The organism is Lysobacter sp. DMC97 (assembly GCF_056313745.1).
Genome location: NZ_JBQUZR010000004.1, coordinates 394576 through 449285, shown reverse-complemented (window position 1 = coordinate 449285; position 54710 = coordinate 394576). Strand labels below are relative to the sequence as shown.

Annotated in this window: 57 protein-coding genes (2 of these 57 only partly in view); 18 read left to right on the top strand and 39 right to left on the bottom strand. The window is 70.1% G+C overall.

Annotated elements, in window-relative coordinates; genetic code table 11:
- The 11 genes from ACT53Q_RS11250 to ACT53Q_RS11200 all read right to left on the bottom strand — a co-directional run.
- A protein-coding gene (locus ACT53Q_RS11250) for an nSTAND1 domain-containing NTPase (protein ID WP_476186731.1) crosses the window boundary here: on the bottom strand, positions 1-340 show its start. It extends 2930 nt beyond the left edge of the window; the window shows 340 of its 3270 coding nt (coding positions 1-340); the start codon lies at positions 338-340; its stop codon lies off the left edge, out of view.
- 342 nt (positions 341-682) lie between these two features.
- On the bottom strand, positions 683-1237 hold the full coding sequence (locus ACT53Q_RS11245) for an inclusion body family protein (RefSeq protein ID WP_476186730.1): 555 nt from the start codon (positions 1235-1237) through the stop codon (positions 683-685).
- 227 nt (positions 1238-1464) lie between these two features.
- Positions 1465-1845, bottom strand: coding sequence for a hypothetical protein (locus tag ACT53Q_RS11240; protein WP_476186729.1), 381 nt, complete (start codon positions 1843-1845; stop codon positions 1465-1467).
- A 38-nt stretch (positions 1846-1883) separates the two neighbouring features.
- Positions 1884-5216, bottom strand: a complete 3333-nt coding sequence (locus ACT53Q_RS11235; protein WP_476186728.1) for an nSTAND1 domain-containing NTPase — start codon at positions 5214-5216, stop codon at positions 1884-1886.
- 220 nt (positions 5217-5436) lie between these two features.
- Entirely contained in the window at positions 5437-7443 is a 2007-nt protein-coding gene (locus ACT53Q_RS11230; protein ID WP_476186727.1) for a M2 family metallopeptidase, read from the bottom strand.
- 107 nt (positions 7444-7550) lie between these two features.
- Positions 7551-8213 carry a glutathione S-transferase family protein gene (locus ACT53Q_RS11225; RefSeq protein WP_476186726.1) on the bottom strand — a complete coding sequence of 221 codons (663 nt, stop codon included), beginning with the start codon at positions 8211-8213 and terminating at the stop codon, positions 7551-7553.
- A 29-nt stretch (positions 8214-8242) separates the two neighbouring features.
- Positions 8243-8764 carry a hypothetical protein gene (locus ACT53Q_RS11220; protein WP_476186725.1) on the bottom strand — a complete coding sequence of 174 codons (522 nt, stop codon included), beginning with the start codon at positions 8762-8764 and terminating at the stop codon, positions 8243-8245.
- A 15-nt stretch (positions 8765-8779) separates the two neighbouring features.
- Entirely contained in the window at positions 8780-9043 is a 264-nt protein-coding gene (minE, locus tag ACT53Q_RS11215) for a cell division topological specificity factor MinE (protein WP_476186724.1), read from the bottom strand.
- 3 nt (positions 9044-9046) lie between these two features.
- Positions 9047-9856, bottom strand: a complete 810-nt coding sequence (gene minD / locus ACT53Q_RS11210) for a septum site-determining protein MinD (protein WP_476186723.1) — start codon at positions 9854-9856, stop codon at positions 9047-9049.
- Between the two features lie 33 nt (positions 9857-9889).
- Positions 9890-10657, bottom strand: a complete 768-nt coding sequence (minC, locus tag ACT53Q_RS11205; RefSeq protein ID WP_476186722.1) for a septum site-determining protein MinC — start codon at positions 10655-10657, stop codon at positions 9890-9892.
- A complete protein-coding gene (locus ACT53Q_RS11200) occupies positions 10654-11256 on the bottom strand; it encodes a GNAT family N-acetyltransferase (RefSeq protein WP_476186721.1) in 603 nt (200 codons plus the stop codon). Before ACT53Q_RS11200 ends, minC begins: the two co-directional genes overlap by 4 nt.
- A 182-nt stretch (positions 11257-11438) precedes the next feature.
- Between ACT53Q_RS11200 and ACT53Q_RS11195 the strand changes: the two genes are divergently transcribed.
- From ACT53Q_RS11195 to ACT53Q_RS11175, 5 genes are all read left to right on the top strand, one after another.
- On the top strand, positions 11439-12665 hold the full coding sequence (locus tag ACT53Q_RS11195; protein ID WP_476186720.1) for a sensor histidine kinase: 1227 nt from the start codon (positions 11439-11441) through the stop codon (positions 12663-12665).
- A 106-nt stretch (positions 12666-12771) separates the two neighbouring features.
- A complete protein-coding gene (locus ACT53Q_RS11190) occupies positions 12772-13413 on the top strand; it encodes a response regulator (protein ID WP_476186719.1) in 642 nt (213 codons plus the stop codon).
- Positions 13414-13658: 245 nt separating this feature from the next.
- Positions 13659-14744, top strand: coding sequence for a polyketide cyclase (locus tag ACT53Q_RS11185; protein WP_476186718.1), 1086 nt, complete (start codon positions 13659-13661; stop codon positions 14742-14744).
- Between the two features lie 93 nt (positions 14745-14837).
- On the top strand, positions 14838-15194 hold the full coding sequence (locus ACT53Q_RS11180) for a DUF423 domain-containing protein (protein ID WP_476186717.1): 357 nt from the start codon (positions 14838-14840) through the stop codon (positions 15192-15194).
- Between the two features lie 10 nt (positions 15195-15204).
- Positions 15205-15879, top strand: a complete 675-nt coding sequence (locus ACT53Q_RS11175) for a DNA-3-methyladenine glycosylase family protein (protein WP_476186716.1) — start codon at positions 15205-15207, stop codon at positions 15877-15879.
- Between the two features lie 21 nt (positions 15880-15900).
- Here ACT53Q_RS11175 and ACT53Q_RS11170 read toward each other — a convergent pair whose 3' ends face one another.
- The 8 genes from ACT53Q_RS11170 to ACT53Q_RS11135 all read right to left on the bottom strand — a co-directional run bounded on the left by ACT53Q_RS11170 (position 15901) and on the right by ACT53Q_RS11135 (position 22472).
- Positions 15901-16767: a hypothetical protein gene (locus ACT53Q_RS11170; protein WP_476186715.1), complete on the bottom strand. Its 867-nt coding sequence runs from the start codon at positions 16765-16767 to the stop codon at positions 15901-15903.
- Between the two features lie 148 nt (positions 16768-16915).
- Positions 16916-17950, bottom strand: a complete 1035-nt coding sequence (locus tag ACT53Q_RS11165; RefSeq protein ID WP_476186714.1) for an acyltransferase family protein — start codon at positions 17948-17950, stop codon at positions 16916-16918.
- Complete coding sequence (locus ACT53Q_RS11160) at positions 17947-18546, bottom strand: hypothetical protein (RefSeq protein WP_476186713.1); 600 nt, start codon at positions 18544-18546, stop codon at positions 17947-17949. The genes ACT53Q_RS11165 and ACT53Q_RS11160 overlap by 4 nt, the downstream gene beginning before the upstream one ends.
- A gap of 1 nt (position 18547) precedes the next feature.
- Entirely contained in the window at positions 18548-19348 is an 801-nt protein-coding gene (locus ACT53Q_RS11155; protein WP_476186712.1) for a M15 family metallopeptidase, read from the bottom strand.
- A 9-nt stretch (positions 19349-19357) separates the two neighbouring features.
- Positions 19358-19885, bottom strand: a complete 528-nt coding sequence (locus tag ACT53Q_RS11150) for a PH domain-containing protein (RefSeq protein WP_476186711.1) — start codon at positions 19883-19885, stop codon at positions 19358-19360.
- 9 nt (positions 19886-19894) lie between these two features.
- A complete protein-coding gene (locus ACT53Q_RS11145) occupies positions 19895-21334 on the bottom strand; it encodes an alpha/beta hydrolase (protein ID WP_476186710.1) in 1440 nt (479 codons plus the stop codon).
- A gap of 55 nt (positions 21335-21389) precedes the next feature.
- Entirely contained in the window at positions 21390-21581 is a 192-nt protein-coding gene (locus ACT53Q_RS11140) for a type II toxin-antitoxin system antitoxin (protein WP_476186709.1), read from the bottom strand.
- 27 nt (positions 21582-21608) lie between these two features.
- A complete protein-coding gene (locus tag ACT53Q_RS11135) occupies positions 21609-22472 on the bottom strand; it encodes an SPFH domain-containing protein (RefSeq protein ID WP_476186708.1) in 864 nt (287 codons plus the stop codon).
- Positions 22473-22636: 164 nt separating this feature from the next.
- Here ACT53Q_RS11135 and purT point away from each other — a divergent pair, with 164 nt between their 5' ends.
- Positions 22637-23851, top strand: coding sequence for a formate-dependent phosphoribosylglycinamide formyltransferase (purT, locus tag ACT53Q_RS11130; RefSeq protein ID WP_476186707.1), 1215 nt, complete (start codon positions 22637-22639; stop codon positions 23849-23851).
- Between the two features lie 39 nt (positions 23852-23890).
- Positions 23891-24268, top strand: coding sequence for a hypothetical protein (locus ACT53Q_RS11125; protein WP_476186706.1), 378 nt, complete (start codon positions 23891-23893; stop codon positions 24266-24268).
- Between the two features lie 9 nt (positions 24269-24277).
- Here the strand turns inward: ACT53Q_RS11125 and ACT53Q_RS11120 are convergent, their stop codons facing one another.
- The 6 genes from ACT53Q_RS11120 to ACT53Q_RS11095 form a co-directional block, all read right to left on the bottom strand.
- A complete protein-coding gene (locus ACT53Q_RS11120; protein ID WP_476186705.1) occupies positions 24278-27139 on the bottom strand; it encodes an EAL domain-containing protein in 2862 nt (953 codons plus the stop codon).
- Positions 27140-27308: 169 nt separating this feature from the next.
- Positions 27309-28604, bottom strand: coding sequence for an endonuclease/exonuclease/phosphatase family protein (locus ACT53Q_RS11115; protein ID WP_476186704.1), 1296 nt, complete (start codon positions 28602-28604; stop codon positions 27309-27311).
- The gene (locus ACT53Q_RS11110; RefSeq protein WP_476186703.1) at positions 28601-29383 is read right to left on the bottom strand and encodes an arginyltransferase; all 783 of its coding nucleotides are present in this window, start codon (positions 29381-29383) and stop codon (positions 28601-28603) included. Before ACT53Q_RS11110 ends, ACT53Q_RS11115 begins: the two co-directional genes overlap by 4 nt.
- Positions 29380-29967, bottom strand: coding sequence for a hypothetical protein (locus tag ACT53Q_RS11105; protein WP_476186702.1), 588 nt, complete (start codon positions 29965-29967; stop codon positions 29380-29382). The genes ACT53Q_RS11110 and ACT53Q_RS11105 overlap by 4 nt, the downstream gene beginning before the upstream one ends.
- 81 nt (positions 29968-30048) lie before the next feature.
- A complete protein-coding gene (locus tag ACT53Q_RS11100; protein WP_476186701.1) occupies positions 30049-31206 on the bottom strand; it encodes an RNA polymerase sigma factor in 1158 nt (385 codons plus the stop codon).
- Positions 31207-31224: 18 nt separating this feature from the next.
- Positions 31225-32382, bottom strand: a complete 1158-nt coding sequence (locus ACT53Q_RS11095) for an RNA polymerase sigma factor (RefSeq protein ID WP_476186700.1) — start codon at positions 32380-32382, stop codon at positions 31225-31227.
- 170 nt (positions 32383-32552) lie between these two features.
- Between ACT53Q_RS11095 and ACT53Q_RS11090 the strand changes: the two genes are divergently transcribed.
- Positions 32553-33242, top strand: a complete 690-nt coding sequence (locus ACT53Q_RS11090; RefSeq protein ID WP_476186699.1) for a hypothetical protein — start codon at positions 32553-32555, stop codon at positions 33240-33242.
- Positions 33243-33300: 58 nt separating this feature from the next.
- On the opposite strand, the gene ACT53Q_RS11085 is transcribed toward ACT53Q_RS11090, so the two are convergent.
- From ACT53Q_RS11085 to ACT53Q_RS11070, 4 genes are all read right to left on the bottom strand, one after another.
- The gene (locus ACT53Q_RS11085; protein WP_476186698.1) at positions 33301-34161 is read right to left on the bottom strand and encodes a putative signal transducing protein; all 861 of its coding nucleotides are present in this window, start codon (positions 34159-34161) and stop codon (positions 33301-33303) included.
- 4 nt (positions 34162-34165) lie between these two features.
- The gene (locus tag ACT53Q_RS11080) at positions 34166-35062 is read right to left on the bottom strand and encodes an acyl-CoA thioesterase (protein WP_476186697.1); all 897 of its coding nucleotides are present in this window, start codon (positions 35060-35062) and stop codon (positions 34166-34168) included.
- A 210-nt stretch (positions 35063-35272) separates the two neighbouring features.
- Positions 35273-36064 (bottom strand): MipA/OmpV family protein, encoded by a 792-nt coding sequence (locus ACT53Q_RS11075; RefSeq protein WP_476186696.1) that lies wholly within the window; start codon positions 36062-36064, stop codon positions 35273-35275.
- A 206-nt stretch (positions 36065-36270) separates the two neighbouring features.
- On the bottom strand, positions 36271-36426 hold the full coding sequence (locus tag ACT53Q_RS11070; protein WP_476186695.1) for a hypothetical protein: 156 nt from the start codon (positions 36424-36426) through the stop codon (positions 36271-36273).
- Positions 36427-36636: 210 nt separating this feature from the next.
- On the opposite strand from ACT53Q_RS11070, the gene ACT53Q_RS11065 reads away from it, so the two are divergent.
- Positions 36637-37497 carry a pirin family protein gene (locus ACT53Q_RS11065; protein WP_476186694.1) on the top strand — a complete coding sequence of 287 codons (861 nt, stop codon included), beginning with the start codon at positions 36637-36639 and terminating at the stop codon, positions 37495-37497.
- Between the two features lie 13 nt (positions 37498-37510).
- On the opposite strand, the gene ACT53Q_RS11060 is transcribed toward ACT53Q_RS11065, so the two are convergent.
- Together ACT53Q_RS11060 and ACT53Q_RS11055 are read right to left on the bottom strand one after the other, a co-directional pair.
- Positions 37511-37738, bottom strand: a complete 228-nt coding sequence (locus tag ACT53Q_RS11060; protein WP_476186693.1) for a hypothetical protein — start codon at positions 37736-37738, stop codon at positions 37511-37513.
- A gap of 122 nt (positions 37739-37860) precedes the next feature.
- Positions 37861-38439 (bottom strand): N-acetylmuramoyl-L-alanine amidase, encoded by a 579-nt coding sequence (locus ACT53Q_RS11055; RefSeq protein WP_476186692.1) that lies wholly within the window; start codon positions 38437-38439, stop codon positions 37861-37863.
- A 23-nt stretch (positions 38440-38462) separates the two neighbouring features.
- On the opposite strand from ACT53Q_RS11055, the gene ACT53Q_RS11050 reads away from it, so the two are divergent.
- Genes ACT53Q_RS11050 through rlmKL form a run of 3 tightly spaced genes read left to right on the top strand, consistent with a single transcriptional unit; the run spans position 38463 to position 41678 of the window.
- Positions 38463-38963: an MOSC domain-containing protein gene (locus ACT53Q_RS11050; protein WP_476186691.1), complete on the top strand. Its 501-nt coding sequence runs from the start codon at positions 38463-38465 to the stop codon at positions 38961-38963.
- 8 nt (positions 38964-38971) lie between these two features.
- Positions 38972-39502, top strand: coding sequence for an alpha/beta hydrolase (locus tag ACT53Q_RS11045; protein ID WP_476169971.1), 531 nt, complete (start codon positions 38972-38974; stop codon positions 39500-39502).
- 25 nt (positions 39503-39527) lie between these two features.
- Positions 39528-41678 (top strand): bifunctional 23S rRNA (guanine(2069)-N(7))-methyltransferase RlmK/23S rRNA (guanine(2445)-N(2))-methyltransferase RlmL, encoded by a 2151-nt coding sequence (rlmKL, locus tag ACT53Q_RS11040; protein ID WP_476186690.1) that lies wholly within the window; start codon positions 39528-39530, stop codon positions 41676-41678.
- Positions 41679-41732: 54 nt separating this feature from the next.
- Here rlmKL and ACT53Q_RS11035 read toward each other — a convergent pair whose 3' ends face one another.
- The 5 genes from ACT53Q_RS11035 to ACT53Q_RS11015 form a co-directional block, all read right to left on the bottom strand.
- Complete coding sequence (locus ACT53Q_RS11035) at positions 41733-42890, bottom strand: extracellular solute-binding protein (protein ID WP_476186689.1); 1158 nt, start codon at positions 42888-42890, stop codon at positions 41733-41735.
- Between the two features lie 274 nt (positions 42891-43164).
- Positions 43165-44343, bottom strand: a complete 1179-nt coding sequence (locus ACT53Q_RS11030; RefSeq protein ID WP_476186688.1) for an extracellular solute-binding protein — start codon at positions 44341-44343, stop codon at positions 43165-43167.
- Positions 44344-44668: 325 nt separating this feature from the next.
- A complete protein-coding gene (locus tag ACT53Q_RS11025) occupies positions 44669-45118 on the bottom strand; it encodes a hypothetical protein (protein ID WP_476186687.1) in 450 nt (149 codons plus the stop codon).
- A gap of 166 nt (positions 45119-45284) precedes the next feature.
- Positions 45285-45752 carry a hypothetical protein gene (locus ACT53Q_RS11020; RefSeq protein ID WP_476186686.1) on the bottom strand — a complete coding sequence of 156 codons (468 nt, stop codon included), beginning with the start codon at positions 45750-45752 and terminating at the stop codon, positions 45285-45287.
- Positions 45753-45966: 214 nt separating this feature from the next.
- The gene (locus tag ACT53Q_RS11015; RefSeq protein WP_476186685.1) at positions 45967-46755 is read right to left on the bottom strand and encodes a cytochrome C assembly family protein; all 789 of its coding nucleotides are present in this window, start codon (positions 46753-46755) and stop codon (positions 45967-45969) included.
- A 74-nt stretch (positions 46756-46829) separates the two neighbouring features.
- Here ACT53Q_RS11015 and ffh point away from each other — a divergent pair, with 74 nt between their 5' ends.
- The 5 genes from ffh to rplS all read left to right on the top strand — a co-directional run bounded on the left by ffh (position 46830) and on the right by rplS (position 50470).
- Complete coding sequence (gene ffh, locus ACT53Q_RS11010; protein ID WP_476186684.1) at positions 46830-48197, top strand: signal recognition particle protein; 1368 nt, start codon at positions 46830-46832, stop codon at positions 48195-48197.
- A gap of 114 nt (positions 48198-48311) precedes the next feature.
- A complete protein-coding gene (rpsP, locus tag ACT53Q_RS11005) occupies positions 48312-48572 on the top strand; it encodes a 30S ribosomal protein S16 (protein ID WP_476186683.1) in 261 nt (86 codons plus the stop codon).
- Between the two features lie 36 nt (positions 48573-48608).
- Positions 48609-49121 (top strand): ribosome maturation factor RimM, encoded by a 513-nt coding sequence (gene rimM, locus ACT53Q_RS11000; protein WP_476186682.1) that lies wholly within the window; start codon positions 48609-48611, stop codon positions 49119-49121.
- A 22-nt stretch (positions 49122-49143) separates the two neighbouring features.
- Positions 49144-49911, top strand: coding sequence for a tRNA (guanosine(37)-N1)-methyltransferase TrmD (gene trmD / locus ACT53Q_RS10995; RefSeq protein ID WP_476186681.1), 768 nt, complete (start codon positions 49144-49146; stop codon positions 49909-49911).
- Positions 49912-50074: 163 nt separating this feature from the next.
- A complete protein-coding gene (rplS, locus tag ACT53Q_RS10990; RefSeq protein WP_476186680.1) occupies positions 50075-50470 on the top strand; it encodes a 50S ribosomal protein L19 in 396 nt (131 codons plus the stop codon).
- A gap of 94 nt (positions 50471-50564) precedes the next feature.
- Here rplS and ACT53Q_RS10985 read toward each other — a convergent pair whose 3' ends face one another.
- The gene (locus tag ACT53Q_RS10985; RefSeq protein WP_476186679.1) at positions 50565-51344 is read right to left on the bottom strand and encodes a DUF3667 domain-containing protein; all 780 of its coding nucleotides are present in this window, start codon (positions 51342-51344) and stop codon (positions 50565-50567) included.
- Positions 51345-51455: 111 nt separating this feature from the next.
- Here ACT53Q_RS10985 and ACT53Q_RS10980 point away from each other — a divergent pair, with 111 nt between their 5' ends.
- Positions 51456-51854 (top strand): RNA-binding S4 domain-containing protein, encoded by a 399-nt coding sequence (locus ACT53Q_RS10980; protein ID WP_476186836.1) that lies wholly within the window; start codon positions 51456-51458, stop codon positions 51852-51854.
- A 28-nt stretch (positions 51855-51882) separates the two neighbouring features.
- Here the strand turns inward: ACT53Q_RS10980 and ACT53Q_RS10975 are convergent, their stop codons facing one another.
- Together ACT53Q_RS10975 and katG are read right to left on the bottom strand one after the other, a co-directional pair.
- Complete coding sequence (locus ACT53Q_RS10975) at positions 51883-52698, bottom strand: uracil-DNA glycosylase family protein (protein WP_476186678.1); 816 nt, start codon at positions 52696-52698, stop codon at positions 51883-51885.
- A 139-nt stretch (positions 52699-52837) separates the two neighbouring features.
- A protein-coding gene (katG, locus tag ACT53Q_RS10970) for a catalase/peroxidase HPI (protein WP_476186677.1) crosses the window boundary here: on the bottom strand, positions 52838-54710 show its 3' portion. Its footprint extends 335 nt past the window's final position; the window shows 1873 of its 2208 coding nt (coding positions 336-2208); the start codon falls outside the window, past its right edge — the gene reads right to left on this strand; the stop codon is at positions 52838-52840.

Sequence of the window (54710 nt, the reverse complement as noted above, 5' to 3'; positions counted from 1 at the left end):
AATCGTCCGGCCAGGCGACCGGTGCGATCAATCGGTAGCCATGTCCCGAGATGGTCTGGATGTAGCGCGGAGCACGTGGATCGTCGCGCAGGACGTTTTTCCGCAACTTGGAAATCGTGCTGTGTACTGCGCCTTCTTCGAATTCCGTGCTGCCCCAGACGGCATGCATCAACTCCAGGGTGCCGACGGTTGTTTTGTGGTGCTCGGCAAGGTAGACCAGCACTTGCATCCATCGCGTTTCGAGATGGATCTCTTCGCCGTCGCGAATGACGATCTTGCGATCCGGATGCACCAGCAGATCGCCGATGCGGAAACGCGAGCGCTCGGTGCGCTGGGCCATGCAGTACCTCGTCGGGCATTCGTTGGACGCGGGGTGCGTGTCGGCTCAGGAACGGGCCGTCGGTATGCGTTTTCGGAATGGTCGACATGGTCGGAACGGGCGCCGTTCCGCGGGCCTTGCGTTGCTGAGATGGTGACCGTGCTCCATGCCCGCCCCCTGATCCGGCGCCTCGCGGCGCGGTCGGCATTGATGTCTCGAAACGATCCGTGCGTGTTGCAACGCAATCGTTTTCTCGTGGGGCCGTGCGGTTGTCAAGCATGACTGTCGACATGCCCCGGCATCGAGATGATGCCGGGACATGCGCGGTCGATCGTTGCAGGTCGCAACGATAGATTCTGTCGATCAGCTGACGCGGATCTGCGGATCCCAGTAGTAGTAGCCGAAGAGGTTCTGCGTCTCGCCGTCGCTGGCGAGGGTGTACAACGCGAAGTACACGTAGAAGTTCTCGGTGCCGGCCTGGGAGACCTTGGAATCGATCGAGCTGAAGCTGATCGGGCCCTGGATGGCGGGCAGGCCGTTGGTGGTGGTGGGGTCGGGCATCACCGCCTTCTGGCGCCTCACCACGTCGGGCACGAACTGGTTGAAGACGTGGTCGCCCTGCCAGTACTTGATGCCGTAGACGATCACGGCGTCGTCCGAGTTGTCGTAGATGGAGGTGCCGGCGAAGGAGACGTAGTCGCCCGGGTTCGCCTGGAAGCTCAGGTCGGCGGTGCCCTGGCCGGTCACGCTGCCGCGCGAGCCGGTGCAGATCATGAACTGGCTGTTGTGGTTGATGCCGGTCGGGTTGTTCTGGTCCTGGCTCGGGTGCGGGTAGTTGGCCTTCACGTATTCGGTGTCGATCACGATCAGGATGTTGATCTGCTGGGCAGAGGCGTCGAGTGCGGCCTTCTTGGACACGGGAATGCTCCTTGCTGGATGCGTCGTGGGCCGACGCGACCGCGTTCCGGGTGGCCCGTGTCGGGCCTGTCGCCGGGAACGTGGTGCCAGCATCCGGAGCCGGCCGCAGGCCTGCCTGTCGGAAACCTGTCGGTTTCCACCGGATTGATTCGAAAGGAAGTTTTTCGCTGCGCGGAGGAACGGACAGGCCATGTCGGCCTGTCCGTCCGCCGACCGGAAGCCGGCGATCAGAAGCCGCCGCCGGTCTGGCCGTCGTTGCCGACCTGCGGGTCGATCACGTGGGTGTGTTTCTCGGTGCGATGCATGTACTCCAGGTGGAGCTGGCCGTCATGGATCACGCCTTTGGGATAGGTGAAGGTCACGACCAGTTCCTTCGGGTTGCGCACGGCATGGCCCCAGCGGGCCTCGACGCCGGGCTGGTCGCCCTTCACCGGGACGTAGGTGCAGCCGCTGAAGACGTAGTCGTCCGAGTCGAGGCTGAAGACGATCACGCCGCGGCGGGCGTTCTTCGCGAACTGGTAGCCCTGGTTGCCGGGCGGGGGATCGAAGCGGGGGACACCGCCTTCGATGGTGACGGTGATGGTCCAGAGGTGGCCGAAGTGCGACACGGGAAGCTCCTGTTGGGGTGGGCGGGCGGGCAGCCGGTTCACGGTGGGGGGCCGTTTGCCGACAGGGGGGATGGGGCGAGGGGGAGGACGACGTCGGGATGGCGGTAGCCGCTGGCCTGCAGGCGTGCGAGCGCGGCGTCGGCGCGCAGCCCGGCGAGCAGGTGCGCCTGCACCCACGGCGCGAGCAGGGCCGGGTCGCGGGAATCGGGGGCGATCCGCGCCAGCAGGACCCGTGCCCGGGCGTAATCGTCCGCGGCGGCATCGGACCGGCCGGCGGCCGCCAACCGCTGGCCGTGGGCGATGAGTTCCTTCGCCAGCGCGCTGCGGCCGAACACGTCGTCCGGGACTTCGCGGACCAGCCGGTCGAGATCGGCCATGGCCTCGCGCTCGCGCGCGGGCTGAGCGCGCAGCGCGGCGAGCCGCACGCGGATCAGCGCGTCGAGGCGTCGCCACTCGGCCTGGTCGCCGCCGCCCTCGGTCTGCAGTTCCGACGACAATGCGGACGCGCGGCGCAGGTCGGTGATCGCGCCGGAAGCATCGCCGGCGATCCGCGCCAGTTCAGCGCGATCGAGCAGGGCGTGGGCGAGGTCGCGTCGCCACACGCGGTTGTCGGGCGCCTTCGGCAGCAGCGCGGTCAGGCGGCTCACGCTTTCGTCGAGCATCGCGCGGGCGTCATCGGCGCGGCCGCGCATCAGCGCGAGTGCGGCGCTGCGGCCCAGTGAGGTCGCGAGGCGACGCTCCCAGGCCAGCGCGGTCGGCCGCCGGCGGATGAGCGCGCGCAGCATGTCGAGCTGTGCGGCGTAGCCCGCGGCCGCGCGATCGAGCTGGCCCTGCGTCTGTTCGGCGCTGCTGACCCACGACAGCGTGTCGATCAGGTCGTAGCGCAGGTCGAGATCCTGCGGCCGCATCCGCGAAGCCCGGTCCTTCAGGGCCGCGGATTCGCGGAACCGCGCGATCGCTTCGTCGCCGTGGCCCTGCGTGTTCGCCAGCGTGCCGAGGTTGTTGAGTGCATACGAACGTTCGACCAGCCACTCCGGCCGATCCGGCGCGAGGCGCAGCAGCGCGCCGGTGTGGTCGAGATACGTGCGCCAATATGTCTCCGCGCGCCGGTATTCGCCGCGGCGGTAGAAGTGATAGCCCAGCCAGTACGCGGCGTTGCCGGCCTCGGCCACGGCGTCGCTGGATGCGGGAGCGCGCGCGACGGCCGCCTCCGCCGCGTGCGCGGCGCCGTCGAAGGCGCGCTGCGCCTGCTCCAGGCGGGCTTCTTCCATCAGCACTTCGCCGAGCGTGCGCAGCGCACGCGCGCGGTTGACCAGCGCCGCGACCGAGGCCGTCGCGGTGTCGTCGTGATCGAGCACGTCGAGCGCCTGCTGGCTCACGTCGCGCATCAGGCCGAGGTTGCCCAGCGGCCGCAGTTTGTCGGCGACGTCCACCAGCATGAAATCCGAGAGTCGCAGCGCATCCTCGCGTCGGCGTTCGGCTTCGCGCTGCGCGCGCACGGCCCACAGCGCGAACAGCGACGCGGTGATCGCCAGCGTCGCGAGCGAGGCGATCGCGAGCCGGCGTTTGCGCAGCCCGCGCCGGCGCAGGCGCAGCGAGGCATCGAGCAGCGCTTCCTCGCGCGCGGACAGCCGTTGCGGCAGGCGCTTCTGCACTTCCAGCGCTTCGCCCAGCGGTTGCCCGGGATGCAGCAGGTGGTCGTCGCGGCGTCCGGCCTCGTCCCAGCGTGCGGCGGCGCGCTGCAGGCGCGCATGGGCCTGCAGCAGCCGGCGGTTGTCCAGCGCCCAGTCGCGCGCGCGCGGCCATTGCCGCAGCAACGCGTCGTGGACCACGCCGAACGTCGGCCGGTCGGCGTCGTGGCTGCCGACGAACAGCCGGCCGCGGATGAAGGCTTCGACGAGATCGCGCGAGGCGTCGTGTTCCAGCGCCGACCACGGCACGCGCCGCGTGCCCAGATTATCGCTGTCGGGCAGCAGCAGGATCAGCCGCGCGAGGACTTCGTCCAGGCGCGCCTGCACGTCGGCGGGCAGGCTGGCGAACACCGCTTCCGCCTGATGGGCGATCGCGCCTTCGAGTCCGCCGACGGCGCGATACGCGGCGAAGGTCAGCGTGCCGTCGGCCTCGCGCTGTTCGTACAGCGCATGCAGCGTGTGCTGCAGCAGCGGCAGCGTGTCCGGGCGGCCGACGGCGGCGTCGCGCAGCACGTCGTCCAGGCGCGCGCCGCTCTCCGCGTCTTCCTCGAACGACAACCCCGCCACGTGCGCGGGCAGGCGCACGATCTGCGCGATCTCGCCGATCGTCGGTGCCTGCGCGTCGATGTGGCCGTCGCCGCCCTTGCGATCGGCGATGCCTGGCAGCGCTTCGATCAGTGCGGGATAGAAATCGCCGCGCACGATCATCAGCACGCCGCCGCGCGGGTGGTTGCACACGGCATCGAGGATCGCCCAGGCCTGACGTCGCTGCGCCGCATCGACGTGGTCGGAGGCGACCAGCGCTTCGGCGTGGTCGATCAGCAGCAGCAAGTGCGCGTGCGGCGCTTCGTTGCGCACCGTGCGCCGGCGCCAGGCGTCGTCGAGCGCGTCGGCGATGGCGCCGGGCTGCGCCGCGAACCCGTCGGCCAGGGCGTCCGGCGGCTGCGGCGCGAAGACGGGACGCCCGTCGATCTGCCACGTGGCGAGCGCCGAGGCGAGCCTCACGGCAGGCGTCTGGCCCGCGCCGGCCGCGAGGTCGCATTGCGCCACCGACAGTGCCTGCATGCCGTCGAAGCCGCCGGCCTGCGTCAGCAGCGGCAGCACCGCGGCCTGCAGCAGCGACGTCTTGCCGCAGCCGCTGGCGCCCACCAGCAGCAGGAAGCGCCGCTGCGATTCGCGCTGCCGGCGCAGCGCCGCCAGCAGTTCTGCGGTGAGCCGCGTGCGGCCGAAGAAGACGTCGGCGTGGCGATTGTCGAAGGCGGTCAGGCCCACGTAGGGATTGCGTCCCGACCAGCCGCCGCTCTGCAAGGGACGGCGGCCGTAGTCGTCGGGGAACGCGACCGGCGCGACCAGGCGATAACCGCGCTTGCGGATGGTCTCGATGTAGACGGGATTGCGCGGGTCGTCGCCGAGATGGCGTCGCAGCTGCGCGATCGCGCGATGCACGGGATTGTCGCCGTAGAAGCTGCCGCGCCAGACCTCGATCAGCAGTTGCTCGGCGCTGATCACTTCGCCGGCGTGTTCGGCCAGCGCGACCAGCACTTCCATGATCCGCGGTTCGAGCGCGATCTCGTCGTCGTCGCGCTCGATGATCAGCCGCTCCGGATGCACCCGCACCGCGCCGATGCGGAAACGCGATTGCGTCGCCAACGCGCGGATGCGGTCGATACGTTGCGGCATGGGCTGCGTCCTTTCGAGTCGCCTGCGCGAAGCGCGCCGCCGCGGTCGTATCCGATCGATCCGCGATGGCGTGCAGACTGTACCGCAGCGACCGGGATGCCGAAAGCATCGCGCTGCACGCATGATGCGGAAACGCGACGTCCCCGGTGTTCACACCGGGGACGTCGTCACGCGATGACGTCGGCGTCGTCGATTGCCGGCGTCTATGCCTGCAGGCGGATCAGCCCTTCGCGGACGGCTTCGATGCGGCGGGCGGCGGCACGATCGCGGTCGCCGGCGGCGGCGTCCAGCCGCAGCGCTGGCCTTCGTTCTGCTGCTTCAGCCACTCCTGCAGCGGCGCGAAATATTCCAGCACCGCGGACGCATCCATCTTCTCGCTGCCGGTCATGTCCTTCAGCGTCTTCTGCCACGGCTGGCTGGCGCCCTTGCCCAGCATCGCCCAGTACTTCTGCCCCGCGGCCTTGTTGCCGTAGAAGCTGCACTGGTACAGGGGGCCCTTGTAGCCGGAGGCGTCGCACAGCGCCTTGTAGAACTGGAACTGCAGGATGTGCGAGAGGAAGTAGCGCGTGTACGGCGTGTTGCCCGGCACGTGGTACTTCGCGCCGGCGTCGAAGAATTCCTCGCCGCGCGGCGTCACCGGTGCGACGCCCTGGTACTTCGCCTTCAGTTCCCACCACGCCTGGTTGTAGTGGTCGGGCGTGATCGAGCCGTCGAACACGCCCCAGCGCCAGCGGTCGATCATCAGCCCGAACGGCATGAACGACACCTTCGCCAGCGCCATGCGCATCTGCGCGTTGATCAGCGCGTCGTGCGACGGCTGCTGGCCGTTGACCAGGCCGATCGACTGCAGGTACGCCGGCGTCATGCTCAGCACGATGGTGTCGCCGATGGCTTCGTGGAAGCCGTCGTGCGCGCCAGTCTGGAACAGCGGCGGCTGCTTGTTGTAGGCGAGGTAGTAATAGACGTGGCCGAGTTCGTGGTAGATCGTGGTGAACTCTTCCTCGTTCGGCTTGATGCACATCTTGGTGCGCACGTCGCCGGCCATGTTCATGTCCCACGCGCTGGCGTGGCAGACCACGTCGCGGTCGCGCGGCTTCACGAACTGGCTGTAGCTCCAGTAGGTCTCGGGCAGCTTGGGCATGCCCAGCGAGACGTAGAAATCCTCGGCGCGCTGCGCCATTTCCTTGGCGGTGTCGACCTGCGCCTGGTGGTCGGCCTCGGCCAGCGCGGTGCTGCCGGCGCCGGGGCCGGCCTTCGCGAGTTCCTCGGCGTAGTGGGTCTTGTAGCGCTTCTCCAGCACCGAGGTGATGTCGAGGCTGCCGGCGTCCTGGTAGGGCTCCAGCACGTCCCAGAGGTTGCCCCAGTCCTGCTGCCACATGTTGCCGGTCAGGTGCGCGGGCAGCATGCCGCCGGCGACCGCGCCCTTGTCGACGCCGTACTTCGCCTGCAGGCGGGTGCGGGTGTAGCAGTGCAGTTGTTCGTACAGCGGCTTGACCTGGCCCCAGAGGCGATCGGTCTCGGCGGCGAGTTCCGCCGGCGTCATGTCGTAGCCCGAGCGCCACATCTCGCCGGCGTCGGCGAAGCCCATCTCCTTCGCGCCTTCGTTCACCAGTTCGACGAAGCGCACGTAGTCCTTGCGCATCGGCTGCGAGATGGTGTGCCAGCCCTGCCACGCGTCGAGCTGCGCCTGGTAATCGCGGCTGTGCGCGAGCACGTCGCTGAGCTCGCCGAGGTCGCGGCACACCTTCTTGTCGCCTTCGCCGGTGCAGGACTTGCCGGCGCCGTAGTCGCCTTCCATCTTCGATGCGATGCGGGTGAGTTCCGCGAGCTTCTTCGGATCGTTCGGCGGCGGCATCGCGGTCGACAGCTTCATCAGCAGGATCGAGCGCGCGCTCTCCGGCGACATCTTCTGGCCTTCGAACGGCTTGGCCGCGCGGATCCAGCCGTTGAGCTGGGCGAGGAAGCGTTCGTTTGCCTTCGCCGCGACCAGCTGCGTGTCGTCGTTGATGTAGGTCGACGACACCCACTGCGCCGCGGTGATTTCCGGATAGCCGGCCTTGTATTCGCGGTTGACGCGCGCGACGAGCGCGTCGGCGTCCTGGTCGGCCTCGGCCGGCGCCGTGGTGCCGGCCGCGCCATCGGGCTTCGGCGTGGAACGGTCGCAGGCGGACAGCGCGAGCAGGCTCGCACCGATGGCGAGGGTGAGCAGGGTGGTGCGAGGGGTCACGGGCGATCTCCGGGCCGGTCGGCGTCTGTGCGGCAGGCTAGTCGCGGCGACGGCCTGCCGCAAGGCCGGTCGGGTTCCGGGCAGGGCCCGGCCGGGAGGTCGTGCGCTCAGTGCGCGGCGTGTCGGGCCGGGCGCTCGTGCACGCTGTCGGCTTCCCACGCGAGGAAGTCGGGATCGGACAGCAGCATCTCGCGATATTCGGCGGCCACGCCGGTGCTGGCGACGGCGTAACTGCGCAGCCGGGTGGCGACCGGCACGAAGAAGGCGTCGGCGATGCTGCGGCGGCCGAACAGCCAGGGCCCGTGCGCGCCGTGGCGCTCGCGCAGTTCGCACCAGAGCGCATCGATGCGCGCGAGGCCGCGGCGAGTGTCGTCGGCCCAGGACGGCGGCGCGGGCAGGCGCAGCGCCAGGTTCATGGACAGATCGCGGCGTACCGCGGTGAAACCGGCGTGCATCTCGCACGTGGCCGAACGCGCCTGCGCGCGCAGCAGGGGATCCTCCGGCCACAGCATGCCGGGCGCGACCTGTTCCGCCGCCCATTCGGCGATGGCGAGGCTGTCCCAGATCACCGCGCCGTTCGTGTGCAGCGCAGGCACCGTGCCGGTGGGCGCCACCGCCTTCACTTCGGGGATTTCCTGGTGCCCGTAGCCGGGCTGGTCGAGCCGGATCAACCGTTCCTCGAACGGAATGCCGCCCCAGCGCAGCACCAGCCACGGCCGCAGCGACCAGGACGACAGCGTCTTGTTGCCGATGTAGAGCACGTGGGCCATGGCGTGGACTCCGGTGGACTGCGATGGATTCAGGGCGCGGCCGGTGCACCGCCGGTCAGGCCCGCGAGATGCGGCAGTTCGTGCAGGAACTGGGCGGCATCCTCGGCATCGCGCTCGAACCACGCGCGCGCCGAACCGAGGCGGAAGGTGTAGCCCCACGCATCCATGTCCGCCAGCGCGCGATCGAGCCCGAAGCCGGGCAGGGTGTCGGCGAGCAGCAGTTGCAGGTAGCAGGTGGCGTCTTCCTCGAACACCGAATCGCTGGCGTCGGTGTGGACGCGCCAGCGCAGCGACGGCGGGATGACGATCACGTGGCAGGCTTCATGCAGCAGCGAATGCAGCGGCGTGTCGCCGCGCGCGAAGACGGTGCTGGCGATGATGCCGGCCTCGGTGTCGCCCCAGAAGCTGCCGGGGATCGGCGCACCGTCGGCGACGCGCTCGAAGCGCAGGCCGTAGCGGGCGAGCAGGGCGACGACATCGGCTTCGTCGATGTCGCGCAGGCGCAGGACAGCCGGCGCTTCGGGCGGTGTGGAAACCGGGACGGCGGCCATGGCGAGGGGCGCCCGTCAGTCCGCGGCCGGACGGTCTTCCGGCAGCGCGACCGAGATGTCCAGCACGTCGTGGTCGCCGTCCTTCGCCATTTCCACCTTCACCGCGTCGACGTCGACGCTGACGTACTTGCGGATCACTTCCAGCAGCTCGCGCTGCAGCAGCGGCAGGTAGTCCGGCGCGCCGCGGTGCGTGCGCTCCTGCGCGACGATGATGCGCAGGCGCTCCTTGGCGATCGACGCGGTGTTCTTCTTGGGCTTGAGGAAGTCGAAGAGAGCCATGTCTCAGCCTCCGAACAGCTTGCTGAAGAACCCCTTCTTCTCGTACTGGGTGAAGCGCATCGGCCGGTCCTCGCCGAGCAGGCGGGCGACGGCATCGTCGTAGGCCTGGCCGGCGTTCGACTCGGCATCGAGGATGACCGGTTCGCCCTTGTTGGACGCGTTGAGCACGTCGCCGGACTCGGGGATCACGCCGATCGTCTTCAGGCCCAGCACGTCCTCGACGTCCTTGATGCTCAGCATCTCGCCGGTCTCGACGCGGGCGGGGCTGTAGCGGGTGAGCAGCAGCGATTCCTTCACGCGCTCGCCGGCTTCGGCGCGCTTCGTCTTCGAGGCGAGCAGGCCGAGGATGCGGTCGGAGTCGCGCACCGAGGACACTTCCGGATTGACCACCACCACCGCCTGGTCGGCGAAGTACATGGCCAGGAACGCGCCCTTCTCGATGCCCGCGGGCGAGTCGCAGAGGATGATGTCGAAACCGTCGTCGGACAGTTCCTTCAGCACCTTCTCCACGCCTTCCTTCGTGAGCGCGTCCTTGTCGCGGGTCTGCGACGCGGCCAGCACGAAGAGGTTCTCGAAGCGCTTGTCCTTGATCAGCGCCTGCTTGAGCGACGCTTCGCCGTGGATGACGTTGACGAAGTCGTACACGACCCGGCGCTCGCAGCCCATGATCAGGTCGAGGTTGCGCAGGCCCACGTCGAAGTCGATGACCGCGACCTTCTTGCCGCGGCGCGCGAATCCGCACGCGAGGCTCGCGCTGCTGGTGGTCTTGCCGACGCCCCCCTTGCCCGACGTGACGACGATGATTTCTGCCAAGGTCTATTCTCCCGATGCGTGATGGGCCGCGGCTCAGGCGAGCGCGGCGATGTGGATCTGTCCGTTCTCCAGCCAGACCTGCGCGGGCTTGCCGCGCACGTCGGCCGGAATGTCCTCCATGACCTTGTAGTGTCCTGCGATCGCGACGAGTTCGGCGTGGAACTCGCGGCAGAAGATGCGCGCCTTCGCGTTGTCGCGGGCGCCGGCGAGGGCGCGGCCGCGCAGCGCGCCGTAGACGTGGATGCTGCCGTCGGCGATCACCTCGGCGCCGGCACCGACGGTGCCCAGCACGGTGAGGTCGCGCTGTTCGGCGTAGATCTGCTGTCCGGAGCGGATCGGCGCAGTGTGCAGCATGCCGGGTTCGGACACTGCGGCGGCGGGCGCAGCCGACGGTGCCGGCGCGGCAGCCTGCTTCGCCGCGGGGGCTGCGGCCGGAGCTTCGGCGGCGCCGGATTCGTACTGCGCGCGGAACTTGGCCAGCAGCGGCAGGCCGAGTTCGATCGCCAGTTTCTCGTTGTCGGTGCTGCCGTAAGCCAGGCCGACCGGGATCGCGCCCGCGTCGCGCAGGGCCTCGATCAGCGCGCGGGCGGTGGCGGCGTCGGGCGTGCCCGGCAGGCCGCCGAAGTCCACGATCACCGCGGCGCGTTCGAACAGTTTCGGCGCGCGGGCCACGCGGTCGCGCATTTCCGCGCCCAGCCGGGCGACGTCGAGCGTGCGCACGCGGAGGTTGGCGATGCCGACCTGGCCGATCTTGAGGTCGCCGGCCAGTTCGTAGTTCGGAGTCGCCGGGGACGCGCTCATGCCGGGGCGTCCGTGGCGACCGGATGGCGCGGGGCGATCAGCCAGGGTTCGTCCGGCAGGGCGTCGCCGTAGGTCTCGTGCACCCACGGATAGCTGCACAGGTCCTTCATCAGCATCGCCGCGCGCAGGCCGGTCTCGGGCATGACCTGCTGGCCGACCTCGCGGAAGCCGAAACTGCCGTGGAACAGCAGCGCCGGGTCGGGCAGGGTGACGTCGCGGGCGGTGTCGAGGAACACCTCGCAGGCCAACTGCGGGTAGCGCAGTTCGGCGTAGCTCTGGGCATCGGCGTAGAACATGCGGCCGAGACCGCCGCCGCGGCGGCGGCTGGCGACCACGATGCGGTCGATGTAGAAGAAATTCGAATAGCGGCTGCCGAACCAGCGGAAGTTGCTGGAATCATGCTCGGCATGGCTGCCGACGCCGATCAGGAAGCCGGCGAAGGTTCCGTCGCGCTCGGCGACGCGGAAGTATTCCGCGGTGTCGTAAAAATGACGCAGACGGGCGTGATCGAAGGGCAGGATCGTGGGGCCGGCGGCATTGTTCAGGGCAAGTACGGAATCCAGCTCGTGCTCGCGCACGTCGCGGATGACAATCGACATTCCTCGGGGCTCCGGCGAAGGATGGCGCGGGCAGGGGGGCGACTGCGCCGATCAGGCAGGCAATTATCGCATGCCGGCCGGGAGGGGGCGACCTCGGCCATGTGCCGGTCCGGGCCGCTGCGACCGGCCGGGCATGACTTCCGGTGGGGTGCAGCACGAGGCCAAGCGCCTACACTGCGGCCATGTTCGCCCGCCTCGACCACAGTCGCCTGCTCAGCTATTCCGGCCTCTTCACCTGGGCGGCGGTCGGCGTGCCGCTGCTCTACACGTGGGTGATGCCGATGCTGGCGCAGTCGGACGAGCCGCTGCCGCTGCTGGCCATGCCCTGGCAGGGCTGGGTGGCCTATGCGGTGTTCGGTGCCGCCTACGCCTGGCTGGCCCGGGGGCTCGGCCTCCGCCGTCCCGGCCCGCTGGACTACCTGCTGTTGCTGATCCTGACCCCGGCGGCGATCAGCCTCGGCTACTACAGCCAGAGCGGCCTCGGCAGCATGCTGCTGATGGTCGCGGCCTCGGCGCTGCCGTGGCTGCTGTCGCTGCGGCTGGGCGTGGCCTGGCTGATCCTCAGCCAGCTGGCGGTGGTTCCGGTGTTCATGCGCCGCGACCTGACCGCGCTGGAAGCGGTGATGCAGGCCCTGCTGTACGCCGGGTTCGCCGGGTTCGTGTACGCCACCAGCATGGTCGCGCGCCAGCAGGCGCAGGCCCGCGAGGAGCAGCGCCGGCTGAATTCGGAGTTGCGCGCCACCCGGGCGCTGCTGGCCGAAAGCGTCCGCGTCAACGAACGCACCCGCATCTCCCGGGAACTGCACGATCTTCTCGGCCACCACCTGACCGCGCTCAGCCTCAACCTGGAAGTGGCCAACCACCTGGTCGACGGCAAGGCCCAGGAGCACGTGTCGCAGGCGCACACGCTCGCCAAGCTGCTGCTCAGCGACGTCCGCGAGGCGGTCAGCCGCATCCGCGACAGCGACGACATCGACATGGCCGCCACGCTGCTGCCGCTGGCCGACAACGTGCCCGGCCTGCGCATCGACATGCACCTGCCGCAGCCGTTCCTGCTGGACGACCCTGAACGTGCCCACGTCCTGCTGCGCTGCACCCAGGAAATCATCACCAACGTGGTGCGCCACGCCCAGGCGACGACCCTGACCCTCGACTACCGCTGGCAGGATGACGGCGTCCGGCTGGAGGCCCGCGACGACGGTCGCGGCGCCGAAGCCCCGGCGGCGGGCAACGGCCTGCGCGGCATGCGCGAACGGCTGGCGGCCCACGGCGGGCGGCTGGACATCGAGACCCGCAACGGCGGCGGCTTCGGGCTGAGCCTGCACCTGCCGGTCGCCCGCGGCAGCGAGGGCCCGGGGCACGGCCGTGTCCTGCCGTCGTCCCCGCTTCCGGTCGCGAGGGCGTCATGACCGTGCCCGTGCCTGTTCCCATGCCTGTTCCCGTTTCTTCCTTCGCTCCGGCCCGGACGCCCGGCGCGTGCATCCCTGTCCGCACTTCCAGGACCCAGGAATCCCCATGATCCGCGTTTGTCTGGTCGACGATCAGACCCTGGTGCGCCAGGGCATCCGCTCCCTGCTGGCGCTGGCCGAGGGCATCGAAGTGGTGGCCGAGGCCGCCGACGGCCGCCAGGCGGTCGAACTGATCCCGCAGATCCGCCCCGACGTGGTGCTGATGGACATGCGCATGCCGGCGATGTCCGGCCTGGAGGCCCTGCAGGCCCTCGCCCGCGCCGACCAGTTGCCCCCGACCATCATCCTGACCACCTTCGACGACGACCAACTGGTCCTCGCCGGCATGAAGGCCGGCGCCAAGGGCTACCTGCTCAAGGACGTGTCGCTGGAACAGCTCGTCGGGGCGATCCAGGCCGTCGCCGGCGGCGGTTCGCTGGTGCAGCCGGCGGTGACCCAGCGCCTGCTGTCCGGGCTGGAGCACATGCGCAACGAGTTCGTCAGCCTCGACCGCCCGGACCCGCTGACCGACCGCGAGACTGAGATCCTGCGCCTGATGGCCTCCGGCTTCTCCAACAAGGAGATCGCCAATTCGCTGGGCGTGGCCGAGGGCACGATCAAGAACCATGTCTCGAACATCCTGTCCAAGCTCGGTGTGCGCGACCGCACCCGCGCCGTGCTCAAGGCCTTCGAGCTGCAGCTGATCTGATCGACGGGAGGGCCGCCCGGTCCGTCCGGGCTTCGTCCCTTCCGATGCGCGCGTGATGCTCGGGGAAGCCCGGTCGTCCGGCCGGGTCGCGCGTCTGCCTGCCCGCATGCGCCCGCCGTCCGTCGGTGCGGGCACCGGCAGGGCATCGCGGCGGCGGGGGTTCACCCTCGCCCGGCACCGGACTTCCCTGCTACGATTCGGGTCTTGCCCGTCGTCAGCGGGTATTGGTCCCGGAGAGCCCCTGAATGACCCGTCTGCTCGAGATCCTGATTTCCCTCGCGATCGTCGCCGCGCTGTTCCTGATCGTCGGCGTCGTGCTGCCTTCCAATCGTTTCATCGTCGAGAAGGTCGAAACGAACCGGAAGGCGACGATCGTCTTCGACACGCTGAACAGTTTCAGCCGTTTCAAGGATTGGAACGCGATCCCGCTGCGCGACCCGAAGATGGAGATGCGCGTCTCCGGCCCGACCTCGGGCGTGGGCGCCGAGTTCCACTACAACTCGAAGAAGTCCGAAGTGGGCGAGGGCACCTGGAAGATCACCGAGAGCGTGCCGAACGAGCACATCGTGATCCAGGTCGACAATGACCGCTTCGGCACCGACAAGCGCACCGAGTTCAAGCTCAAGCCGACGGGCCAGAACAATCGCAACGTCGAGATCACCCAGACCTACAAGGTCAACTACGGCTGGAACCTGATCGGCCGTTTCGCCGGCCTGTACGTCGGCAGCCAGGTGGGCGACGACATGAAGTTCGGCCTGGCCAAGCTCGGCAACATGCTGGCCTCGATCCCGAACGTCGACTACACCTCCTACGGCGAGCGCCTCACCGGCCTGTCCGTGGTCGACGTGCCGGCCGAGAACCTGCTGTACGTCAACGCCGGCAGCCAGAAGTTCGACGACGCGACGGTCGAGCAGTCGATGCGCGCCAACATGGAGTGGATCAACCGCGCGCTGGCCGCCAACGGCCTGACCGCTGCCGGTCCGATGCGCATCGTGACCAGCGAGCAGGGCCGCGACACGTACACCTTCGACGTCGCCCTGCCGGTGCGCCGCACGGCCGACGCCGCGGGTACCCCGGCGGCCGAACTGACCGGCCTGACCTTTGCCGGCGGCAGCCCGGTGAAGTACCAGCACGTGCCGGCGCACCGTGCCGTGACCGCGAAGTTCGTGGGCTACATCCACGAGATCGAAGGCCTGCACAACGCGCTGCGCGCCTGGTCGGCGCCGCGCGGCTACGAAGTCACCGACCGTCCGTACGAGGTCTACGACAGCGGCATCGAAGGCGCCTTCACCGAAGACGGCAAGTTCACCGCCTTCTGGGCCATCCGCTGATCGGGACACGGTCGGAAACATGACGGTCCGAAACATGGTGATCGTCCCCGAAGCGCCGCGTCATGCGGCGCTTCGCGTTTGCGGGGTGTCCGCATGACCTTCGATCCATCGCCGCGCCTGTTCGTCGTCTTCGGTGCGCTCTGCGCTGCCTTCGGCGTCGCGCTGTCGGCGTACGCGGCGCATGCCGTGCAGGGTGTCGCCGCGGCGCAGCTGTCGACCGCGGCGCTGTTCGCGTTGCTGCACGGCATCGCGCTGGCGGCGCTCGCGCCGGTCACGCCGCGGCGCATCGGCCGCTTCGCGCTGGCGATGCTGGCGCTGGGCACGCTGCTGTTCTCCGGCTCGCTGGTCGCCCACCACGCGTTCGCGCTGCCGACCCGGCTCGCGCCGGTCGGCGGCTCCCTGCAGATCGCCGGCTGGCTGCTCTACGCCGTCGGCGCGCTGCGTCGCTGAGGGTTCCGCCATGCCACGTCATGCCCGCGGATTCGATGTCGACGCCGCCCGCGAACACCTCGCCCGGCGCGATCGCAAGCTCGGCACGTGGATGAAGAAGATCGGCCCGATCGCGGCCGATCCGCGCTGGCGCAAGCCGTTCGATCCGGTCGATGCGCTGGCGCGGGCGATCCTCTACCAGCAGCTCAGTGGCAAGGCCGCGGCCACGATCGTCGGCCGGGTCGAGACCGCGATCGCGAGCGACCGTTTCCACTGCGACACGCTGGCGCGCTGCGACGACGCGACGCTGCGCGCCTGCGGCGTGTCGGGCAACAAGCTGCTCGCGCTGCGCGACCTGGCGCAGCGTGAAGCGCGCGGCGAGATCCCCGACCTGCGGCGGATGTCGACGATGGCCGACGACGCCATCGTCGCCGCGCTGGTGCCGGTGCGCGGCATCGGCCGCTGGACGGTCGAGATGATGCTGATGTTCCGGCTCGGTCGTCCCGACGTGCTGCCGGTGGACGACCTCGGCGTGCGCAAGGGCGCGCAGCGCGTGGACAAGGCCGAAGAGATGCCCACGCCGAAGGCACTGCTCGAACGCGGCGAACGCTGGGGCCCGTACCGCACCTACGCCAGTTTCTACCTCTGGCGCATCGCCGATTTCGCCGCGCAGGCGAAGACGCCGACGAAGCGTTCGCAGGACTGAGCCCGCGCGCGGGCCGCGGCATCAGCCCGCGAAGCGACGGCCGATCGCGCCCCATTCGGCGAGGTAGTGCTTCAGTTTCTTGCGCCTGAAATAGCGCGCCGACAGCGCGTGCGTGTCGGTGTCCGCGATGTCGTAGCCCAGCGCTTCGGCGACCTCGATCGTGTCCGGGTACTGCAGCGCCTTGCGCCAGTCGTCGGGCCAGGTGCGGTAGCGGTACTGGTCGGTGCGTCGTTCGCGCAGCGAGCCCAGTTCCGGCTGGTGCGGCAGGCCACAGAATTCGGCGAGCGCGTGCAGGGCATCGGGTTCGGGCGCGAACAGCGCTTCGTACGATGTCGCATGCCAGGCGATGTCCGGGCGTTTGCGATGCAGATCGATCGCGTACCGGTGCAGCTCGGTCCACCAGAACAGGCATTTCTCGTAGCCCGAGAGTTCGGGCCAGCGCAATTGCAGCGCTGGGCGCAGGCAGCCGCCGTCGAACGGTGTCAGCGCGGCGTCGCGGATCCAGTCGTCGCGATCGTAGACCTGGTGCGTCGCCATCGAGAACGCGCTCGTCACCGGATGCCGTGTGAGATGGACGATGCACAGGCGACCGTCGAGTGCTTCATGCAGCCACGGCAGCGCCGCGAAGCATGGCCAGCCCGCTTCGAAGTACGGGCCGTGTTCGAGCCGCGCGCGGATGTGCGCGACGTGCGCGGCGACCTCGGGCAGGTCGCCGAGCGCGGCGAGCCCGTGGTTCGATGCACGGAAGAAACGGCGTGGCCGGTAACCGGCCTTCAGCGGCTCGTGCGTGGCTTCGACGCGATCGCCGTAGCAGGTCTGCATGGCGTCGTGCAGCCACTGCGTGCCGCATCGGCCGGTCGAGAGCACGAAGATGGCGTCGTGTTGCATGCGCGGGTTCTCCGGACGGAGGAGCCCTCTTCAACGCATGCGGCGACGCCGTGGTTGACGTCGACGTTCACTCGGGATTCGCTGTTCGAGACGGAAGTTGCCTGTTCGTGCATCCTGCATGCAGGCGTTGCAACCTGCATGGCCTGGATCAGGCCTTTCGCATGCGCGTGAAGCGTTTTCGCTTCCAGTCGAGCGCAGGGCGTTCGACCAGCCACCACGATGCGGCCGCGCAGGCCAGCGCCAGCGCAGTCGCGGCGATCGTGTTCGCGACCGGCGTGATCGCCCCGGCGAGCAGCGCGAGCTGCTGCATCGGCCAGCCGTAGAGATACAGGCCGTAGGACAGGTCGTGGCGGCCGGTCGATGGCAGCCATCGCGGCAGGAACGCGAGGCAGAACGTGCCGTAGGCGACGGTCGCGAAGTACGCGGGCACGAACCACGGCGTGCCGCGCGTCGCGGCGGCGATCACCAGCAGCGGCAGCCACGCCCACCACGTCAGCACGAGGCGCGCGCGCCACACCCACAGCAGCGTGCCGGTGATGAAGAACGCGGTGACCCAGATCAGGTAGGCGAGATGTTCGGGCAACGGCGCATGCCGCCACGCGAACACGCCTGCGCCCGCGAGCGCGACCGCCCATGCGAGCGCGTAGCGCCACGGCTTCAGCATGCCGAGCAGGCCCGCGAACAGCAGCGCGAGGTACAGCCGGCCTTCGATCGGCAGTGTCCACAGCGAACCGTTGACGGCGGTGCGCGGCAGCGTCTCGAACACGCCCGGCAGCCAGAATTCCGCGCGCCACAGCGTCGCGTTGCCGGCGAGGAAGCGCCACGTCGTGGCGTCGCGCCAGTAGCCGGGCGACGTCGTCAGCAGCGGGCCGAGCACGCATACGGTCAGCAGCGTGCAGACGATCAGCGCGGGATAGATGCGCAGCGCGCGGGCGAGCAGGAATTCGCGCCAGCCGTGGCGCTCGAAGCTCGCCGCGACCAGGAAGCCGCTGATCACGAAGAACACGTCGACCGCGAATGCGCCGGCGGAGCGGGTGAGCGTGAGGTGGGCGAACGGATCGTTGCCCGGCGTGCCGGTGATCGCCCAGGCGTGGCTCCAGATCACCATCCATGCCGCGACCAGGCGGATGACGTTGAAGTGGTTGCGGCCGCCGGCCCAGGCGTCCGCCAGCGTCGGCCTCATGGTGCGGGGGCGTCGGGCAGCAGTTCGACGGTCGTGGCGATGCGCAGCACGCGGTCGTTGTCGGGATCGTCCACCGTGGCCTCGATGCGGTAACTGCCGTCGGCATCGGTGGGGTCGAACGTGATCTGCAACTCCTGCGGGGACAATTGCGTCGCCGTGTCGGGCGCGGCCGGCATGCCGGCCGCGACGGGTTCGTCGTTGATCGCGGTGTGCGTCTTGCCGGCGGGATCGGTGATGCGCACGTCCAGGCGGGCGGCGCACGGCACCTTGCGGGCGAGGATGTCGGCGGCGTCGGCGCCTTTCGGCGCGCAGCCGCCGTAGAAGATCAGCACCGCGACGGGCTGGCCGCGACGCACGCGGCCGGTGGTTTCGAGATGCGGCGCGTGGTCGGCGGTGGTCGATCGCCACTCTTCGCGGAAGCGGGCGGCTTCCTCCGCCGTCGCGGTCTGGATCATCGCGCGCAGGCCGCCCGCGATGCCGACGGTCTCGTCCGCGGGGACGTCCTTCGACTTGAGCGCTTCCTTCGCGGCGCACGGGCCGACGGTCAGGAACAACGCGAAGGCCGCGAGCGTCGCGGCGTGGCGCAGGTGGGTCATGTCAGGCGATTCCGTCGTGGCGCCAGTGCCACGGCTCGTACACGATGCCGTGCGGATTGTCACGCGGATAGCTCATCGTGAAGCCGTGTTCGCCGGCGTGGGTCTGCAGCCAGTCGAAGGCGGCGGTGTGTTCGAAACTTTCCTCGGCCGGCGGTTCGCCCGGCGTGCCGATGTCCAGCGCGCGGCCGCCGTGGTGTTCGCTGAAGCCGGGCGCGGCGTTGACGGTGAGGATCGCGTCGACGCCCAGCCCGCGCGCGCGCTTCCGCGCGAAGATGCCGAGCTGGTAGTCGTGGCTGCGGTAGCCGGAGATCGCATCGAGCATGACGCCGTCGGCGTGCGCGGCGACGCGCAGGCGCGCCCATGCGCGCGCGGCCTCGGGATGCAGCCACAGCGGGCGGCGATAGCGATCGAAGCCGGCGAACACGAGCCATGCCGGTTCCGGCACCAGCGGCAGGCCGCTGCGCGCGGCGTAGTCGTCGGCGTCGAGTCCCAGCATGTCGAGACGTTCGCGCAGCGCATGCAGCGGCAGCGGCGCGGGATCGCGCGCACCGGCGTGCGGCAGCGGCGCGTCGATCGCGTCGAGCGCATCGTCGATCCGTGGCTCGCGCATCCAGCGCGGCGTCAGTGCCTGCCAGCCTTCCGGCAGCGCCGCGGCCAGATAGCGGCCGTCGCGCTTGCGCCGCAGCACCCAGCGCGCGCGGGCGACGAGGCGGGCGTCGTGGTTTGCGCGCGCGCCCAGCAGCCAGGCCGGCCAGGCCTCGACGGCGGCGGTGTTGAGCAGGACGCGGGGGGCGGGGCGCATCGGCGCAGCTTAGCGCCGGCCCGGCCGCTCCGTCACGGCGCGCAGGGCGTCGAGCAGCGCCTGCGGGCGTTCGAGGCTGAGCAGCAGCCGGCGCCCGGAGCGTTCGGGCAGGAGCAGGACCTTCGTGCGCGCGGTGATCAGCAGGAAGGCCTTGCCGCGGTCGCGCAGGCGGAAGTGGCCGGCCTGGTAGCCGGGCATCGCCGTGCCGAAGGTCTTGAGCATCGGCTTCAGCGTGGGCTCGCCGGCGAGGTCGACGATGCGCGCGGCGTCGAGGTCGAGCGTCGCGACCTCGACCGCAAGCCGGTGCAGGCCGGCGCCGACGCGCAGCGTGTGGCCGTCCAGCGCCACGCGGTTGCGGGTGGTCGACCAGAACACGGGGCCGAGCACCAGGGCCATCACGATGGCGCCGATCCACAGCGCGGGCTGTTCGCGCGCGAGCAGCACGAACGGCAGGCAGGCGGCGGCCATCGCGATGCCGGCGACGAGGACGACACCGCGCGGATCGGGCGCGACGACGTTGAATTCGCGGATCGACATGGCGATCGCCTACTGCGGCTTCTTCTTCGGCGCGGCCGGCACGGTCGCGCGGATCCACGCGGCGATGTCGTCGATCAGCGCCGGCGCGACGTGGCCGGGCGTCTCGTAGTCCTTCACGCTGCCTTCGCCCGGGATCGCGAGGTGGGTGAGGTCGTCGTAGAGCTTGAACGTCGCCCGCGGATCGTCGTGGAAGGCGTTGCGCCAGCCCTGCCAGTCGGCGTCGACCACCTGCAGGTCGTTGCCGCCCTGCAGGAACAGCAGCGGCTGCTTCGTCGCGTGCGCTTCGGCGACGGGATCGACGGCCTCGATCGTGCGCCAGTACGACGCCGGCACGCCCATTGGTGCGTCGGCACCGGTGACGTCGTCGCCGCGGCGCACCGCCGCGATCTGCGCGGCGATCTTCGCGATCGCCGCGGCTTCGGCGTCGCTGGTGCGGCCGTCGTCGAGCACGGCCATGCGCTTGTTCTGTTCGAGCAGCAGGTCCAGCACCGGCCGCGAGGGTGCCGCCAGCAGGATCAGGCCGGCGATCTTCGGATCGCGGGCGCCGATGCGCGGTGCCATCAGGCCGCCCTGGCTGTGGCCGAGGACGAAGATGCGCTTCGGGTCGATGTCGGCGCGGGCGCGCAGCATCGCCACGGCCTGCACGGCGTCGTCGGTGGTTTCGCGGTCGATGGTGCCGCCGTCGGCGAACTGTTCGGGATGCGCCTTCGTGCGCTTCTCGTAGCGCAGCACCGCGATGCCGCGCTCGGCGAGGCCGCGGGCGAGGTCGAGGAAGGGTCTGTTGGGGCCGACGGTTTCGTCGCGATCGTGCGGGCCGGAACCGTGGACGAGCACGACGACCGGCAGCCGGCCCTTTTCCAGCGGCAGCGCCAGCGTCGCCGGCAGCGCGTCGGCGCCTTCGCCGACCGCCACGTCGATCTCGCGGTAATGCGCGTCCGCGGGCGGCGGCGGGGCGGGAACGGGCGCGGCGGCCGCGGGACGCATCAGGAAGCCGGAGATGCGGCCGTCCGCTTCGAATGCCAGGCTGGCGTCGAGCGTGGCGCGTTCGAAGCGCAGCGGCACGACCACGATGCGGGTGCCGCCGCGCTCGGCGCTGCGCGGCTCGCCGCGGCCCTTCGACGCTCCCAACTGCGAGGGCAGCGCGGTCCACAGCTGCTTCAACTGGTCCGCGCTCACCGCGGCTGCCATCGTGGCATCGAAGCGGGCATGCACGCCGGCGAAATCGCCGGCATCCATCGCGTCGAGCACCGATTGCGCGGCGGCGACGGGATCGACGGCAGCGGGATCGACGGCCGCGGCGGTCGCCGGTGCCGCGTCTGCAGGCGGCGGCGTCTGCGCGAAGGCCACGGACGACGCGCCGGCGCCGAGGGCGATCGCGAGGGCGGCGGACAGGGCCGCGCGGCCGGCGAGGCGGCGCTGGCGTTCGGAAGGACGGAGGCGGTGATTCATTGCAGTGTCCCGGGCGGACCGCAGCGCAGGCCGCGGTCGAGGAGGGGCGCGTCGTTCAGTCGGACGCGGAAGTGTCGTCGGATGGGGGCGGCGGAGCGGACGGCAGACGCCCTGACTTGCGCAAGGCGTCGCGCAGCACGTATTCGATCTGGGCGTTGAGACTGCGCAGTTCGTCGTCGGCCCAGCGCTGTGCCGCCGAGAGGATCTCGGCGTTGATGCGCAGCGGATAGGCCTTCTTCTCGGACATGGCGCGATGTCTGCTTGATGCGGGGGATCAGTACAGCGAACCGGTGTTCACGATCGGCTGGGTGGCGCGTTCGCCGCAGAGCACGACCAGCAGGTTGCTGACCATCTGCGCCTTGCGCTCCTCGTCCAGATGGACCACGCCATTCTTCTGCAGTTCGGCGAGGGCCATTTCGACCATGCCCACGGCACCGGCGACGATGCGGGTGCGCGCGGCGATGATCGCATTCGCCTGCTGGCGCTGCAGCATCGCCTGGGCGATCTCCGGCGCGTACGCGAGGTGGCTGATGCGCGCGTCGAGCACCTGCACGCCGGCGTCGGCGAGGCGTTCCTGCAGTTCCTTCTGCAGATGGTGGCCGACCTCGGTGGCGTGGCTGCGCAGCGCGAGCTGGCCGTCCTCGTGCTGGTCGTACGGATAGCTGGTCGCCATCGCGCGCACCGCGGATTCCGACTGGATGTGCACGAAGCTCTCGTAGTCGTCGACGTTGTAGACGGCCTCGGCGCTGTCCACCACCTGCCAGACGATGACCGCGGCGATCTCGATCGGGCTGCCGTCCAGTTCGTTGACCTTGAGCTTGCTGCTCTCGAAGTTGCGCACGCGCAGCGAGACCTTCTTCTTGCCGTAGAAGGGGCTGTTCCAGCGCAGGCCGCCGTCCTTCACGGTGCCGACGTACTTGCCGAACAGGTTCAGCACCGCGGCCTGGTTGGGCTCGACCTTGTAGAGGCCGAACATCAGGAAGAAGCCGACGACCAGCAGGGCGACGCCGGCGAGGGCGAGGGTGCCGCCGTTGCCGTCGGCGGCGGAGGCGACCAGCCAGGCACCCAGGAACATCAGCACCAGCAGGAACAGCAGCACCGGGATGCCCGGGAGCGATTGCGAGGGATTTTCTTTCATGGCGGCACTCGAAGGTGGCGGGCGGGTGAATGCATATGTGATATCAAAAAGATATCAATCGACGCAAGCGGCTCCGGACGAACGGCGAGACGTGCCGACCGGGATTCCGCAAGTGTCTGATTTACAATGACCGCCTCCTCCGCGCATCCCCACGAGCCCCACCCATGACTTCTCCGTCCGCGCCGGTGTTCGGCACCCCCTCGTCTCCGTCCGCCCTCCGGGTGCTGCTGCTGGGCTCGGGCGAACTGGGCAAGGAAGTCGCGATCGAACTGCAGCGCTTCGGCTGCGAGGTGATCGCCGCCGACCGCTACGCCGACGCGCCGGCGATGCAGGTCGCGCACCGCAGCCACGTGCTCAACATGCTCGACGGCGACGCCCTGCGCGCGCTGATCGCCGAGGAACGCCCGGCGCTGATCGTCCCCGAGATCGAGGCCATCCACACCGAGACTTTGGTCCAGCTGGAGCACGAATTCGCCGGTCGCGGCACGCACACGCGGATCGTGCCGACCGCCCGCGCCGCGCGGCTGACGATGGATCGCGAAGGCATCCGCCGGCTCGCCGCCGAGACGCTGGGGCTGGCGACCTCGCCGTACCGCTTCGTCGACACGCGCGACGACTACCGCGCGGCGGTGGCGGAGATCGGCCTGCCATGCGTGGTGAAGCCGGTGATGTCGTCCTCGGGCAAGGGCCAGAGCCTCGTGCGCACCGCCGACGACGTCGACCGCGCCTGGGACTACGCCCAGACCGGCGGCCGCGCCGGCGCCGGCCGCGTGATCGTCGAGGGCTTCATCGACTTCGACTACGAGATCACGCTGCTGACCGTGCGCCACGCCGGCGGCACCGACTTCTGCGACCCGATCGGCCACCTGCAGCGCGACGGCGACTACCGCGAGAGCTGGCAGCCGCAGCCGATGACGAAGACTGCACTCGAACGCGCGCAGGCCATCGCGAAGATCATCACCGACGACCTCGGCGGCTGGGGCCTGTTCGGCGTCGAACTGTTCGTGAAGGGCGACGACGTGTGGTTCTCGGAAGTCTCGCCGCGGCCGCACGACACCGGCCTGGTGACGCTGGTCTCGCAGGACCTCAGCGAGTTCGCGCTGCATGCGCGCGCGATCCTCGGCCTGCCGATCCCCGCGATCCGCCAGTACGGCCCGTCGGCGTCGTGCGCGGTGCTGGCGCACGGCCACGGCGTGCCGGAATTCGAGGGCGTCGCCGATGCCCTGCGTGAACCCGACACCGCGCTGCGGCTGTTCGGCAAGCCGAAGGTCGAGGGCCACCGCCGCGTCGGCGTGACCCTCGCCCTCGGTGCGGACATCGACGCCGCCCGCGCGCAGGCGCGCGCGTCGGCCGAAGCGCTGACGATCACCTTGCGGTAACGTGCCGGTTTTCCCGACCCCGAGGCGGACGATCGCGCCATGAACGACACCAACGGCTACGCCGTGTTCTTCTTTCCGCAGGCGCTCGACGCGCTGGGCGAGGCGATCAAGCCCTTCCTGCAGGACGGGCCGGCGGGGCCGCACGTCGCCTGTGCCACGGTGGACACCGGCGGCGCCTTCATCGAGATGACGCTCGAGGGCCGCACGCCCGAGGGCGCCGCGGTCGCGCTGGACCTGATGGTGCCCAGCGGCATGGTGCGGATGATCGTGTCGACCCAGAACGAGGCGGCGTTCGGCTTCGGCATCCGCGGGCCGGTGGAACATGCATTGCCGGTGGTCGGTCCGACCGCCGAACCCGCGGGCGCGCCACCCGACGCGCTGCCGTCCACGGCCACCGTGCCGCCGGCGAACGGCTGACGCCGCGCCTCAACCGCCGGTCTGTCGCCGGCGTCCGCCCGCGTTGCGGCGGGCGATGGGGCCGGGCACGCCCAGCAGGAAGCCCTGGCCGTACTCGCAGCCTTCCTCCAGCAGGATCCGGCGCTGGCTTTCGGTCTCGATGCCCTCGGCGATGGTGTCGATGCCGAGCGTGCGCGCCATCGCCAGGATCGCGCGCACCAGCGCCAGGCTCTCGTTGCCGGCTTCGCCTTCCAGCCCGGCGATGAAGCTGTGGTCGATCTTCAGGCCGCGGATCGGGAAGCGGTGCAGGTACGACAGCGCCGAGAAGCCGGTGCCGAAATCGTCGAGCAGCGCGGCGATGCCGTGGCCGCGCAGTTCGCGCAGCACGCGCAGCGCACGCGCGGCGTCCTCGATCAGCGCGACCTCGGTGATCTCGATGCGCAGCCGGCTCGGATCCTGGTGCGACTCGTCGAGCATCCGCAGCAGCCGGTCGCTGAAGTTGTCCGAGAGGAAATGCCGCGGCGAGACGTTGATCGAGACGTAACGGTCGGGGTATTCGCTCATCGAGGCGATGACGTGGGCGTACATCAGCCAGTCGACCTGCTCGATCAGCGTGCCGTCCTCGCCCACGCCGATGAATTCCGACGGCAGCAGCAGGCCGCGGCGCTCGTGGTTCCAGCGCACCAGCGCCTCGTAGCCCACGCCGTGGCCGTCCCTCAGGCGCAGGATCGGCTGGAAATACGGCTCGAACGCGTCGTGCATGATCGCGCGGCGCAGGTCCGCTTCCAGGTCGAGCAGGCGCATCGCCTCGGCGCGCATCTCCTCGTCGAACACTTCGCTGCGGTTGCGGCCCAGGCGCTTGGCGCGGTACATGGCGGCGTCGGCGTCGCGCAGCAGTTCCTCGCTGCGGCGATAGCGCGGATGCCACAGCGTGATGCCGATGCTGGCCGACGGGAAGATCTCGCGGCCCTCGATCCACAGCGGCTGCCCCAGCACGCGCAGGATGCCGGCGGCGTAGCGTTCGGCCTCGGCGTCGTTGGCGATGTCCTCGGCCAGCACCGCGAACTCGTCGCCACCGAGCCGGGACACCAGGTCGCCGCGCCCGATCGCCTGCGAGATGCGGCGGCTGGATTCCACCAGCAGTTCGTCGCCGGCGACGTGGCCGACGCTGTCGTTGATCAGCTTGAAGCGGTCGATGTCGAGGAACATGACCGCGAACGGGCGGCCGTCGGGCTCCGAGGCGCGGGCGATCGCGTCGTCGAGGCGTTCCTGCAACTGGGTGCGGTTGGGCAGCCCGGTCAGCGCATCGTGGCGCGCCTGGTGGCGCAGGCGCTGCTCGGCGCGCAGGCGCTCGGCGATCTGTTCGCGCAGCTCGCGGTTGGCCTCGGCCAGTTCGCGCGTGCGCGTTTCCACCCGCGTCTCCAGCTCGGCGTGCGCGGCGACCAGGCGGTCCTGCGCGCGCTTGCGCGCGAGCGCGGCGTCGACGTGGTGGCCGACGAAGGTCAGCAGTTCCTGGTCGCGCTCGGCGAAACGATGCGCCGGGTTGTAGCTCTGCACGCTGATCACGCCCTGCGGCGTGCCATCGCGGGTGAGCGGCACGCCGAGCCAGCAGCAGGCCAGCGGCCCGAAGCTGCTGACCAGGCCTCGCTGCTCCAGGGCCTGGATCCGCGCCCGGTCGGCCAGCAGCGGCAGCCCGGTCTCGATCACGTATTCGGTGAGGCCCTTGGCGCGCTGGCGATCGCGGTTCGGGCGCTTGTCGACTTCGTCCGCGGCGTAGGGGAACTCGATCCGCTGGCCGTCGGCGCTGAGGAAGGCGATGTAGAAGTTGCGGGCATAGAGCAACTCGCCCACGATCGAATGCAGGTCGGCGTAGAACCGTTCGAGGCTTTCGGCGCTGGTCGACAGCTCGGTGATGCGGAACAGCGCCTGCTGCAGTTTCTCGCCGCGCTGGCGCTCCTGCACTTCGGCCTGGAGTTCGAGGTTGGCGTGCTCCAGCGCCTGCGTGCGCTGCTTGACCCGGCGTTCCAGTTCGACCTGCGCGGTCTTGCGGTCCAGCGCGGTCTGGATGTGCATCGCCACGTAATCGAGCAGGGCGCGCTCTTCGTTGGCATAGCGCTGCGCGTGCTCGTAGTCCTGCACGACGATCGCGCCGCAGACCTGGCCGTCGCGCAGCAGCGGCACGCCCAGCCAGTCCTCGCTCATCGGGCCGCCGGCGTATTCGTCGTCGGGGATCTCCAGCCGTTCGATGATCTCGCGCGGGGCGCCCAACAGCGGCCGGCCGTGCTGCAGCAGCGCGGCGGTCAGGCTGTGCATGGTGTGGTCGACGGAGAATTCCGTGTCCGGGTCGGGATCGAACGCGTCGCGGCTGTCGGCGAAATACAGATAGCGGATGGTCCGGTGGCGCTCGTCGTACTGGACGATGTAGAAATTCTCCGCCGGCATCAGTTCGCCGACCACGCGGTGGATGCGCGCCAGCATCTCGCCCATCTCCAGGCCCGAGCCGGCGAGATCGGAGATTTCGTACAGCGCCTTCTGCAGGCGCTTGGATTTCTCCAGGGTCACGATGCGGACGTCGGCTTCGGCCAGCCGCAGCGCCACGATCACCATGTCGCGCGCGATCCCGAACCAGGCGTCGAGCGACCCGTCGTCGGGCGGCGGCGTGGGGAAGGCGACGCCCAGCGACAGCCGGTGATCGTCGTCGTCGTGGCGGCGGATCAGCCCGCCAGGCACCTGGTCCACGTAGGCACCATCGTCCAGCCGGGCGAGCACGGCCCGGTGCAGGACGTCGTCGCCTGCACCGTTGTGCGCGCTGCCGGAACCGAGCCGGGCGTGGCGCCAGGCGATGGCCACCTGGGCGCCTGCGGGCAGCGTGTTCGTGAGCGAGGCCAGCACGTTGCGTGCAGCCTCGTCCGCGGTCAGAGCTCCCCCGACTCCGCCTCCGGCCCCGACCGTCGCATCGGGATGGTCAGGAATCATGCCGGAAGCATATACCCGATTCCGCAGGGGCAACAACGAACGCCGAAGGGCGCCGCACCCGTTGTCACGTTGGTATCGATGACGTCTATCGCGCCGGCGTTTCGGCCATCAGATCGAGCCACACCGGGTGATGGTCCGACGCCTTCGCCGCAGCGGCGTACGGGTCGTCCGACGTCGGCCAGTCCACGCCGCTGGCGACGACGAGCAGGCCGACCGAAGGCAGCACGTAGTCCAGGCGCAGGTTGCCGACCTTCGGGCCGAAATCGCCGGTGTCCTCGGCCGGGTCGCCGCGCTGGCCGACGTTGCCCTGTCCGGTCAGTCGCGCGGCTTCGGCGGCCCCCGCGCTGCGCGGCGCGGGCGCCTGCAGCACGCGCGGATGCCGCAGCAGGGCGAGGATCGCGTCGTGGCGGCCGTCGCCGTCGACCGGATCGTTGTTCATGTCGCCGGCGATGACGAAACGCTCGCCCGCCGGCAGGCCGCCGCAGCGGCCGGCGTCGTCGCACAGCCAGGCGCGGTCGGCCGGTGCGTCGTCGAGATACGCGCGCCACAGCGCGAGTTCGTCCGCGTTGCGCGCGCCGTTGCGGTCCTCGGGGCCGTCGAACACCGGCGGCGTCGGATGCGCGACCAGGAAGTGCAGTCGGCCCAGCGGCGTGTCGACCGGCACGTCCCAGTGCGACTTCGACGACAGCCGCAGCGCGTTCCACACCGCATCGGGATGGAAGAACTTCCGCGCGCGCGGGTCGACCGGGCGGGAGGCGTCGGGCATCGCGCTCCACTTCAGCAACTGGAACGTGCGCACCGCGGCGGTGTCGATCGGATATTTCGATAGCACCAGCATGCCGTACTGGCCGGGATGCAGGCCGAAGCCCCAGGCGTCGTCGCCGCGTGCGCGGCCGTCGGTGGCGACGCGGCCGTTGCCGTCCAGATCCAGCCCGCTGGGCACGCCGGTGTTCACCGGCGCGAGGTAGCGATACGGATAGTGCAGCGGCGACAGGCCCGGGCCCTGCGCGTGTTCGAGATAGCCACGCTGGAACAGGTCGGCGGCGCGGCCTGCGGCGTCGTAGTCGAATTCGTTGAGCAGCACGAGGTCGGGATGCACGCGCTGCAGCATCGCGGCGACCGCGCGCGCCGACGGATCGTCGTGTTCGAGCCGGCGGATCAGGCCGCCGTTGGCATCGTCGTTGAGCGAGGTGTTGTACGTGGCCACGCGCAGCGGCGCGCCGGCGTTCGCGGCGGCCTCGGCTTCGTCGGAGGTGTCGTGCGGCACGGCGGCACGCCCGGGATCGCCGTGGATCTTCACCTGCACGCAGCCGGTGAGCGTGGTCGCCATCGCGACCGTGCAGAGCAGGGCGAGCGGACGAAACGGGGAACGCGAGGTCATGGCGGGTCTCCGGACATGGGCGACCAGCCGTGCCCGTCGTAGGCTTCCAGCGGCCGGTAGCGGCGTTTGTAGTCCATCTTGCGATGGCCGTCGATCCAGTATCCGAGGTAGAGATGACGCTTGCCGTCGCGGCGCGCCCAGGCGATCTGCTGCAGGATCGCGAACGTGCCGAGGCCGCGCGCCTCCTCGTCGGGATCGTAGAAGGTGTAGACCGCCGACAGTCCCTCGGGCGCGACGTCGGTCACCGCCACCGCCAGCAGCCGGCCCGGACCGGCCGGCGTGGGGTGCGTGCGGATCTCGAGGAACCGGCCCTGGCCCCAGGTGCCGATCAGGAACTGGTCGAACTCGGCGACGCCGTGGTCGTCCATGCCGCCGCCGGGATGGCGCGCGGACAGGTAGCGGCGGTACAGCGCGAAGTGTTCGTCGCGGCGTTCGTTCGGGCAGATCCGGGTGTCGAGGTCGGCATTGCGCGCGAGGCAGCGGCGCTGGCTGCGATCGGGGCGGAAGTCGTCGACGGGGATGCGCACCGCGACGCAGGCGCGGCAGTGGCGGCAATGCGGGCGGTAGATGAGGTTGCCGGAGCGGCGGAAGCCCCAGCTCAGCGCCAGCGGATAGAACGTGCCGAGGCGCGGATCGCCCGGATCGAACACCAGATCGCGCGCCTCGCGCTCCGGCCAGTAGCCGCAGGGATGGTCGGGCGTGTGGAACAGCCGCAGCGGCGCATCGTCGTCGCGCGCCGGATCGCGGCCTTCGGATTCGGCGTCGCCGTGCGTGCTCATGTCGGCAGCGCCCCCGCCAGTGCGCCGTGCGCGAGGCCCGCCGCCGCACCGGCCAGCGTGCCCGCGACCAGATCGCGCGGCCGGTGGCGCGCGAGCCGCAGCCGCGACCAGCCGATCAGCGCGGCGAACGCCAGGCCCGCGACGAGCACCATCGTGCCCGACGGCCGCAGCAGCACCGCCGCGAACACCGCGAAAGCGACGTGCAGCGACAGCGTCCAGACGCGTGCGGTCAGCAGCGCGAGCGCGATCAGGGCCGCGCCGAGCGCCAGAGCGAGGGCCGTGATCGCATCGTGCGCGATGCCCCACGCCACCAGCGCCGCGATCGACAGTCCGACCAGCAGGCCGCGGTTGAGGTCGCGGCGTTCGCCCGGCGCACTGGCATCGACATGCGCCCAGCGTCCGCTGCGCACGCGACGCCACGAGGCGAACATCACCACCACGCCGACCGCCAGCGCGCCGGCGGCGATGCGCAGCGCACCGGCCGGATCGTGGCGTTGCAGCGCCGTCGTCAGCGCCAGCGCAGCCGGCAGCGTCGCCAGCGGATGGCCGAGGATCGAGACGCTGCGGGCGAAGGCACGGGACATGCCATCAGCATACCCGCTGCGCGCGCACCGGCTGCGACGCGGGACGACGCGCGCGTCGCGATCGGAGCTTGAAATCGTCGATCAAAGCCGCCCGGCGGCGTGCAGCCCGAGCAGCAGGCCGCCGAAGCCGCCGATGAAACCGACGAGGCCGCCGATCCACGACAGCGCGCGTTCGCGCTGCAGGCGCCGTGCGGCGGCGACGGGATCGCGCTGCGCTTCCAGCGCATGCCGCCGCGCCATGATCCGCGGCTGCACCACGACCGTCTGGTAGTAGACGACGCCCATGAAGCCCAGGCACGCCACCACCGGCCACGCCCAGCCGTGGTCGTTGCGGTCCAGCAGCATCAGGTACAGCACGAAGCCGACCGACGCCATGGCATTCAGGCCGGCGCTGCGGATCAGGCCATGCCGCTCCTCGTCGTCGATCGCGCCCTTCAACTGCCGGCGCAGGCCGAACCAGATGCCCGCGAACCCGCTGAGGATCGCGAAGCCGGCGCTGCCGGCCGCGCCCAGCGCGACCTTGGCCGCGGTCTTCGCGCCGATCGCCGCGCTCACGCCGATCAGGCCCTTCGCCGCCGCCGGCGGGCTGGCCATCGACAGTGCGGTCGCGATCACGCCGGTGAAGGCCGCGCCCGGCGCGGTGTCGCGCGCGAATTCGCCGAACCGCGCCAGCAGGTCCTCGCGCAGGCTCTGGCGCGCGCGCGACAGGCGCTTGCGCACGGCCGCGTCCGACAGCCCCAGCAGCGCCGCGACCTGCTGCGAACTCTGGCCTTCGCGATAGAACAGCAGCAGCGTTTCGCGGCTCTCTTCGGGCAGCGCGGAGATCAGTTCGATCGCGGCGCGCTCGCGCTCGTCTTCCTCGATGCGTTCGCCCGGCGTCGGCGAGGGATCGGCCGCAAGTTCGACCGCGAGTTCCGCGCCTGCGCCGTCCAGCGGCCGGTGAGCGCGGGCGCGCAGATGGTCGCGGGCGAGGTTGCGCGCGATCTGGCGCAGCCACGGCAGGAAGCTCGACGGGTTCTGCAGCCGGCGCAGGTGCTGCCACGCGCTGAGGAAGGCGTCCTGCGCGATGTCCTCGCTGGCCTGCACGTCGCGGGTGATCGCCAGCGCCACCGCGGTCACTGTGTTCTGGCAGGCGACGACGATGCGCCCGTAGGCGTCGCGGTCGCCGTTGCGCGCGGCGGGCAGCTCCGCGGCGATCAGGCGGTCGATGGCGGCGGGTTCGATGGCGACGGCGTTCATGCGAGGCGCGCCGGTCGATCAGTGCAGCGCGGCGTTGAACACCGCCATCGCGCCGAGATAGAGCACGCCGGTCACCACGATCGCGGTCGGGCCGTAGGTGTAGTCATAGGCGCGGTAGCGGCGCCGCGCGCCCTCGGGATCGCGCAGGCGGTCGCGGGCGATCAGCGGCCGCAGCGTCCGCCGGATGGCGAGCAGGGTGAGCAGCGAAGCGAATTCGGTGAAGACCGCGGCGCCCATGCCGATCGCGAACGTCGGCGCCAGCGGCACGGCCACGAAGGCGAGCGTCATCAGCACGAGCGTGACGGCCATGTAGATCCAGTAGCCGCGGAGGATGGCCGCGCGCTCCTCGCGGGTCTCGGCGTACGCGAGCAGGGTGGGGCGGGTGAGATGCGCCGCCAGTGCGCCGGCGGCGACCGAACCGCCGAGCGTGCCGGCGACCACGCCGCTGCCGCCGCCGAGCACGGCCACCACTTTCGCGAACAGGCCGGCGCCGGCCGCCGTCCCGGTCACGGCCGCCGCGGCGCTGGCCGGCTTGGCGGCGATGCCCAGGCCGCCGACCACCACGGTCGTGAACGCCGCACCGGGCGCGGAGTCGCGGGCGAACTCGCCGAAGCGGCGCAGCAGGTCGTCGCGCACCTGCTGCCGCGCGCGCGACAGGCGCTTGCGCACGGCGGCGTCGGTGATGCCCAGCAGCAGCGCCACCTGCTGCGAGCTCTGGCCTTCGCGATAGAACAGCAGCAGCGCTTCGCGGCTGTCCTCGGGCAGCGCAGCGATGAGTTCGGCGGCCGCGGCTTCGCGTTCCTCGTCCAGCAGGTGGTGCATCGGCTGCGGGCCGGGGTCGGCGGCCATCGCCATCGCCAGTTCGGCGTTGGGGCCGTCCAGCGGCCGTTCGCCCTGCCGGCGCAGGTGGTCGCGGGCGAGGTTGCGCGCGATCTGCCGCACCCAGGGCAGGAAGCTGTCCGGGTTGTGCAGGCGGTCGAGGTGCTGCCAGGCGTTGAGGAAGGCCTCCTGCGCCACGTCCTCGCTGGCCTGCACGTCGCGGGTGATCGCCAGCGCCACCGCGGTCACGGCGTTCTGGCAGGCGGCGACGATGCGGCCGTAGGCAGCGGCATCGCCGGCGCGGGCGGCAGGCAGGGCGTCGCGGATCGAGGCGTCGACGGACAGGGACAGGGTCATGGGCGGCGGTTCCGGGGAAGCATGATGCCAAGACGCGGCCGGGCGGCGGATGTGACCGGCAGCCGAACGACCGGCCGTCGCGCCGGCCCCGGAGCGGTCAACCGGCCGTGGCCGGGCGCGTTGCCAGTGCCATGCGGACCGCCGGTCCGTTTCCGAACACGAGGATGCCCATGAAGCGCACGACCCTGCTTGCCCTCGGCCTGGCCATCGCCGGCGCCGCCCCCGTCCTGCTCGCCCAGACCGCGCCCGGCACCGCGCCGGCCGGTCGCCCCGCCGCCGGCCAGCCGGGCCAGCCCGGCCATCATCCCAAGATCGACGCCAACGGCGACGGCGTGATCGATCGCGCCGAGGCCGCGAAGTCGCCGCGCTTCGCCGGAATGTTCGACAAGTTCGACGCCAACCATGACGGCAAGCTCACCGCCGACGAACGCCCGCAGCATCGCGGTCGTGACGGTCGCGGCGGCGACCGGCTCGCCAAGCTCGATGCCAACGGCGACGGCGCGATCGATCGTGCCGAGGCGGCGAAGGCGCCGCGCCTGTCCGAGCACTTCGACAAGCTCGACGCCAACCACGACGGCAGGATCTCCGCCGATGAACGCCCGAAGGGCCATGGCGGCCGCCACGGCCCGGGTGGCGCGGGCGGCGACCGTGGCCAGCGCATGGCGCAGCTCGACAAGAACGGCGACGGCAAGTTCAGCCGCGACGAACTGGCCGGCCACGAACGGGCGCTGTCGCACTTCGGCGACATCGACGCGAACAAGGACGGGTTCGTCACCCACGAGGAAATGAAGGCCTACCACCAGGCGCATCGCGGCGAACGCGGTCCGCGCGGCCCGCAGGGCGCGGCGCCGACGCGCTGAGCGATCGGTCCGGCGATGCATCGACGGCGAAGGTCGCGCGACCTTCGCCGTCGTCGTGTCAGGGCTTCGCGGGACCGACGATGTCCCAGCGCTCGTCGTCGCGGCGCACTTCGAGCCTGCGCAATGCCTCGGTCGGCTTGCTGCCCGGGCGGGTGACGGCGACTTCGATCGCGCCGCCGCCGGAGCCGTCGGTGCGGTAGTCGCGCACGGCAATCGCCAGCGCGCCCGCGGCGTCGGCGCAGGCCGACTGCGGTGCCAGCGAACGGCCGTCGGCGGCCTTCAGCTGCGCGAGCACCGTCTGCGACGGATCGGCGCCGTCGACCGACACGCAGACGTCCTTCGCGTCGCGGGCGGCCTGCAGTTCTTGGTCGATCAGCAGCGCCGCCAGCGCGCTCGGCGTCGCCACGACGTAGCGTGCCTCGGCGCCGGTGGGCGCGAGGTATTCGGGCTTCGCCGGCGCGGTGTCGGCCGAGGTGGCGACGTGCGCGGCCGGTGTCGCGGGCGCGGCCGTCGGTGCGCCGGCCCGGTGCCAGGCCATCAGCCCGAACGCCAGCGCGATCGCGATGCCCAGCATCAGGCCTGCGCGGATGCGGAACGCGCGGCGACGCGCGACAGCTTCGAGGGCGTCGTCGCCGCGGGTCACGGTCGACACGTCGAGATAGCGCGTGGGCGACCGTCCCGAGTCGAGCAGGCCGGCCTCGCGCAGGATCTGCCGCGCCTGCGGCTGGTCGTCGGACTTGACCACCCATACCGCGGGCTGCGGGCTTTCGTTCGCGGATTCGCGATAGCTGAAGTTGCCGCGGCGTGAGCCGCGGTACGAGCGGCCGTTGGTGACGCGCACCTCGATGCCCTGTTCGCGCAGCAGCTCGGCGACGCGCTCGACGTTTTCCAGACGCGGGCTGGAGAAGACCTGGCGCATGCGGTCAGGCCTTCGGTGCGTCGACGGGGAGCACGCGGATCATGCCTTCCTGCGCGGTGCTCGCCACGAGCCGGCCTTCGAGGTCGTAGATCATGCCGCGGGCGAGGCCGCGCGCGTTCTGCGCGCTGGGACTGTCGATCGAGTACAGCAGCCATTCGTCTGCGCGGAACGGGCGATGGAACCACATCGCGTGGTCCAGCGACGCCATCTGCACGTTCGGCTGGTAGTAGCTGATGCCGTGCGGGAAGGTCGTGGTGCCCAGCAGGTGGAAATCGGAGGCGTAGGCGAGCAGCGCGCGGTGCAGCTCGGGCGAATCGCCGACCGCTTCGCTCAGGCGGAACCAGACCTGCTGGTAGGGCGGGCGCTTGGGCGGGTTGAGGTCGTCGCGCGGATAGATCGGACGGAATTCGAACGGCCCCATGCGGTTGAGCCAGCGCTGGATCTTGCTGGGCAGCGTCGCCAGCACTTCCGGCGAGGGCGGCGTGGTGGGCGCGATGTCCTCCGGGCGTGGCACCTCGGGCATCGAGATCTGATGCTCCGGGCCGGGCTCGTGGATCTGGAACGACGCGGCGAACACGAAGATCGGCTGGCCGTGCTGGATCGCCGTCACCCGGCGCACCGAAAAACTGCCGCCGTCGCGGGTGCGGTCGACCTCGTAGACGATCGGCGCGGTGATGTCGCCGGCGCGCAGGAAGTAGGCGTGCAGCGAGTGCGCGGCGCGCGGGCCCTTGTCGGGATCGACCGCCGCCAGCGTGGCCTGCGCCGCGGACAGCGCCTGGCCGACCACCTGGCCGCCGAACACGTACTTGGTGCCGATGTCGCGGCTCTGGCCGCGGAACAGGTTGTCTTCCAGCCGCTCCAGCGACAGCAGTTCGATCAGTTCGGAGACGGGCGAGGTCATGGGCGTGCCGAGGGGAAGGTGCGGCGATTATAGGCGTCGCCCTTCCTTCCCACCCGGATGCCTCCCCCCGGCCAACGCACGGGGGGCGCCAGCGCCATGGCGGCACCCTCGGCCCGGCGGACATTGCGCGGACTATCCGCCTGCGCCGTCCAGGGGCCGGGGTCATCCCGGCCGCCTGGAGGCAAGGCACCTGCATGATGCAGGCCGGCTTCAGAAGCTCCGCGACACGCCGACGAACACCACCGGGACCGCATTGGTGTCGTCATCGACCAGCGGGCTGTCGGTGAGCTTCTTCGGCAGCACGTCGACGTTGACACCGAGGATGCCGGACCAGCGATCGCCGATCGGGGCCAGCACCGTCACGCGCGCATGCGGAACGGAGGCGGCGTCCGGCTTGTAGGCTGGAACGCCGCGCGCCACTTCGGACGGCAGGATGCCGTAGTAGTAGTTCGCGTACTTGCTCGAGAGCATGGACACGCCCACGCCGGGGACCACGGCGACCGATCCGATCTGGAAGGGATAGCTGTAGTCGAGCGTCAGGCTCTGGCCCTTGCTCTGGCCGCTGACGTCGGAGCGCAGTTCCAGTTCCAGCTCGCCGGCGGATTCAGAACGCAGGCTCGCGGCGATGCCGCCATCCAGGCCGACGTTGCGGTTCTTCAGCAGGTCGCGGTTGATGCCGTGCGCGGCCAGCGCCTTGCGGCCGAAGTCCTTGCGGTCGACGCCGTCGAAGCTGAAGCCGACGAACGCGGAGACCGAGAAGGTGTCGTTGTCGTAGAACTTCCAGCCGGCCATGGTGCCGCGGACGTAGAAGTGCTCGCCTTCATGGGCGATGTACGGGAAGGGAATCACCTTGCTGCTTTCGCCGGCATAGAGCGGGCTGCGGGCAGCGACGGCGATGCCGACGTTCCAGTCGTCTTCCTTCTTCTCGGCGTGGCACAGCAGGGGGGCGGCCAGCAACAGCGCGAGCGTGCCGGACAGGAGGCGGGGGAGGGGGAAGGGCATGAAACAATCCTTTGTTGTTCGATGATGAAATCGATGATTGAAGTGGATGCAACAGGGGGGGACGACCGCATCCACGAGCCGCGTCCATGTTGCTCTGCGCAAAACGACTCGGAGTCTAGGCGAGTCGCCGTGACGCACGCAACTTGACGCAGCGGCCTGCCCGGCAGGCAACGGCAATATTTGAAACTGTTGTTTTTGCAGGGTTTTCAGGCGTGCGGCCGCGCCCGCGGCACCGTTTCCATGATGCGAGCCCACGGGAAAAGCGGGCCCGGGTCACGCTTGAGCGGGACCTGCAGGGGCGGGTCGTTCATGGCCTGTTCCATTTCGCGATCCGGATCCTCGTGGTCGGCGACGAATCGCATCGACGGGAACTGCGTCTGTAACGGCGCGAGCAGGGCGATCTGTTCGCAGACGGCGAGGTCATGGGCGTACCGAGAGGGAGGTCACCGGATCATGGGCGCCCGCGCTGGATACCGCCCCGCCGGACGGCAGGAAACGCTGCGTCGCGTGGCTGCGCTCGCCGGGCCTCCGTGTGCGTGCGACCCTGTCGGCCCGTCCCGAGGCCCGCCGCCATGACCACGCTCATCGCCCCCCGCGTCCACGATCTCGGCGGCTTCGAGGTGCGCCGCGCCGTGCCGTCGATCCAGGCCCGCAGCGTCGGGCCGTTCGTGTTCGTCGACCACATGGGCCCGGCGGTGTTCGCGCCGGGCCGCGGCATCGACATCCGCCCGCATCCGCACATCGGCCTGGCCACCGTGACGTTCCTGTGGGCCGGCCGCATCGACCATCGCGATTCGCTGGGCAGCGAACAGACCATCGGCCCCGGCGACGTGAACTGGATGACCGCCGGCCGCGGCATCGTGCACTCCGAACGCACGCCGCCCGGGCCGCGCGCCGAAGGGCACGCGCTGCACGGGCTGCAGACCTGGGTCGCGCTGCCGCGGGCGCGCGAGGAGACCGCGCCGGCCTTCCACCACCACGCCGCCGCGACGTTGCCGGTGCTCGACGTGCCCGGCGGCCGGCTGCGCGTCGTCGCCGGCCGCGGCTACGGCGAAGCGTCGCCGGTGCGCGTGTTCGCCGACACGCTGTACGTCGCGATCGATCTCGACGCCGACGGCGAGGTCGTGCTCGATGCCGGCCATCGCGAACGCGCGCTGTACGTGCTCGACGGCGAGGCGCAACTCGACGGCGCGGACATTCCCGCGATGCATCTGGTCGTGCTCGACGACGGCGTGCGCCACCGCCTGCGTGCGAAGACGCCGCTCAAGGCCATGCTGCTCGGCGGCGAGCCGCTGGATGGTCCACGGCACCTGTGGTGGAACTTCGTGTCGTCGTCGAAGGACCGCATCGAGCAGGCGAAGGATGATTGGCGCGATGGGCGCTTCGGCCCGGTGCCGGGTGAGAGCGAGTTCATTCCGTTGCCGGAGCGGTGAAGGCGCCTGCCGCCTACTTCCACTTCCTGCTGTATCGCTGGCGGACGAAATCGGTGATGAAGCTGTTCAGTCCTTTGCCCGCCATCGCCAGTCTGTGCATTTTGGAGACATGATCGACTCCGGCGCTTTGGTGGGTGTATTCGTATTTCCAGCCATCCTTGAATTGGACGATGATGTAGTGGGGCCCGATTTCAAAGCCGGAAACCGATGAGTTTCCGCCTCTGTTCGCATAAGGTTGCATGGCTGCCCCGATCGTGGCCGGTGATGGCCCGAGATTAATTCCCGGCTCGCCGGCACATCGAGCTGTCTGTCTTTACAGGTTGGTGGTCGTCACTCGACCTGGTCGCGGCCTGGCGTCGCGCCTCAAGGCCGCAGCCGCTCCCAATCCACCGTCTCCATGATCCGCGCCCACGGGAACAGCGGGCCGGGGTCGCGCTTGCGCGGGACCTGCACGGCGGGGTCGTCGATGGCCTGTTCCATCTCGCGATCCAGATCCTCGTGGCCGGCGATGAACTTCACCGACGGGAACTGCGCCTGCAACTGCGCGAGCAGGCCGATCAGCGCGACGATCTGCGCTTCGGGGTAGGGCTCGTCCATCGCCTGGTGCTTCGAATCGCGCCAATAGGGATACCGGCCGGTGTTGACCAGTTCGATGCCGATCGAGCGCGGGTTGTAGCCGCGCACATGGTGGGCCACGCGGTCGGGGCGCACGTAGAGCGTGATGCCGCCGTCGCGATCGACGTAGTAATGGCCGCTGTTGCCGGTGCCGCTGCCTTCGTACAGGACCTTCTCGCCGAATTCGCGGGCGGAGGCCAGCGTCGGCGTTTCGGTGCAGTGGATGACCACGAGATCGATCTGCGACAGCGGGCGCGCGTCGAGTTTCAGCTCGTACGGCAGGGGATCGACGTGGATCGGCGGCAGGGGCGGGAGGTCGGGCAGCATGGCCCGGATGCTAGCATTGCCGGATGTCGCTGCCGTCCCCCGATTCCGAGCTCCACCGCCTGATGACGCAATTTCCGCGCCCGGGCACGGTGCGCTGGATCGGCCTGCGCGCGGCGCGCGGCGTGCCGATGCGCGAAGTCGAGGCCGCCGAGGCGGTGGCCGGCAAGGGCCTGGTCGGCGATCGCTATGCCTCGGGCAGCGGCAAGCGCGGCCTCACCCTGATCCAGGCCGAGCACCTGCCGGTGATCGCCGCGCTGTCCGGGCGGGACACGGTGTTGCCCTTCCTGCTCCGCCGCAACGTCGTGGTCGAAGGCCTGCCGCTGATCGCGCTGAAGGGCCGCCGTTTCCGCATCGGCGACGCGCTGTGCGAAGGCACTGCACCCTGCGAGCCGTGTTCGAAGATGGAAACCGTCCTCGGCCCCGGCGGCTACAACGCGATGCGCGGCCACGGCGGCCTGTGCGCCCGCATCCTCGAAGGCGGCACGCTCCGGCTCGGCGATGCGGTGACCTGGATCGAACATTGAAGAGCACCATGCGCGGACACTGCATCCTTTCCCACGGTTTCGAGAGCGGCCCCGACGCCGGCAAGGTGACGGCGCTGGCCGCGGTCGCCGAGCGTTTCGGCTGGACCCACGAGCGCCCCGATTACACCGATCTCGACGCCAAGCGCGCGGTCAGCGAACTCGGCGACGTGCCCACCCGGTTGGAGCGCCTGCGCGGGCTCGCGCGGATGGCGGCGAGCAGCGGGCCGCTGGTGCTGGCCGGTTCCAGCCTCGGTGCGTACATCTCGGCGCGGGTGTCATTGGATGTGCCGACCGTCGGCCTGTTCCTGATGTCGCCGCCGCTGCGGATGGGGCCGATGCCGGGGCTCGATGCCGCGGCCGTGCCGCTGTCGATCGTCCACGGCTGGGACGACACGCTGATCCCGGCGATGGACGTCGCGCACTGGGCGGAGGCGCATCGCGCCCGCCTGCTGATGGTCGACGACGGCCATCGCCTCGATGCGCACGTGCAGGACGTCGCCGACGCCTTCGCCGCGCTGCTCGCCGGCCTGTCGGCCTGATCCTTTCCTTTCGGTTTCCTTCGACATGAAATTCTTCGTCAGCTGCGCGAAAGGCCTGGAATACCTGCTGGCCGACGAATTGCTCGCGCTCGGCTGCACGCGCGCGACCGCCGCGCGCGCCGGCGCGAACGCCGAGGGCACGCAGGCCGATGCGCTGCGCGCGGTGCTGTGGTCGCGGCTGGCCAGCCGCGTGCTGTGGCCGATCGCCGAATACGACTGCGCCGACGAACACGCGCTCTACGCCGGCGCACGCGCGGTCGACTGGTCCGTGCACCTGCGCCAGGGCATGACCCTCGCGGTCGATGCGCATGTCTCCGGCGACGCGATCACGCATGCGCGTTACGCCGCGCAGCGGATCAAGGACGCGGTGGTCGACAGCGTTCGCGCCGCGGGCGGCGAGCGTCCGGACGTCGATCTCGACGCGCCCGACCTGCGCCTGAATCTGGTGGTGCGCAAGCAGCGCGCCGTGCTGTCGGTCGATCTCGGTGGCGGCCCGCTGCATCGCCGCGGTTGGCGGCAGACGCAGGGCGAAGCGCCGCTGAAGGAAACGCTCGCGGCCGCGGTGATCATGCGTGGCGACTGGTCGCGCGTGCATGCCGAGGGTGGCGCGCTGCTCGACCCGATGTGCGGCAGCGGCACGCTGCTGATCGAAGGTGCGCTGATGGCCGCCGACGTCGCGCCCGGGCTGATGCGCGAGGCGCAGGCGCTGCGGACGCCGTCGCGCTGGCGCCAGTTCGACGCGGTGACGTGGCGCGCCTTGATCGACGAGGCCGAGGCGCGCGCGCAGGCCGGCCGCGCCGCGCTGCGCGCCTGTGTGCGCGGCAGCGATCTCGATCCTCATGCCGTTCGCGCCGCACGCGAGAACGCGAAGCGCGCGGGCGTGGAAGACGCGATCGCGTTCGACGTGCGCGATGTCGCCACGCTGCCGGCGCAGCCCGAGGCGCGCGGGCTGGTCGTCTGCAATCCGCCGTACGACGCGCGTCTCGCGGCCGATCCGATGCTGTATCGCGCGCTCGGCGACGCGCTGAAGCGCGCGGCGCCCGGCTGGAAGGCCAGCCTGCTCTGCGGCGACGCCGACCTCGCGCGCGCCACCGGCCTGCGCGCGGCGAAGAAGTACCAGGTGTTCAACGGCGCGCTCGAGTGCGCGCTGATCGTCTGCGACCCGATCGCGCCGCCTGCGCGCGAGCGTCCGGTCGATGCCGCGCCGATCGTGCTGTCGGAAGGCGCGACGATGGTCGCCAACCGCCTGCGCAAGACGCTGAAGGCGTCGAAGACGTGGCGCGAGCGCGAAGGCGTGCGCTGCTGGCGCGCCTACGACGCCGACATTCCCGAATACGCGGCGGCGATCGACGTCTACACCGACGACGACGGCGCGCGCTGGCTGCACGTGCAGGAATACGCCGCGCCCGCGGACATTCCCGAAGACATCGCGCGCGGCCGCTTCCGCGACTTGCTCGCCGGTGCGCGCGAGGCCTGCGACGTGCCGCGCGAACGCGTGGCGATCAAGACCCGCGCGAAGGGCAAGGGCGGCAGCAAGTACGCCGACAGCGGCGCGTTCAAGCGCGGCGAAACGCTCGCGGTGCGCGAAGGCGGCGCGCGATTGATCGTCAACCTGTTCGACTACCTCGACACCGGCCTGTTCCTCGACCACCGGCCGATGCGGCTGCGGCTCGCGGCCGAGGCGAAGGACACGCGCTTCCTCAATCTCTTCGCCTACACCGGTGCGGCCACCGTGCACGCCGCGGTCGGCGGTGCGGCGCAGACCACGTCGGTCGACCTCTCGGCGACGTACCTGCAGTGGTGCTCGGACAACCTGCGCCTCAACGGCCTCGCGGGTGCGCGGCACCGGCTGGTGCAGGCCGACGTGCTGGCGTGGCTGGAGTCGGACCGCGGCCAGTACGACCTGATCTTCTGCGACCCGCCGACGTTCTCGAACTCGGCGCGCGCCGACGATTTCGACGTGCAGCGCGACCACGTGCGCCTGCTGCGCGCGGCGGCGGCGCGGCTGTCGTTCGGCGGCACCCTGTATTTCTCGAACAACTACCGGCGCTTCCGGCTGGACGAGGCCGCGCTGGCCGACGTGCTCGACATCGAGGACATCACGGCGTCGACGCTGCCGCCGGACTTCGCGCGCAATCCGCGCATCCATCGCGCCTGGCGGATGCGCGCGCGCTGAGCGAAGAAGAAGAGCGGGCCGGACGACGCGCGTCCGGCCCGGTGTCGCGTTGCGTCAGAGGCTGCCGTAGACGATCAGGTCCCACATCTGCTTGCGCGCCTTCGCCTGCGCGTCGTCGGGCTTGCCGGCGGCGCTCAGCTTGGCGCGCACGTCGGCGGGCGGGTAGATGCCCGCGTTGCCGGTGATGGCCTTGTCGACCAGCGCCGTCGCGTCGCGGTTGGCATTCGCATAGGCGACTTCGTTGCTGATGCCGGCGATCACGGCCGGATCCATCAGGTAGTCGAGGAAGCGCTGCGCGGCTTCCGGATGCGGCGCGTTCTTCGGGATCGCGACGGTGTCGATCCAGCGGATCGCACCTTCGCGCGGGATCACGTAGCGGATCTCCGGTGCGTCACCGCCCTTCTGCTTCGCCAGCTCCTCGGCGCGGGCCTGCGCCTGCTGCACGTCGCCGGAGAAGGTCAGCACGAGACAGAACGTGCCGTTGCCGAGACCTTCGATGATCTCGTCGTCGTTGCCGTACTTGCGCACGTACGGGCGGATCGCGCCGTAGATCGCGCGCACGCTGTCGTTCGCCTGCGCGCTGTAGTCCTTGGGGTCGGCGCCCTTCCAGATCAGCGCCGGCGGGAAGGCTTCCAGTTCGTTGTCGACGACCGCGATGCCGCACGAGGACAGCTTCGCGGCGGTCGCGGGGTCGAACAGCAGGCCCCAGGTGTCCAGCGCCACGTTCGGACCGAGCACCGCGCGGGCCTTGGGCACGTTGATGCCGAGGCCGGTGGTGCCCCACATGTACGGCAGGATGTGCGCGTTGCCGGGGTCGATCGTGGCCAGTTCGGCCAGGATCGCCGGGTCGATGTGCTTGAGGTTCGGCAGCAGCTTCCTGTCCAGCGGCGTCAGCTGGCCCGCGTCGACCATGCGCGCGGCGTAGGGACGGGCGGTCGGGAACACCACGTCGTAGGCGTTCGGCGTGGACGCCAGCTTTTCCTGCAGGGCGTCGTTCGTCGAGTAGACGGCGTAGGTGACGTGGATGCCGGTCTTCTTCTCGAAATCGCTCAGCGTGTCCTTGCCGATGTAGTCGGACCAGTTGTAGACGCTCAGGGTCTGGCCCTTGCCGGACGCGGTTTCCGCGTTGGTCGGCCCCGCGTCGCGGCCGCAGGCGGCCAGGCCAAGCAGGGTCGACGCCACGAAAGCCAGGCGGATGAAGGAATGATGCATGCTGCTCGAACTCCTTGAGGGTTTGGTCACGACGCGAATGTGACGTGCGTCGCGCTGTGCCCTTAAGCAAGCAGCGTGCCATCCCCTGCCGGCGGCGTAGGGGCGGACCCACCCCGTTGCGATGGGCGCCCGGGGCGGAGGTGGAGCGGGCAGACGTGGAGCGGCGGACGTGCAGCGGCGGACGTGCAGCGGGGCAGGGCGTGGCGCACCTGCCCCTGGAGATATTGCTGGAGAACCCGGGCCGGACGATGCACGCCCGGCACGGGACGGCCCGTCAGAGGCTGCCGTAGACGATCAGGTCCCAGACCCGCGCGCGGGCCTTGGCCTGCGCTTCGTCGGGGCGGCCGGCGTTGGCCAGCTTCGCGCGGACGGCCGCCGGCGGATAAATGCCGGGATCGCCGGCGATGGCCTTGTCGACCAGCGGCGTGGCGGCTGCGTTGGCGTTCGCATACGCGACCTCGTCGCTGATCGAGGCGATGACGGCCGGCTCCATCAGGTAGTTCATGAAGCGCAGTGCGGCTTCGGGATGCGGCGCGTCCTTCGGGATGGCGATCGTGTCGATCCAGCGGATCGCGCCTTCGCGGGGGATCACGTAGCGGATGTCCGGCGCCTTGCCGCCGGTCTTCGCCGCCTGTTCCGCGGCCCGGGCGCGGGCCTGCCGGACGTCGCCGGAATAGGTCAGCACGAGGCAGTAGTTGCCGTTGGCAAGGCCGGCGATCAGGTCGTTGCCGTTCTCGAACTTGCGGATGTGCGGCCGGATCGCGTCGTAGATGGCGTGCACGGTGTCGTTCGCGCCGTCGCTGAAATCACGCGGGTCCATGCCCTTCCAGAACAGCGCGGGCGGGACCGAATCCAGGCTGCTTTCGAGCACGCCGATGCCGCACTTCGAGAGCTTGGCGGCGTTGGCGGGATTGAACAGCAATCCCCAGCTGTCGAGGGGCGCGGAAGGGCCCAGCGCGGCGCGGACGCGATCGACGTTCACGCCCAGCCCGGTCGTGCCCCACATGTAGGGAATGAGGTGGGCGTTGCCGGGATCGCTTTCGGCCAGTTCGGCCAGGATCGCGGGGTCAAGGTGGGACAGGTTGGGCAGCAGGCGCTTGTCGAGTTCGGCCAGCCGGCCGTCCGCCACCAGGTCGCGGGCATAGGGCGTGGCGGTCGGGAACACGACGTCGTAGGCGCGCGGCGAGGCCTTCAGCCGTTCCAGCAGGGCTTCGTTGTTCGCGTAGGTGCAGTAGTCGACCTGGAGGCCCGTCTTCGCCTCGAACGCGTTCAGGGTGTCCTTGCCGATGTAGTCGGACCAGTTGCAGACATTGACGGTGCCGGCATGCCCGGGGACCGGTGCCGGGGCGGGCACGGTGGCGGCAGGGGCGGCCGACGGGGGATTGCGATCGCAGGCGGCCAGGAAGGCCAGGGACAATGAAAGGGCAACGCAGGTGATGCGGATTGAGGGCATAGAGTCCGACTCCTTCGGGTTGTGACGATTCCATGGGGTGGTGCGACGCCGACGCCGAACGCTCCCCTCGGGGGGAGGTCCGGTGGCGTGGTGGCTTGCCGGTGGCCGGGCCGCAAGACATGCGGCGGCGGCCTACATCCTAATGGGGTTCCGGCGGGAGTGTCCGGATCGCCGTTCCGGAATCCGCATCGGCGCCCGCGGAAGCGGGCACCGCAGGCGCCTCGGGGCGGCGAGGGCGGCGCTCGATCCGCCGCAGCGGGAAGTGCCGGGTCGGAATCCGACCCTCCGCGTCGCTTCCCGACGCGGAGGCCCGCGACGCGACGCGTCAGCGGGTGGCCAGGCCGTCCTGTTCGAAGTGCAGATCGCCGACGATCCCCTGGTAGCGCTTCAGGGCGGCCGGGTCCTCGGTGAGGATCGAGACATGCACCACGCGGTCCGGGCCGAGCTTCGACAGCGTTTCCCGGGCCAGTTCCTCGGGGCGGCCGGCGATCTCCGTGCGGTACCACCAGATCTGTTCGCCCTGCAACTGGCCGGCCTCTTCGCGCAGGCGGCTGTTGGGCTTGAACGGGGATTTCTTCGACAAAGTCAGTGCGAAGGCCTCGCCGCCGTCGTCCCTGCGCAGTGCGCGGCACAGCAGGGCGCTGTCGGTGCGCAGCACGGTCCATTGCAGGTCCCCGGCCTGTTCCGGAAGTCGCGGACACTGCGGTGCGGACTGGGCGGAAGCGGTGCCGGCGGCGGCCAGCAGGAGCAGGGCGAACAGCGATTTGAACGACATGGCGGTATCCCTCGTCGCGAAGCGGGTGCGTCATCCGTGTCGGCAGGCGAATCCTGCAGGAGATGAAGCATCGACCGTGCCATTGACGGTCGCTTTCGAGAGCGGGGAATCGCGGGACATGCCGAACGCGGCCATACGGCCGCGCAGGGTGATCCGTCGAGGACGATCAGTCTTCGCGGTAGGCGGGGAAGGGCAGCGACAGCACCATCTGCTGGCGTTCCGCCAGCGCTTCGGCCGACGGGGCGCGCATGGAGACGTGGACGACCTGGTTGGCCGCCACGCGGATCAGCGCCTCGCGCGCCTGCGCCTTGTCGTCGCCGGCGATCTCGGTGCGATACCACTGCACCTCCTGGCCATTGAGCGAACCGAGTTCGGCGCGGTCGCCACGACGCGGTTTGAAGGGCGATTCCTGGCTGATCGTGAGCGCGAAGCCTTCCTCGCCCGAATCGACGAAGACGCCGCGGCAGAGCAGCATGTTCGGCACCTTGAGCACTTCCCAGCGGACTTTCTGTGCGATGGCTTCCGGCAGCGTCGGGCAGTCGGACAACGGGCCCGCGCCGGCGGCCTGCGCACCGGCGTGCCCCGCCGAGACGGCGACGAGCGAGAGGAACCAGATCCGGAACAGCGATTTCACGACGCATCCCCCGTGGCCGAGCGTTGAGGGCATCCATGCGAGCGGTGAAGCGGACGCTCGCATGCGAGTCACCCGTTCGTGGACGACTCGATTCGTCCCCGATTGCCAGAAACTAAGGCACTGCGGGTTTCGATTCCAGTCCCCCGATGCATTTTTTCCGATCGAAGGGCGATCGCGGCGATCGCGGCGCGATCAGCGGCGCCTGCAATCGATATCAGCGACGCCGGAGGATCAGTTCGAGCACGATGCCGGTGCCGAAGAAGGCGAGCACCAGCATCGCCATTGCGGTGAGGGTCCAGCGCACCGCGGTGGCGCCGCGCCAGCCGTAGCGCCGGCGGCCGAGCAGCAGCCCGCCGAAACCCAGCCACGACAGCACGCTGAAGACGGTCTTGTGCGCGAGATGCTGGGTCATCAGGTTCTCGACGAACAGCACGCCGGTGAGCAGGGTGGCGGTGAGCAGCGCGAAACCGACGGTGATGGTCCGGAACAGCAGGGTTTCCAGCTCCACCAGCGGCGGCAGCACGCGCAGCCAGCCGTGCAGCCGGCGCTGGCGCAGGGCGCGTTCCTGCACCCACAGCAGCATCGCCAGCACCGTCGCCACCGCCAGCGTGGCGTAGGCGAGCAGCGCGCACCACGCATGCAGCAGCAGGCGCCAGTCCAGCGACTGGACGTCGTGGCGGCCGAAGCCGGCGTAGAGCAGCAGGCACGCGGCGGCGATCGGGAACACGATCACGCCGAGGGCGGCCATCCGCCCGCGCAGCCCCATGAGCACCGTCACCGCCGACATGCCCATGCCGACCAGCGACAGCGCGGAGAAGAAATGCAGGTTTTCCCCGCCCGCCGCGTGCCAGGCGAGGCCGTGCGCGGTCAGGTGCGCGATCACCGCGGTGGCCGGCAGCAGCCACCACGCCATGGGCACGCCGGGGCCGGCCTGCGCCAGACGGCGCGCGAGCAGGCCGGCGGACGCCAGATACAGGGCGATCGCGATCAGGGCGAGGGTCATCGCGCCAGTGTCGCATACGGCGGCGGCGGCGCGCACGGCTTATAATCGCCGTCTTTTCCGCAGCGGTGCCCGCCATGTTCGAGTCCCTCACCCAGCGTCTGTCCGGCACCATCGAGCGCCTGCGCGGCCGCGGCCGGCTGACCGAGGAGAACATCCGCGAGGCCACCCGCGAGGTCCGCATCGCGCTGCTGGAGGCCGACGTCGCGCTGCCGGTGGTGCAGGCGCTGATCGAGCGCATCAAGGTCCGTGCCGTCGGCCAGGAAGTGCTGAAGTCGCTGACGCCGGGCCAGGCGCTGATCAAGGTGGTCCGCGACGAGCTGACCGCGGTGATGGGCTCGACCGCGACCGAACTCAACCTCAACGTGCCGGCGCCGGCGGTGATCCTGATGGCCGGCCTGCAGGGCGCGGGCAAGACCACCACGGTCGGCAAGCTGGCGAAGCACCTCAAGGAGCGCCGCAAGAAGAAGGTGATGGTGGTGTCGGCGGACGTGTACCGCCCCGCCGCCATCGAGCAGCTGAAGACGCTGGCGCAGCAGGTCGACGTGCTGTTCTTCCCGTCGGATGCCTCGCAGAAGCCCGAAGCCATCGTCAGGGCGGCGATCGACGATGCCCGCAAGTCCTACGTCGACGTGCTGATCGTCGACACCGCCGGCCGCCTCGCCATCGACGAGGCGATGATGGCCGAGATCAAGGCGCTGCATGCCGCGGTGAGCCCGGTCGAGACGCTGTTCGTCGTCGATGCCATGACCGGCCAGGACGCGGCCAACACCGCCAAGGCCTTCAGCGAGGCGCTGCCGCTGACCGGCGTGGTGCTGACCAAGACCGACGGCGACGCCCGCGGCGGCGCGGCGCTGTCGGTGCGCTACATCACCGGCCGGCCGATCAAGTTCATCGGCACCGGCGAGAAGACCGACGGCCTCGACGTGTTCCACCCGGACCGCGTGGCCAGTCGCATCCTCGACATGGGCGACGTGCTGTCGCTGGTCGAGCAGGTCGAACAGCAGGTCGACAAGGACAAGGCCGCGAAGCTCGCCGAGAAGGTCGTGAAGGGCAAGAAGTTCGACCTGAACGACATGAAGGACCAGCTCGAACAGATGCAGAACATGGGTGGCCTGCACGGCCTGATGGACAAGCTGCCGGGCATGGGCCAGATCCCCGACGCGGTGAAGAACCAGGTCACCGGCAAGGAAGTGCCGCGGATGATCGCGATCATCAACTCGATGACGAAGAAGGAGCGCCGCCATCCCGACCTGCTCAACGGCTCGCGCCGCGCCCGCATCGCCCGCGGCGCCGGCCTCACCCCGGCCGACGTCAACCGTCTGATGAAGCAGTACCAGCAGATGGAAAAGATGATGAGCAAGCTCAGCCAGGGCGGCATGAAGGGGCTCATGCGCGGCATGAAGGGCATGATGGGCGGCCGCGGCGGCATGCCGTTCCGCTGATCCCGGCTGCCTGAGGGGCGCGGGGCGGCGGCCGGGGTTCCTCGGCGCGGATCGACCCGCTATACTTGCCGGCTTACCCTGCCATCCCGGCAGCTGGGCAACACCGAGAACCTCATGGTCAAGATCCGCCTCACCCGCGGCGGCGCCAAGAAGCGCCCCTTCTACCACATCATCGTCACCGACAGCCGCAACGCCCGTGACGGCCGCAACATCGAGCGCCTGGGTTACTACAACCCGATCGCCACCGGCAACGAGAAGCGCGTCGAGCTGGATCTGGATCGCACCAAGTACTGGGTGGGCACCGGCGCCCAGATGACCGACAAGGTCGCCGACCTGTACAAGCAGGCCGCCAAGGCCGCGGCTCCCGCCGCCTGATCCCGGGCCGCGCCCTGCGCGCGGCCAACGCAACGCATGAACGACCCGACGCGCCGCATCCTCGTAGGCAGGATCCACGGCGCGTTCGGCGTGCGTGGCGAGGTGAAACTCGAATCCCTGACCGAGCCGGAGGGCAATCTCCTCCGCTACCAGCCGTGGATCCTGCGCGATGCGCTGGGTCGCGAGCGGGAGGTCACCGGCGCGCGCGCGCGTCCGGGCGGGAAGGGCCTGATCGGCACGCTGCCGGGCGTCGACGACCGCGACGTCGCCGAGGCCCTGCGCGGCGCCGAGCTGTTCGTCCCGCGCAGCGCGCTGCCGCCGCCGCGCGACGGCGAGTTCTACTGGGTCGACCTCGAAGGCCTGCGCGTGTCGAACCTCGACGGCGTCGACTTCGGCACCGCCGTGCGCGTGTTTTCCAACGGCGCCAACGACGTGCTGGTCACGCGCGGCGACCGCGAACGCATGATCCCGTGGGTCCGTCCGGATTTCGTCCGCGAGCTGGATTTCGACGCCGGCCGCATCGTGGTCGACTGGGACGCGGATTTCTGAGCCGCGACGCCGGCCGCCCGCCATGCGCATCGACATCGTCAGCCTGTTCCCCGAATTCGTCGTCCAGATCGCCGGCCACGGCGTGGTCGGGCGCGCGCAGGAGCGCGGGCTGCTGTCGATCCACGGCTGGAACCCGCGCGATCACGCCGAAGGCAACTACCGCCGGGTCGACGATCGCCCGTTCGGCGGCGGCCCGGGCATGGTGATGCTGATCGACCCGTTGCGTTCGGCGCTGCAGGCCGCCCGCGACGCCGACCCGCGGCCGGTGCGGGTGGTCTACCTCAGCCCGCAGGGCGCGCCGCTGACCCAGCCGAAGGTCCGCGAACTCGCGGAATGCGAGCGCCTGATCCTGCTGTGCGGCCGCTACGAAGGCGTCGACGAGCGCCTCCTGCAGGCGGAGGTCGACGAGGAACTGTCGATCGGCGACTACGTGCTGTCCGGCGGCGAGCTGGCCGCCGCGGTAGTCGTCGACGCCACCGCCCGGCTGCTGCCGGGGGCGCTCAACGACGCCGAATCCGCGGCTCAGGACAGTTTCGAGGGGCCGGACGGCCTGCTCGACTGCCCGCATTACACCCGGCCGGTGGAACACGCCCTCGGCAGTGTTCCATCAGTGCTGCTGTCCGGCCACCACGCCGAGATCGCGAAATGGCGGCGCCAGCAGTCGCTGGGTCGCACCTGGCTGCGGCGGCCGGACCTGATCGACCGGGCGGCGCTGTCGAAGGCCGACCGGGCCCTGCTGGACGCCTTCCTCGCCGAGCGTGGCGACGACGGGGCGCCAAGGGATCCCTGATCCGGCGCCTCTGGTGCCGCGGGGAATTTTTCCTTTACAATGTGCGGCTTACCGTCGAACAGGATGGTAAGCAGGCTCTGCCATGACGCGGGTCCACGTGCACTCGCGCAATTACAGCTTCGGCCCACGACGGCCGGGCATCAACAACAAGGCTCCCGCAACCATGAACAAGCCCTCGCTCAACACGCTGCTGCAGCAGTTCGAAGCCGAACAGATCCAGCGCCAGCTGCCGGACTTCGGTCCCGGCGACACCGTCATCGTCAACGTGAAGGTCAAGGAAGGCAATCGCGAACGCGTCCAGGCCTACGAAGGCGTGGTGATCGGCAAGAAGAACGCCGGCCTCAACTCTTCCTTCACGGTGCGCAAGATCTCGCACGGCTACGGCGTCGAGCGCGTGTTCCAGACCCACAGCGCCGCGATCGACTCGGTGCAGGTGAAGCGCCGCGGCGCGGTCCGCGCCGGCAAGCTGTACTACCTGCGCAACCTCGAAGGCAAGAAGGCGCGCATCAAGGAAGACCTGTCGATGTACACCAAGGGCAAGGGCCAGGCCGACGCCTGATCCGTCGCGCCACGAATTCCCCGAACGGCCGCCGCAAGGCGGCCGTTCGCGTTTCCGGGAGTGCGCCTGTTTCAACGGCAGGCGCGTTTCGGGGTCAGGGTTTTCCGCCCGCATGCATCATCATGAGGATGCCGGCCACGAAGCCGGCGAGCAGCGGAATCGACATGTAGCCGCCGACAGTCACGAGGGCGCGGAGCAGTGTGCCGAACCGGCGCTCCGGGGTGCGGAACGTGTCCCAGAGCGCAAACACCTGGTACACCATGAAGAGTACGCCGCTGGCGAACAATGCCGATGACATCCACGCGCCGCCGTTGGTGATCATGTGGATCGGCATCCACGCCAGATTGATCACGCACATGAAGGCGAAGATGAAGGCGTTGATCGCGAGATGCTCGCCGTAGCTGCGATGCCTGCCCATGACCAGCCAGCTGATCAGGGCGATGATCGGCAACTGCACCATCAGCCCGAGCGAATAGTTGACCATCAGGCTCTTCACGAACGCGGTGGTCCTGGCGGCTTCCTCCGCGGGCAACCCCGCGGCCATGGGTGAAAAATCGAAGGGGAACTTCGAGTACGCCAGTGCGCAAAGGCCGGCGAGCAGGACGAGCATCGAGAGCGGGTTGAAATAGCGGATCCGATGTCCGTCGAGATAGGCATTGATCGTGCGTCCCGGACGTAGCGCCAGTGCGCGGATCGTCACCAGCAGCCCGCGGTCGACATGGAAGATCGCATGCGGGATCTCGTGCATGAGGTGGGGAAGCGTGAGTGCGTGGATCTCGCCGCGTTGTCCGCAGCGGTGGCAGAAGGCACCGCTCAGTGCCGTGTCGCAGTTCGCGCAGGTTCCGGCCGGTGCGATCGGGTGCGGGTTCGTCATCTCGGATCGATCTGCATGTGGAGGCCGTACTATAACGTAGCGCCTGCCACGCCCATCGCCCTGCGCGTGCTGGTGGCGCTACACTCGCAGGACCTCTTCCGCCGGCCCGCGATGCACAGCGACACCGCCACCGTTCGCCTCGATCTCTGGCTCTGGGCCGCGCGCTTCTTCCGCACGCGCAGCCTGGCGAAGCACGCGATCGAGACCGGCAAGATCGAGATCGGCGGGCAGCGCGCGAAGGCCTCGCGCGGCGTGCGCGTCGGCGACGCGCTGCGCATCGTGCGCGGCGACGAAGTGTTCGAGATCGAAGTGCTGGGACTGAGCGACCAGCGGGGTTCCGCGCCGGTCGCGCAGGCGCTGTACGCCGAATCCGAAGCGTCGAAGGCGCAGCGCGCGGCGACGCTCGCGACGCTGCGTGCAGCGCGCGCGGGCTACCAGCCGCCGGAAACCAAACCGGACAAGCGTGCACGGCGACTGATCCGCGCGCTGGGCGACATCGACGCGCTCTGACGCGTCGCGCGCCAACGCCGTCCCGCGCTCACAGCGGCACGGTGTCGGGCACGCGGATCTGGATCGTGCGTCGTTTTTCCGGCGCGGTGTTGCCGACGCGCGCGGCCCACGCTTCTTCGCTCGCCATCCACGGCGGCGTGCCCGCAGGCAGGTCGGCCATCGGGATGTCCGGCAGATCGGCTGCGGTGAAGGCGTTGCCGTAGAGCGGCGCGGGCGCGGCGTCGGTCTTCGTCAGCGCCGGGCGCAGTTGCTGCAGCGCGGTGTTGTACTTCGCCAGCATCACGGCCGTGGCCGTCGCGGCCTGCGATTCGCTGGCGCCGCCGGCCGTCGGCGAGGTCGGGTGCGGCAGATGCGCGTAGGGCAGGGCGGGGCGCCCTGCGGCCGAGGGTGAGGCCCGCCATTGCGACCACGCCTGGTCGGCGAGGCCGCCGAACGCGACCACGATCTCGATCCGGCTGCGATCAAGCACGCCGGCGATCCAGCGGTTGCGGTAGGCGGCGATCGCGGCATCGCCGATGTGCGCGTTGCCGCCCTGCTGTCCGTACACGCTGTAGAGGAACGTGTTGAGGATGACGTAACGCTTGCGGATGCCCAGCGCGTGCAGGAAGCCCTGCACGCGCTTGCCGGCGTTGCCGACGAGGATGCGCCGGACCACGGCTTCCGACTGCGCCGGGTCCTGCCCGATGACCAGCACGCGGGCGGTGCCGTCGAGACGGCCGCGATGGAAGATCGGCCCCCATTCGGTACGGAAATCGGCGGCGGGATAGACGTCGCTGCCGGGGTAGTCGCGGGCCAGCGGCTTGAACGTCGTGCCGGTGTAGCCGGGGCAGAAATCGACGGACATCGTGGCGTCCTGCTGCGAAGGGGGCATCCGGAAGAACGGCGTCGGCCGGTGCGGACGGTCATGCGTCCGCACCGGCCCTTCGATCATGTGCTCTCGATCGTGCTGCGTCGATCGTGCCGCGTCGATCGTGCCGCGTCGATCAGCGCAGGTCGAACCGATCCAGCTGCATCACCTTCGTCCAGGCCGCGACGAAATCCTGCACGAAGGTCGCCTGCGCATCGTCGGCGGCGTAGACCTCGGCGATGGCGCGCAGCTGCGCGTTCGAGCCGAACGCGAGGTCGACGACGGTCGCCGTCCACTTGCGCACGCCGGTCGCGCGGTCGATGCCTTCCAGCACGTTCGCATCGCCCGCGGAACGCTGCCAACGCGTGCGCATGTCGAGCAGGTGTACGAACACGTCGTGGCTCAGCACGCCGGGGCGATCGGTGAGCACGCCGTGGCGCGCGCCCCCGACATTCGCGTCCAGCGCGCGCAGGCCGCCGATCAGCACGGTCATCTCCGGCGCGGTCAGCGTGAGCAATTGCGCGCGATCGATCAGCCGTTCCGTCGCGCTCGCTTCGAGGCCCGGCTTCGCGAAGTTGCGGAAGCCGTCGGCCTGCGGTTCCAGCACCGCGAACGAGGCCGCGTCGGTCTGCGCGTCGGTGGCGTCGGTGCGCCCCGGTGCGAACGGCACGGTGATGGCGTGGCCGCCGGCGCGCGCCGCGGCTTCCACCGCCGCCGCGCCGCCGAGCACGATCAGGTCGGCCAGCGACACGCGCTTGCCGCCCGTCTGCGCGGCATCGAAGTCGGCCTTCACGCGTTCCAGCGTCGCCAGCACCTTCGCCAGCCGCGCCGGTTCGTTGGCGGCCCAGTCCTTCTGCGGTGCGAGGCGGATGCGCGCGCCGTTGGCGCCGCCGCGCTTGTCGCTGCCGCGGAACGTCGACGCCGAGGCCCATGCGACGAACACCAGGTCCTGCACCGACAGGCCGCTGGCCAGCACCTTCGTTTTCAGCGCCGCGATGTCGTCGGCATCGATGAGCGGATGGTCGACGGCGGGCACCGGGTCCTGCCACAGCAGCGTTTCCTGCGGTACGAGCTTGCCGACATATCGGGCGCGCGGACCCATGTCGCGATGCGTGAGCTTGAACCACGCGCGGGCGAAGGCGTCGGCGAACGCCTGCGGATCGGCGTGGAAGCGACGCGCGATCTTCTCGTAGGCCGGATCGAAGCGCAGCGAGAGGTCGGCGGTGGTCATCATCGGCGGATGCCGCAGCGACGGATCGTGCGCGTCGGGAATCATGTGCTCGGGTTTCGGCGACGTCGGCGTCCACTGGTGCGCGCCGGCGGGACTCTTCGTCAGCTGCCAGTCGTTGCCGAACAGCACGTCGAAGTAGCCGTTGTCCCAGGTGGTCGGGTTCGGTTTCCATGCGCCTTCGATGCCGCTTGTCGTGGCGTGCACGCCGACGCCGCTGCCGTGACGGTTCGCCCAGCCCAGGCCCTGCGCCTCGATGTCGGCGGCTTCGGGCTCGACGCCGACCAGCGTCGGATCGCCCGCGCCGTGCGCCTTGCCGAAGGTGTGGCCGCCGGCGATCAGCGCGACGGTTTCCTCGTCATCCATCGCCATGCGCGCGAAGGTCTCGCGCACGTCGCGGCCGGAGGCGACGGGGTCGGGGTTTCCGTCGGGTCCTTCGGGGTTCACGTAGATCAGGCCCATCTGCACCGCGGCCAGCGGATTCGCCAGTTCGCGATCACCGGAGTAGCGGCTGTTGGGCTTGTCGCTGGTCGCCAGCCACGCGGTCTCGGCGCCCCAGTCGATGTCCTGCTCCGGCGCCCAGACGTCGGCGCGGCCGCCGGCGAAGCCCAGCGTGCGGAATCCCATCGATTCCAGCGCGACGTTGCCGGCGAGGATCATCAGGTCGGCCCAGCTCAGCTTGCGGCCGTACTTGCGCTTGATCGGCCACAGCAGGCGGCGGGCCTTGTCGAGGTTGCCGTTGTCCGGCCAGCTGTTGAGCGGCGCGAACCGCTGCGTGCCG

Bases quoted from the DNA above. Each gene is read 5' to 3' on its own strand.
- ACT53Q_RS11235 (WP_476186728.1), bottom strand. From the start codon at position 5,216: ATGCCGCAACGTATCGACCGCATCCGCGCGTTGGCGACGCAATCGCGT.
- ACT53Q_RS11225 (WP_476186726.1), bottom strand. From the start codon at position 8,213: ATGGCCCACGTGCTCTACATCGGCAACAAGACGCTGTCGTCCTGGTCG.
- ACT53Q_RS11220 (WP_476186725.1), bottom strand. From the start codon at position 8,764: ATGGCCGCCGTCCCGGTTTCCACACCGCCCGAAGCGCCGGCTGTCCTG.
- minE (WP_476186724.1), bottom strand. From the start codon at position 9,043: ATGGCTCTCTTCGACTTCCTCAAGCCCAAGAAGAACACCGCGTCGATC.
- minC (WP_476186722.1), bottom strand. From the start codon at position 10,657: ATGAGCGCGTCCCCGGCGACTCCGAACTACGAACTGGCCGGCGACCTC.
- ACT53Q_RS11200 (WP_476186721.1), bottom strand. From the start codon at position 11,256: ATGTCGATTGTCATCCGCGACGTGCGCGAGCACGAGCTGGATTCCGTA.
- ACT53Q_RS11195 (WP_476186720.1), top strand. From the start codon at position 11,439: ATGTTCGCCCGCCTCGACCACAGTCGCCTGCTCAGCTATTCCGGCCTC.
- ACT53Q_RS11190 (WP_476186719.1), top strand. From the start codon at position 12,772: ATGATCCGCGTTTGTCTGGTCGACGATCAGACCCTGGTGCGCCAGGGC.
- ACT53Q_RS11185 (WP_476186718.1), top strand. From the start codon at position 13,659: ATGACCCGTCTGCTCGAGATCCTGATTTCCCTCGCGATCGTCGCCGCG.
- ACT53Q_RS11180 (WP_476186717.1), top strand. From the start codon at position 14,838: ATGACCTTCGATCCATCGCCGCGCCTGTTCGTCGTCTTCGGTGCGCTC.
- ACT53Q_RS11175 (WP_476186716.1), top strand. From the start codon at position 15,205: ATGCCACGTCATGCCCGCGGATTCGATGTCGACGCCGCCCGCGAACAC.
- ACT53Q_RS11170 (WP_476186715.1), bottom strand. From the start codon at position 16,767: ATGCAACACGACGCCATCTTCGTGCTCTCGACCGGCCGATGCGGCACG.
- ACT53Q_RS11165 (WP_476186714.1), bottom strand. From the start codon at position 17,950: ATGAGGCCGACGCTGGCGGACGCCTGGGCCGGCGGCCGCAACCACTTC.
- ACT53Q_RS11160 (WP_476186713.1), bottom strand. From the start codon at position 18,546: ATGACCCACCTGCGCCACGCCGCGACGCTCGCGGCCTTCGCGTTGTTC.
- ACT53Q_RS11155 (WP_476186712.1), bottom strand. From the start codon at position 19,348: ATGCGCCCCGCCCCCCGCGTCCTGCTCAACACCGCCGCCGTCGAGGCC.
- ACT53Q_RS11150 (WP_476186711.1), bottom strand. From the start codon at position 19,885: ATGTCGATCCGCGAATTCAACGTCGTCGCGCCCGATCCGCGCGGTGTC.
- ACT53Q_RS11145 (WP_476186710.1), bottom strand. From the start codon at position 21,334: ATGAATCACCGCCTCCGTCCTTCCGAACGCCAGCGCCGCCTCGCCGGC.
- ACT53Q_RS11140 (WP_476186709.1), bottom strand. From the start codon at position 21,581: ATGTCCGAGAAGAAGGCCTATCCGCTGCGCATCAACGCCGAGATCCTC.
- ACT53Q_RS11135 (WP_476186708.1), bottom strand. From the start codon at position 22,472: ATGAAAGAAAATCCCTCGCAATCGCTCCCGGGCATCCCGGTGCTGCTG.
- purT (WP_476186707.1), top strand. From the start codon at position 22,637: ATGACTTCTCCGTCCGCGCCGGTGTTCGGCACCCCCTCGTCTCCGTCC.
- ACT53Q_RS11125 (WP_476186706.1), top strand. From the start codon at position 23,891: ATGAACGACACCAACGGCTACGCCGTGTTCTTCTTTCCGCAGGCGCTC.
- ACT53Q_RS11115 (WP_476186704.1), bottom strand. From the start codon at position 28,604: ATGACCTCGCGTTCCCCGTTTCGTCCGCTCGCCCTGCTCTGCACGGTC.
- ACT53Q_RS11110 (WP_476186703.1), bottom strand. From the start codon at position 29,383: ATGAGCACGCACGGCGACGCCGAATCCGAAGGCCGCGATCCGGCGCGC.
- ACT53Q_RS11105 (WP_476186702.1), bottom strand. From the start codon at position 29,967: ATGTCCCGTGCCTTCGCCCGCAGCGTCTCGATCCTCGGCCATCCGCTG.
- ACT53Q_RS11100 (WP_476186701.1), bottom strand. From the start codon at position 31,206: ATGAACGCCGTCGCCATCGAACCCGCCGCCATCGACCGCCTGATCGCC.
- ACT53Q_RS11095 (WP_476186700.1), bottom strand. From the start codon at position 32,382: ATGACCCTGTCCCTGTCCGTCGACGCCTCGATCCGCGACGCCCTGCCT.
- ACT53Q_RS11090 (WP_476186699.1), top strand. From the start codon at position 32,553: ATGAAGCGCACGACCCTGCTTGCCCTCGGCCTGGCCATCGCCGGCGCC.
- ACT53Q_RS11085 (WP_476186698.1), bottom strand. From the start codon at position 34,161: ATGCGCCAGGTCTTCTCCAGCCCGCGTCTGGAAAACGTCGAGCGCGTC.
- ACT53Q_RS11080 (WP_476186697.1), bottom strand. From the start codon at position 35,062: ATGACCTCGCCCGTCTCCGAACTGATCGAACTGCTGTCGCTGGAGCGG.
- ACT53Q_RS11075 (WP_476186696.1), bottom strand. From the start codon at position 36,064: ATGCCCTTCCCCCTCCCCCGCCTCCTGTCCGGCACGCTCGCGCTGTTG.
- ACT53Q_RS11070 (WP_476186695.1), bottom strand. From the start codon at position 36,426: ATGCGATTCGTCGCCGACCACGAGGATCCGGATCGCGAAATGGAACAG.
- ACT53Q_RS11065 (WP_476186694.1), top strand. From the start codon at position 36,637: ATGACCACGCTCATCGCCCCCCGCGTCCACGATCTCGGCGGCTTCGAG.
- ACT53Q_RS11060 (WP_476186693.1), bottom strand. From the start codon at position 37,738: ATGCAACCTTATGCGAACAGAGGCGGAAACTCATCGGTTTCCGGCTTT.
- ACT53Q_RS11055 (WP_476186692.1), bottom strand. From the start codon at position 38,439: ATGCTGCCCGACCTCCCGCCCCTGCCGCCGATCCACGTCGATCCCCTG.
- ACT53Q_RS11050 (WP_476186691.1), top strand. From the start codon at position 38,463: ATGTCGCTGCCGTCCCCCGATTCCGAGCTCCACCGCCTGATGACGCAA.
- ACT53Q_RS11045 (WP_476169971.1), top strand. From the start codon at position 38,972: ATGCGCGGACACTGCATCCTTTCCCACGGTTTCGAGAGCGGCCCCGAC.
- rlmKL (WP_476186690.1), top strand. From the start codon at position 39,528: ATGAAATTCTTCGTCAGCTGCGCGAAAGGCCTGGAATACCTGCTGGCC.
- ACT53Q_RS11035 (WP_476186689.1), bottom strand. From the start codon at position 42,890: ATGCATCATTCCTTCATCCGCCTGGCTTTCGTGGCGTCGACCCTGCTT.
- ACT53Q_RS11030 (WP_476186688.1), bottom strand. From the start codon at position 44,343: ATGCCCTCAATCCGCATCACCTGCGTTGCCCTTTCATTGTCCCTGGCC.
- ACT53Q_RS11025 (WP_476186687.1), bottom strand. From the start codon at position 45,118: ATGTCGTTCAAATCGCTGTTCGCCCTGCTCCTGCTGGCCGCCGCCGGC.
- ACT53Q_RS11015 (WP_476186685.1), bottom strand. From the start codon at position 46,755: ATGACCCTCGCCCTGATCGCGATCGCCCTGTATCTGGCGTCCGCCGGC.
- ffh (WP_476186684.1), top strand. From the start codon at position 46,830: ATGTTCGAGTCCCTCACCCAGCGTCTGTCCGGCACCATCGAGCGCCTG.
- rpsP (WP_476186683.1), top strand. From the start codon at position 48,312: ATGGTCAAGATCCGCCTCACCCGCGGCGGCGCCAAGAAGCGCCCCTTC.
- rimM (WP_476186682.1), top strand. From the start codon at position 48,609: ATGAACGACCCGACGCGCCGCATCCTCGTAGGCAGGATCCACGGCGCG.
- trmD (WP_476186681.1), top strand. From the start codon at position 49,144: ATGCGCATCGACATCGTCAGCCTGTTCCCCGAATTCGTCGTCCAGATC.
- rplS (WP_476186680.1), top strand. From the start codon at position 50,075: ATGAACAAGCCCTCGCTCAACACGCTGCTGCAGCAGTTCGAAGCCGAA.
- ACT53Q_RS10985 (WP_476186679.1), bottom strand. From the start codon at position 51,344: ATGACGAACCCGCACCCGATCGCACCGGCCGGAACCTGCGCGAACTGC.
- ACT53Q_RS10980 (WP_476186836.1), top strand. From the start codon at position 51,456: ATGCACAGCGACACCGCCACCGTTCGCCTCGATCTCTGGCTCTGGGCC.
- ACT53Q_RS10975 (WP_476186678.1), bottom strand. From the start codon at position 52,698: ATGTCCGTCGATTTCTGCCCCGGCTACACCGGCACGACGTTCAAGCCG.